Genomic DNA, 51546 nt, shown 5'->3' with positions numbered 1-51546 from the left:
AGCCGATCCCGGCCGAGCTGGTCAGGAAGATGCGGGCCGCCGACGACTTCGGCAAGGGGTACCAGGCGCGCACCCAGATGTTCTACGCCTCGGTGTCCTACCAGATGCACCGTGAGCGGGCGGAGGACAGCACGGCCCTGGTGAGGACGCTGCAGGAGCGTTACGACCTGTTCCCCTACATGGAGGGCACCCACTTCCAGGCCGCCTTCGGGCACCTGTCCGGCTACAGCTCGGCTTACTACACGTACATGTGGAGCCTGGTCATCGCCAAGGACCTGTTCTCCGCGTTTGACAAGGAAGACCTGTTCGCGGACGCGACCGCACTGCGCTACCGCGACCGGATCCTGGCCGCCGGCGGCAGCAAGGACGCCGCGGACCTCGTCGAGGACTTCCTCGGGCGGCCCTACAGCCCGGAGGCCTTCCGCCGCTGGCTCGAGGAGGCCCCGCGGGCATGATCCGTGCGGTGATGTTCGTCCGCGGGCAGGTGCAGGGCGTCGGGTTCCGCTGGTGGACCCGTGCCCGGGCGCTCGAGCTCGGCCTGGTCGGCCACGCGCGCAACACCCCCGACGGGCGGGTGGAGGTGGTCGCCCAGGGCAGCGAGGAGGCGGTCGCGAGGCTGGAGACGTTGCTGCGCGAGACCCCCAGCCGGCACCGTCGGCCGGGCCGGGTGGACTCGGTCGTGGTCCAGCACGGTATGCCGCGTGACGGGGTCTCCGGGTTCATCGAGCGGTGAGCGGGCGGTCGCCCGCCCGGGGTGCGTGGCGTTGACCTGCGGCGATGGCGGTGTCACTCTGGTCGCGGGGGCAGCGTCGGTCGCAGTCCCCGGACCCCATCCATCGCCCTTCGCACGCGCGAAGGATCCTGTCGGAGTTGGTATGGCCAAGGCCCTGCTGGGTCAGCGTGCATTCCGGGACGATCGCCTCGTGCTCGAGGCGGCGCGTCTGCGGACCCGCGTGCGTGACCTCGAGACCCTGATCGAGCACCTGCAGCACGACAACGACCGGCTCCGCGACAACTTGCGCGAGCAGGAGCTGGTCGTCCCGGAGCCGGTCAGGTAGGGGGCCGGCTCCCAGTTCACCCAGTTCCCCGGACACGGGGTTCCCCGCCGGTATGGTTGGCCGAGTTCACCACCGGTTAGAGGAGCCCATCGCTCGTGTACGTCAAGAGCCTGACCCTGCGGGGCTTCAAGTCCTTCGCCTCCGCGACGTCGATGCGGCTCGAACCCGGCATCACCTGCATCGTGGGCCCCAACGGCTCCGGCAAGTCCAACGTGGTCGACGCGCTCGCGTGGGTGATGGGGGAGCAGGGGGCCAAGAGCCTGCGCGGCGGCAAGATGGAGGACGTCATCTTCGCCGGCACCGCCGGGCGGCCGCCGCTGGGTCGCGCCGAGGTGACGCTGACCATCGACAACACCGACGGCGCCCTGCCGATCGACTACACCGAGGTCACCATCGCGCGGACGATGTTCCGCAACGGCGGGTCCGAGTACGCCATCAACGGCACCCCGTGCCGGCTGCTCGACGTCCAGGAGCTGCTCTCGGACTCCGGCATCGGCCGCGAGATGCACGTCATCGTCGGCCAGGGCCAGCTCGACACCGTGCTGCGGGCCACGCCGGAGGAGCGCCGCGGGTTCATCGAGGAGGCCGCCGGCGTCCTCAAGCACCGCAAGCGCAAGGAGCGCGCGCTGCGCAAGCTCGAGCAGATGGAGGCCAACCTCACCCGCGTCACCGACCTGACCGGCGAGATCCGCCGCCAGCTCGGCCCGCTCGGCCGACAGGCCGAGGCCGCCCGCAAGGCCGCCGTGATCCAGGCGGACGCCCGTGACGCCCGGCTGCGCCTGCTGGCCGACGACCTGATCCAGCTCACCAGCACGCTGGAGCAGGAGGTGGCCGACGAGACCGCGCTGATCGCCCGGCGCACCGAGGTCGAGGAGGCGCTCACCGACGTGCGCGCCCGGCTCGCCGAGCTCGAGCGCCAGGCGGCCGAGGCCGCACCGCAGCTCGCCCGCGCCCAGGAGCGCTGGTTCGCCCTGTCCTCGCTGCGTGAGCGCCTCACCGCCACCGGGTCGCTGGCGGCCGAGCGGGTGCGCCTGTTGTCCGAGGACGACTCCGAGGCGGGTCAGGGCTCCGGTCGTGACCCCGAGCAGCTGCGCGCCCAGGCCGCCACCATCCGTGAGCAGGAGCAGGCGCTGCACGCCGAGATAACCCAGGCCAAGGACGCGCTGGAGCGGGCCACGGCCGAGCGGTCCGAGCTCGAGAAGGCCTTCGCCGAGGAGCAGCAGCGCCTCGCCCGGCTGGTCCGCGCGGCTGCCGACCGACGGGAGGGCCTGGCCCGGCTCTCCGGCCAGGTCGCTGCCCGACGCAGCCGGATCGAGGCGGGGGAGGCCGAGATCGGCCGCCTGCGCCAGACTGCCGAGCAGAGCCGCCAGCGCGCGGCCGCAGCGGAGGCGGAGTTCGCCGAGCTGGAGGCCTCCGTCGCCGTCGACGAGGAGGGCGAGGAGGGCCTGGACTCGGCCTACGAGGAGGCCGCCGCGGCACTGGAGACCGCCGAGGCCGAGCGTGAGCGCTGGGTCGAGGCCGAGCGCAACGCCGAGCGCGACCGTGCCAGCCTCACGGCCCGCCTCGAGGCCCTGGAGCTGGGCCTGCGGCGCAAGGACGGCGCTGCGGCCCTGCTCGCCGCGGCCGACCGGGTCGGCGGGGTCATCGGCTCGGTCTCCGCCCTGCTGCAGGTCGCCCACGGCCACGAGGCCGCGGTCGCCGCCGCCCGGGGCTGGGCGGCAGACGCCGTGGCCGTTGACTCGGTCGAGGCGGCCGGCGACGCGCTGCGCACCCTGCGCGCCGACGACGCCGGCCGCGCCGGGCTGCTCGTGGCCCAGACCGCCCGGCCGGGGCAGCGCGCCACCTGGCCGGCGCTGCCCGACGGTGCCACCTGGGCTCTGGACGTCACCACCTCACCCGAGTCCGTGCGGCCGGCCCTGGAGCAGCTGCTGGACAAGGTGGCTCTCGTGCCCGACGCCGAGGCCGCGGCCGCGTTGGTGCGTCGCGGTGACGGGGTCAGCGCGGTCACGCCTGACGGCGACGTCTTCGCCCCCGGCTTCGCCCGCGGCGGGAGCGCCTCCGCGCCCAGCCTCATCGAGGTGCAGGCCGCGGTCGAGGAGACCCGCGAGCAGGTGCAGGACGCGACCCGTCGCGGCGAGCAGGCCCGCTTCGCGCTGGCCGGCGCCCGGGAGCAGGTCGCCGAGCTCGGCGAGGCGGTCGAGGCGGCGCTGGAGCGCCTGCACGACTCCGACGCGCGGATGGCCGCGGTAGCCGAGCGCCTCGGGCACCTCGGCGGTTCGGTCCGCTCGGCCCGCGCCGAGGCGGAGCGCACCGAGAAGGCCATCGCCACGGCCGAGGCAGCCCTGGTCGCCGACCGCGACGAGCTCGCCTCCCTCGAGCAGCGCCTGGAGGACGCCAGCGCCGAGCCGACCGAGGAGGAGCCCTCGACGGCCGAGCGTGACCGGCTCGAGCAGGCCGCCACGGCAGCCCGCGGCGCCGAGACCGAGCTACGGCTGACCCTGCGCACCCGGGAGGAGCGCGCGCGGGCCATGTCCGGGCGGGCGGACTCCCTCGAGGCGGCGGCCCGCAACGAGCTGGCCGCCCGCGAACGCGCGGCCGCGCGCCGGGAGCGGCGCCGGCGCCAGGCCACGGCGGCCGAGGCGGTGCGCCGCGGCGCGGCATACGCGGTCGAGGCGGTGAGCCGCTCGCTGGAGCAGGCCAGCCGCGAGCGGGCCACGGCCGAGCGGGAGCGCACCGAGCGCGACGCCGCCCTGGCCCAGGTCCGACGCGAGATGGGCACCCTCGGTGACGAGCTGCGCGAGCTGACCGACTCGGTCCACCGCGACGAGGTGGCCCGGGCGCAGCAGCGGCTCCGGATCGAGACCCTGCAGGCCAAGGCGGTCGAGGAGCTCGGCATCGACCCCGAGGTGCTCATCGAGGACTACGGCCCGCACCAGATGGTGCCGGTTGTCCCAGACCCCGACATGGACCAGGAGGAGGCGGACGCGCTGCAGCCGCAGCCCTACGTCCGCGAGGCGCAGGCCAAGCGGCTGCGCTCTGCCGAGCGCAAGCTGGCCCAGCTCGGCCGGGTCAACCCGCTGGCCCTGGAGGAGTTCGCGGCGCTGGAGGAGCGGCACAAGTTCCTCACCGAGCAGCTCGAGGACCTCAAGAGCTCCAAGCGCGACCTGCTCGACATCGTCCGCGAGGTCGACGAGCGGGTCGAGCGCGTCTTCACCGAGGCCTACCACGACACCGCGGCGCAGTTCGAGCGCGTGTTCCAGCGGCTGTTCCCCGGCGGCGAGGGCCGGCTCGTGCTCACCGACCCCGCGAACATGCTGACGACGGGCATCGAGGTCGAGGCCCGTCCGCCGGGCAAGAAGATCAAGCGCCTGTCGCTGCTCTCCGGTGGTGAGCGCTCGCTGACCGCCGTGGCTCTGCTCGTGGCGATCTTCAAGGCCCGCCCCAGCCCCTTCTACATCATGGACGAGGTCGAGGCCGCACTCGACGACACCAACCTCGGTCGGCTCATCACGCTGTTCGAGGAGCTGCGGGACTCCAGCCAGCTCATCGTCATCACGCACCAGAAGCGCACCATGGAGATCGCCGACGCGCTCTACGGCGTGACCATGCGCGGCGACGGCGTGACGACCGTGGTGTCCCAGCGGATCAGGGACGTCCAGCCGGCCTGAGTCGTCCCTTCCAGCGCGTGAGGTGACACCCGTCACAGGGGTACCGGTGGATTTGTCGCGCCACAGCAGGCCGGGGCATCGTGGACCCATGGTCGTCCTCATCGTCGGAATGCTGCTGTGCCTGGGTCTTGCCGTAGCAGTTGTCGGCGTGGTGGCCGTGCCGGCCCGCCGTCAGGGACGCGACATCCTGACCCCTCGCGGCGAGGAGGTCGTGGCCCAGGTCAAGGAGGCGACCGGCACCGCCGTCGAGAAGGCCACCGAGGTGACCCAGGCCGCCGTGGAGAAGACCGGTGAGGCGCTCTCGAGCGCCAAGGACAAGGTCACGGACAGCAGCAGCCGGCCCTCCGACTGACCCCCGCGCGGCGCCAGGTGGTGCCGCGGGTCTGGGACAATGGCGCGTTGTGAGCCAGACCCAGGAGATCCTCGCCCTCGTCGTCGTCATCGCCCTCGCCGGCGTCGGCCTGCTCGTCGGGCTGCTGCGCAGCCGCGGCGGCAAGGACAAGCAGCTGCCGCCGCAGGCCCCCAGTGCGCCGCCGGCCACGAGGGAGCCCTCCGTCGGCGACGAGTCCGCCCCGCCCCGGGACACGCCCAAGCGGACCGTGGAGACGTCGCCCGGGGTGGACCTGCTCGAGCCGCCCGTGGTCGAGCCGACCCCCACGGTCGAGACCCCCGCGCCGGCGGTCGGCCGGCTCCAGCGCCTGCGGGCCCGGCTGGCCCGCTCCAACTCGGCGATGGGGCAGGGCCTGCTGTCGCTGCTGTCCCGCGGCGGCCTGGACGAGCAGGCCTGGGAGGACGTCGAGGACACCCTGCTGACCTCCGACCTCGGGGTCGAGGCCACCACCGAGCTGGTCGATTCCCTGCGCACCCGGGTCAAGGTGGAGGGCGCCACCGACGAGGCCACCGTGCGCGAGTGGTTGCGCGCGGACCTGCTGACGCTCGTCGACCCCTCGATGGACCGTGAGGTCGCCTCCTCGCGGGTCGACGGGCGCCCGGCCGTGGTGATGGTCGTCGGGGTCAACGGCACCGGCAAGACCACCACCGTCGGCAAGCTCGCCCGCGTGCTCGTCGCCGAGGACAAGGACGTCGTGCTCGGTGCGGCCGACACGTTCCGGGCCGCCGCCGCCGACCAGCTGCAGACCTGGGGCGAGCGGGTCGGGGTGCCGACCATCCGCTCCGACCGGGAGGGCGCCGACCCCGCAGCGGTCGCGTTCGACGCGGTCAAGGGCGCCGCGGAGGCCGAGGCCGACGTGGTCCTCATCGACACCGCCGGACGGCTGCACAACAAGGTCGGCCTCATGGACGAGCTCGGCAAGGTCAAGCGGGTCATCGAGAAGCAGTCCCCGATCGACGAGGTGCTGCTGGTCCTCGACGCCACGACCGGCCAGAACGGCCTGCGACAGGCCGAGGTCTTCTCCGAGGTCGTCAACGTCACCGGCATCGTGCTCACCAAGCTCGACGGCACCGCCAAGGGCGGCATCGTCGTGGCCGTGCAGCGCAAGCTCGGCGTGCCGGTCAAGCTGGTCGGCCTCGGCGAGGGCCCCGACGACCTGGCCCCGTTCGACCCCGAGGCCTTCGTCGACGCGCTGATCTCCTGAGGCGTGACCGGGCGAGCTCGAGAGGCCGCCGCACGGCATACAGGCCCTGAAGCGCTCCCGCACAGGTTCGTCCCACCGCGCACAGGAGCGTTCCTGTGTCGGCTGGGACGAACTTGCGCGAGACGCTCGGAGCGTCCTGAGGACCCCGCCGCCGTTCACCTGTTGCTTACCTGCACGAGGGATCGCTAACACGGCTGTAACACAAGACCGCATCCGGTGAAACGGGCGCTGTCCATCCTCTTCGGCATGACAATCGACAGCGGCGACACCGCCTGGGTTCTCGCCAGTGCCGCGCTGGTACTGCTGATGACCCCCGGTCTCGCGTTCTTCTACGGTGGCATGGTCAGGGCCAAGAGCGTCCTGAACATGATGATGATGAGCTTCGGGGCCATGGCGTCGGTCGGCGTCGTCTGGGTCCTCTGGGGCTACAGCGAGGCGTTCGGCAACTCGTGGAACGGCCTCATCGGCAACCCCTTCCAGCACTTCGGGCTGAGCAACCTGCTCAGCAAGGACTCGATCTTCGGCTACGTCGCCGCTGCCGACGGGGCCCCGGCCCACGGCGGCATCCCGGCACTGGCCTTCGTGGCCTTCCAGGCCGTCTTCGCGATCATCACGGTGGCGCTGATCAGCGGTGCCATCGCGGACCGCACCAAGTTCTCCACGTGGATGGTCTTCACCGTGGTCTGGGCGACGATCGTCTACTTCCCGGTCGCGCACTGGGTGTTCGCCTTCGACGGCTACGCGGCCGACAAGGGCGGCTGGATCGCCAACCAGCTCAAGGCGATCGACTTCGCCGGCGGCACAGCGGTCCACATCAACGCCGGCGCAGCGGGTCTGGCGCTGGCGCTCGTGATCGGCAAGCGGGTCGGCTTCCGCAAGGAGCCGATGCGCCCGCACAACCTCACCCTGGTGATGCTCGGCGCCGGCCTGCTGTGGTTCGGCTGGTTCGGCTTCAACGCCGGCTCGGCGCTCGGCGCCAACAACACCGCCGCCGTGACCTGGGTCAACACCATGGTCGCCACCGCCGCTGCCGCCATCGGCTGGCTCGCCACCGAGCGCTTCCGGGACGGGCACGCCACGTCCCTGGGCGCCGCCTCCGGCATCGTCGCCGGCCTGGTCGCCATCACCCCGTCATGTTCCGCGGTCACCCCGGTCGGCGCCATCGCGATCGGCGTCATCGCCGGTGTCGTCTGCGCCCTGGCCGTGGGCCTGAAGTTCCGCTTCGGCTTCGACGACAGCCTCGACGTCGTGGGCGTCCACCTCGTCGGCGGCATCGTCGGCACCCTCGCGATCGGCTTCTTCGCCTCCGCCTCGGCCCCCGCCGGGGTCGACGGCCTCTTCTACGGTGGCGGCGTGGACCAGCTGTGGCGCCAGGCTGTCGGCGCCTTCGCCGTCCTCGCCTTCTCCTTCGTGCTGACCTACGCCATCGGCACGGTCCTGGCCAAGGTGCTCGGCTTCCGCGTCGAGCGCGACGCCGAGGTGGCGGGCATCGACCTCGACCAGCACGCTGAGACGTCGTACGACCTCGGCACGCTCAGCGGCGGCTCCCGCTTCGGCGGCTCGCCGCCGCCCGCGGGCACCCCGGCTGCCACGCCCCAGCCCGCCACGACCACGCAGGGAGCATCCGTATGAAGCTCGTCACCGCCATCATCAAGCCGCACAAGCTCGAGGAGGTGAAGGAGTCGCTCGAGGCCTTCGGGATCGCCGGTATGACGGTCAGCGAGGCCAGCGGCTACGGCCGCCAGCGCGGCCACAGCGAGGTCTACCGCGGCGCCGAGTACACCGTGGACTTCGTGCCCAAGGTGCGCGTGGAGGTCCTCGTCGACGACGTGGACGCCACCGGGGTCGTCGAGGCCATCCTCAAGTCCGCCCAGACCGGCCGCATCGGCGACGGCAAGATCTGGACCGTTCCCGTCGAGGACGTCGCACGCGTCCGCACCGGCGAGCGCGGCCCGGACGCGCTGTAGGTCATGGGTCGGGACATGGACCTGACCGCACAGCGGCTCGACCTGGCCGGCACCCGGAGCTTCGGTGCTCCGGGTGCCGGTCGGCGCCGCCGCACCGCCCTGGCCGACTTCGCCCGCGACCAGCTCCAGGGCATCTGGGCCGACGCGACCAAGGGGGGCCGATTCGAGGGCGTGGCGCTGGCCAGCGTGGGCAGCCTCGCCCGCGGCGACGGCGGCCCGCTCAGCGACTACGACCTGGTGCTGCTGCACTACGGGCGCTCGCTGTCCGAGGGGGACGTGACCGAGCTGGCCGACCGCGTCTGGTACCCCATCTGGGACGGCGGCGCCAAGCTCGACCACAGCGTCCGCACCGTCAACCAGTGCCGACAGGTGGCCGCGGCCGACCTGTCCGCGGCGGTGGGCCTGCTGGACCTGACCTGGGTCGCCGGGGACCGCGAGGTCGTGCAGGCGGCCAGCGCCACCCTGGCGCACGACTGGCGGGCCAACGCCCGCCGCCGGCTGCCCGAGCTGGTCGAGTCCCTGGAGACCCGCCACCGGCGCCACGGCGACCTCGCCCATGTCATCGAGCCGGACCTGAAGGAGGCGCGCGGCGGCCTGCGCGACATGACCGTGCTGCGGGCCCTGACGGCCGCCTGGCTGGCGGACCGCCCGCACGGCGCGGTCGACACGGCATACGAGCACCTGCTCGACGTGCGCGACGCGCTGCACGTCGTCACCGGCCGCGGCCGGGACCGGCTGACCCGCGAGGACCACGACGCGGTCGCCGCGCTGCTGGGGGAGCCGGACGCCGACGCGATGCTCACCGGTGTGGCCACCTCCGCGCGGACCATCGCCTTCGCGCTCGACGCGACGGTACGCCGCGCCGGACAGTCCCAGCGCGCCCGCACCCTGCGCATCGGCCCGCGCCGCCCACAGCTGAACCCGCTGGGCTACGGCCTGTTCGAGCACGACGGCGAGCTCGTCCTCGGCCCGAGCGTCGACCCGGCCCGCGACCCGCTGCTGGCGCTGCGCGCCGCGGTGCTGGCCGCCCGCAACAACCTGCCCATCTCCCCGGCGACCCTGGCCAACCTCGCCGAGCACAGCGCCCCGCTGTCCGAGCCGTGGTCGGTGCTGGCCCGCTCGCTCTTCGCCGACCTGCTCGCCGCCGGCCCGGGGCTGATCCCGGTGTGGGAGGGGCTGGACCTGGCCGGCGTGGTCGAGCGCTGGATCCCGGAGTGGGCCGACGTGCGCAGCCGGCCGCAGCGCAACCCGGTCCACCGGCACACCGTCGACCGGCACCTGGTCGAGACCGTGGTGCAGGCCAAGGCGCTGCTGCGGGACGTCGAGCGTCCCGACCTGCTGCTGCTGGCCGCGCTGCTGCACGACATCGGCAAGGTGGCCGGCGCCCACGACCACTCGACCGTCGGCGCCCCCGTCGCCGCCCGGGTCGCTGCCCGGATGGGGCTGCCCGCGACCGAGGTCGACCTGGTCACCCTGCTCGTGCGCGAGCACCTCACCCTGATCGACCTCGCCACGAGGCGAGACCCGCAGGACCCGCAGACCGTGGCCGCGGTCGTCGACGCCGTCGGCGGCGAGCGTGCGGTGCTGGAGCTGCTGCGGGCGCTCACCGAGGCCGACGCCTGCGCCGCGGGCCCGGCCGCCTGGACCGACTGGAGGGCTCAGTTGCTCGACCGCCTGACCGGGGGAGTGCGTGCCGCACTGGGTGACGAGACCGCCCGGCCGGTCCCCGACGAGCTCGAAGGGCCGCTGTCCCCGGAGGTCATCACCTCCGTGGTGGCCGGCGAACCGCACGTGGAGGTCACCAGCGTCGGCGGGGTGCACCGCCTCGACGTCTACGACCGGGACCGGCTCGGGCTGTTCGCCGACACCGCGGGCCTGCTCGCCTCGCACGGCCTGGTCGTGCGGACCGCGGTGGTGCGCACCGTGGACGGCATCGCCGCCAACGAGTGGCACGTGGAGTCCCCCGGCGGGGACGCGCCCGACGGCGTCGTGCTGGCGCGCGGGCTGTTCCGCCTGGCCCGCGGTGACCGGGCGCCGCTGATGGCGCTGGAGCGCCGCCGCTCGCCGCGCCCGACGGCCAGTGCCCACGCCAGCTCCGGGTCACCGGGGCAGACGCGGGCGATGGTGGTGCCGCAGGCCTCGCTGGACGCCACGGTCATCGAGGTGCGCGCCCAGGACCGTCCCGGCCTGCTGCACGACGTCGGGCTGGCGCTGGCCAAGGCCGGCCTGAGCGTGCGCAGCGCGCACATCGCCACCTACGCGGGGCAGACGCTGGACACGTTCTACCTGACCGAGTTCGCCGGTCGGGCCCTCCCGCCGGCCCGTGTGGCGCAGGCGGTGTCGGTCCTGATCGACGCGTGCGACGGGACAGGTGCGCAGGGAAGATAACCTTGCCCGGTGTTCACCAGTCTGTCTGACCGCCTGACCGCGACCTTCAAGAACCTCCGCGGCAAGGGCCGCCTGTCCGAGAGCGACGTCAACGCGACGATCCGCGACATCCGGATGGCCCTGCTCGACGCCGACGTGGCGCTGCCCGTCGTCAAGGAGTTCACGCACGCGGTGCGCGAGCGTGCCCTCGGTGCGGAGGTCAGCGGCGCCCTCAACCCGGCGCAGCAGGTCGTCAAGATCGTCAACGACGAGCTCGTCGCGATCCTCGGCGGCCAGACCCGGCGGATCCAGTTCGCGAAGAACCCGCCGACGGTCATCATGCTCGCCGGCCTCCAGGGCTCCGGCAAGACCACGTTCGCCGGCAAGCTGGCCAAGTGGCTCAAGGACCAGGGCCACACCCCGATGCTCGTGGCCGCCGACCTGCAGCGCCCCAACGCGGTCACCCAGCTGCAGGTCGTCGGAGAGCGGGCCGGCGTGCCGGTCTTCGCCCCCGAGCGGGGCAATGTCGCCGGCTACGACGCCGCCGTCGAGTCCGGTGAGGGCACCCGCTCCTACGGCGACCCGGTCACGGTGTCCCGCCAGGGCATCGACGAGGCCCGCGCGCGCCAGCACGACGTGGTCATCGTCGACACGGCCGGCCGCCTCGCCATCGACGAGGCGCTGATGCAGCAGGCCGCCGACATCCGCGCGGCGATCAGCCCCGACGAGGTCCTCTTCGTCATCGACGCGATGATCGGCCAGGCGGCGGTGGAGACCGCCCAGGCATTCGCCGAGGGCGTCGACTTCACCGGTGTCGTGCTCGGCAAGCTCGACGGCGACGCCCGTGGTGGTGCCGCGCTGTCGGTCGCCAAGGTCACCGGCCGGCCGATCATGTTCGCCTCGGTCGGTGAGCAGACCAAGGACATCGAGGTCTTCCACCCCGACCGGATGGCCTCGCGCATCCTCGACATGGGTGACGTGCTCACCCTGATCGAGCAGGCCGAGAAGGCCTTCGACCAGCGCCAGGCGCAGGAGATGACGCGGAAGTTCCTCGAGGAGGAGGACTTCACCTTCGACGACTTCCTGCAGCAGATGTCCGCGATCAAGAAGATGGGCTCGCTCAAGCAGATGCTCGGCATGATGCCGGGCATGGGCCAGATGCGCGCCCAGCTCGACTCGCTCGACGAGCGCGAGTTCGACCGGGTCGAGGCCATGGTGCGCTCGATGACCCCGTTCGAGCGCACCCACCCCAAGCAGATCAACGGCTCCCGTCGCGCCCGCATCGCCCGTGGCTCGGGCGTCTCGGTCTCCGAGGTCAACCAGCTGCTCGAGCGCTTCACCCAGGCTCAGAAGATGATGCGCAGCCTGCGCCGCGGCGGCGGGGTCCCCGGCATGCCGGGGATGCCGGGGATGCCGGGCATGGGCGGCGCCAAGAAGGCGGCGAAGGGCCAGCAGCGCAAGAAGGGCAAGAGCGGCAACCCGGCCAAACGCGCCGCGGAGGAGAAGGCGGCGGCCGAGAAGGCCGCCAACGCCCGGATCAACGCCGCCAACCAGGCCTTCGGTATGCCGGGTGGCCAGGACGACGGCCAGCCGGCCGCCACGGACCCGGCCAACGTCGAGCTGCCCAAGGGCTTCGAGAAGTTCCTCGGCCGCTGACCCGGTCAGCGGTTACCGGTGACCCGGCCTGCGCCACGGCGCGGGCCGGGTCACGTCTTTGGGGTGATTGACGGCTCCTCGCGCGTCGCCACAGGGTGGTGGGAGCGCCGGGTCGCGGACGCTGCCCGGCGGAGCCCGTTGGCGTTGGAGCCGGTCATGGGACGTCGAGCCACTCTCCAGTTCAGCCGGGTGCGCCTGACCCGCGCGGTCGTCACCCCACTGCTCGCCATCGGGGTCCTGGTTACGCCGGCGGTCGCCACTGTCGCCGCGCCAGCGGCATCGTCCCGGGCGACCGTCGCCGCCACCTGCGACCGGTCCTGTCTCGCCGGTGAGCTCCGGGCCGACGTCGAGCACTACCTGCGCGCGCACGGCGTGGAAGAGCACGCCTCCGCGGCGGCGCTGAGCGTGAGCCTTCGCGGCCAGCGGCACAGCATCGACGTGGCCGCCGGGACCACCCGGTTCGGCGGGTCCGACGCCGTGGACAGCGACAGCGTCTGGCAGATCGGCAGCAACACCAAGGCGTTCACGTCGGTGCTGCTGCTCCAGCTCGAGGCGGAGCACCGCCTGTCGATCAACGACACGCTGGGCCGGTGGCTGCCGCAGTACCCGCAGTGGCGTGGCGTCACGATCAAGCGGCTGCTGAACATGACCAGCGGCATCCCCAACTACTCCGACCAGGACCCGATGCTTGCCGCCTACGCGGCGCACCCCCACCGGTACTTCTCCGCGCGCGATCTCGTCTCGTTCGCCGTCGGGGCACCCGCGACCACCGGCTACCACTACTCCAACACCAACTACGTCCTCGCCGAGATGGTCATCGAGAAGGCCACCGGGCGCAGCTACCAGCACGAGCTGCGCTCCCGGATCATCGGGCCCCTCGGCCTGGACGAGCTGTGGTACCGGCCCGACGTCTACCCGCGGTCGGTCACGAAGCGCGAACCGGCCGGGTACTACTTCAACGACCAGCCGCCGGTCCTGCTGGGCCTGAAGGGCCGGGACGTCAGCCGCGACTCCCTGTCCTGGGCGCGAGGCGCCGGAGGCATCATCAGCACCACCGGCGACATGATCCGGTGGGAGCGGGCGATGTACGGCGGTCACCTGCTGCCAGCCCGGCAGCAGGCCGAGCTGCTCAGCCTCGTCTCGACACGCACCGGCAAGCCCATCGCGACCACGTCGCCGAGCGACCCGAGCGCGTTCGGTCTCGGGGTCGCGCAGGCCACCTTCCCCGGCTTCGGCACCGTCTGGTTCTACGAGGGCGAGACGCTCGGGTTCCGCACGCTCCACGTCTGGTTCCCCGGATCGGGGCTCCTCCTGGCGATGGGCGTCAACAGCGCACCGACCCATGACCATATCGAGGAGCTGGCCATCGCGGCATACAAGACGGTGGCTGCGCATGGACTCACCGCGCTGGCCGCAGCCTCCTGACCGGCTGCGGCCAGCCGCGAACGGCCGCGTGGAACAGCCAGGGGATGCCCGCCGTTTGCACCTGTAACGGTGTAAGCAGGAGTGCGCGATGGACGTCTTCGAGAACCGGTCCGAGCAGGAGGCGCTGGACGCCTACTCACAGGTCGTCACCGGGGTGGCCGACCGGCTCATCCCCCGGGTGGCCAGCATCCGGGTGCGCCGCCGGGTCCGCGGCGGGGAGGCCGAGGCCGGTGGCTCGGCGGTGGTGCTCACCGCCGACGGGCACCTGCTGACCAACGCCCACGTCGTCGACGGCGCGACCTCGGGGACCGCCGAGTTCGCCAACGGCCTGGGCGTGCGCGTCCACGTGGTCGGCTCCGACCCGCTCTCCGACCTGGCCGTGCTGCGCGCCGAGGGGGAGGTGCCGGACCCGCCGGAGTTCGGCAGCGCCGAACGGCTGCGGGTCGGCACCCTCGTCGTGGCCGTCGGCAACCCGCTCGGCCTGGCCGGCAGCGTGACCGCCGGGGTGGTCAGCGCCCTGGGTCGCTCGCTGCCCACCCGGTCCGGCACCGCCAGCCGGATCGTGGAGGACGTCATCCAGACCGACGCGGCGCTGAACCCCGGCAGCTCCGGCGGTGCCCTGGCCGACGCCCGCGCCCGGGTGGTCGGCATCAACACGGCAGTGGCCGGCATCGGGGTCGGGCTTGCCGTGCCGGTCAACGCGACGAGCTGGCGGATCATCGAGGCCCTGCGCGCCGACGGCCGGGTGCGCCGTGCCTACCTCGGGCTGGTCACCACGCCCGCCCCGCTGCCGCCGCGGTTCGCCGACGCCACCGGCCAGCGCACCGCCCTGCGCGTGGTCGAGGTCGTCACCGGCAGCCCGGCCGAGCGGGCGGGGCTGCGCCGGGGCGACCTGCTCCTGGCCGTCGACGGCCAGCCCCTGCGCGACGCCCAGTCGCTGCAACGGCTGCTGTTCGCCGAGGCGGTCGGCCGACGCACCGAGCTCACCGCGGTGCGCGGCGAGGCGCTGGTCGACGTCGTGGCCGTGCCCGCCCCACTGGAGGGCTGACCACGCGTGGCGACCACCCGGCATACGGCAGGAGGCGGTCGCCCGTGCCCGGCGACGGGCGTACCGTCCGGCCCATGAGCCAGGACGGACACCGCGACTGGGACTTCAGCGGGCTGCAGGCCCTGTTCATCAACTGCACCCTCAAGCGCTCGCCGGAGCTGTCCCACACCCAGGGCCTGGTCGACCGCAGCGCGGCGATCATGCGCCGGCACGGCGTGGAGGTAGACCAGATCCGGGCGGTCGACCACGACATCGCGACCGGCGTCTACCCGGACATGACCGAGCACGGCTGGGCCACCGACGAGTGGCCGCAGCTGTGGCCGCGGGTCCAGGCCGCGCACATCCTCGTCGTGGCCGGGCCGATCTGGCTGGGGGACAACTCCAGCGTCACCAAGCGGGTGATCGAGCGGCTCTACGCCCAGTCCAGCCAGCTCAACGAGCACGGGCAGTACGCCTTCTACGGCCGGGTCGGCGGGGCGCTGATCACCGGCAACGAGGACGGGGTCAAGCACTGCACCAGCAACATCCTCTACAGCCTGCAGCACCTCGGCTACGTCATCCCGCCGCAGGCCGACGCCGGCTGGATCGGCGAGGTCGGCCCCGGCCCGTCCTACCTCGACCCGGGCTCCGGCGGCCCCGAGAACGACTTCACCAACCGCAACACCACGTTCATGACGTGGAACCTCCTGCACCTGGCGAAGATGATCACCGACGCCGGCGGTATCCCCGCGTGGGGCAACCAACGCTCGGCGTGGGAGCAGGGGCAGCGCTTCGACTTCAACCCCGAGTACCGCTGAGCGGTCCGGGGCGGAGTGTCGGCATGGCGGGGACGTGGGTCGACCGGGCCAGCGCCGACGACCTCATGGCGCTCGCCGCCGACCGCGGGCCGGTGCCGATGCAGGTGGGGGCCCTGCTGCTCCTCGGCGCCGGGGCCGATGCGGGCGCGGTGGCCGCTGCCGTCGGCGCCGCCTGCGGGTGGGTGCCCCGGCTCCGGCAACGGCTCGTGCGCACGCCGCCCGGGTGCGGTCGACCGGTGTGGGTGGAGGACGCGGGATTCAGGGCCGAACGGCACGTGCGACGGGTGACGCTGACCGGTGACCTGCTGGAGCTGACCGCCGCCCTGGTCACCACGCCGCTCCCTCGCGACCGTCCCCTGTGGGCTGCAGTGGTGGTGGAAGGTCTTCCTGGCGGGGGAGTGGCGCTCGTGCTGGTCATGCACCACGTGGTCTCCGACGGGGTGGGCGGCCTCGCGGTCCTGGGGGCGCTGGCCGACGCGACGCAGCACCCACCGGCCCGCGCGGGGCACCCAGCCCGGCCGACGACGAGGGTCCTGCTGAGGGACGCCTGGACGGCGCGGGCGGCCGCCGTGCGACGGATGCCGCTCGCCGGGCGGCGGGTCGCAGCGGCCGCCACCGAGCTCGGGCTGCAGCGGGTCCGGCTCGCGGCCCGGACCTCGCTCAACGTCCGCACCGGCCCTCGCCGCCGACTCCTCGTGGTCTCGGTGCCGCTGGCCGGCGTCCGTGCGGCCGCGCACCAGCACGGGGCGACCGTCAACGACGAGGTGGTCTCGGCCATCGGCGGCGCGCTCGGCGACCTGGTCGCGGCACGCGGCGAGCCGCTGGCCGAGCTCGTGGTGTCGGTGCCGGTGAGCGCCCGCACGCAGACCTCCGCGTCGCAGCTGGGGAACCAGGTCGGCGCCATGCCGGTGACGGTCGACCTGCGGGCCGACCGTGCCGAGCGCCTGCGGCGGGTCGCGGCCCTGACGGCCGCCCGCCGGGCCGCCCAGCGCGGTGGGTCGGCGGCGCTGCTGGTGCCGGCCTTCCGGCTGCTGGCCACGCTCGGGCTGTTCCGGTTGTTCGTGGACCACCAGCGGCTGGTACACACGTTCGTCAGCGACCTGCGCGGCCCGGTCGAGCGCTGGGCCATCGCCGGCGTGCCGGTGGAGGCGGTCGTCCCGGTGGCGCCGACCCCGGGCAACGTGACGGTCAGCTTCGGCGTGCTCTCCTACGCGGGCACCCTCGCCGTCGCGGTGCTGGCCGACCCGGAGCGCGTACCGGACCTCGACGTTCTCGGTGCCGCACTCGCCCGCGAGCTCGATGCGCTCGCGGGCCGGGACGCCGGCTCCGCGGGTGGTGGGTAGGGTCGCGCCATGAGCGCGCCGGTGCTGCACGTCAGGGGACAGGTCCTCGTCGGCCCCGAGGAGGTGCGCGACGAGGTGTGGGTGGTCGACGGCCGCCTGTCGTATGCCGCGCCGCAGCCGGGTGCGGACGTCCAGACCGTCTCCGGCTGGGCCCTGCCGGGCCTGGTGGACGCCCACTGCCACGTCGGGCTCGACGCCCACGGCGCCGTCGACGACGCCACGAGCGAGGCGCAGGCGCTCGCCGACCGGGAGGCCGGCACGCTGCTGATCCGCGACGCCGGGTCGCCGGCGGACACCCGCTGGATCGACGAGCGCGAGGACCTGCCGCGGGTCATCCGTGCCGGCCGGCACATCGCCCGGACCCGACGCTACATCCGCAACTACGCCCACGAGATCGAGCCCGAGGACCTGGCCGCCTACGTGCGGCAGGAAGCCCGGCGCGGGGACGGCTGGGTCAAGCTCGTCGGCGACTGGATCGACCGCGACTCCGGCGACCTGGCACCGTGCTGGCCGCGGGAGGCCCTCACCGCCGCCATCGCGGCCGCCCACGAGGAGGGCGCCAGGGTCACCGCGCACTGCTTTGGCGAGGAGTCGCTGCGTGACTTCGCGGCCGCCGGCACCGACTGCATCGAGCACGCCACGGGCCTGGAGCCGGACACCATCGACGCCTTCGCCGCGCAGGGGATCGCCATCGTGCCGACCCTGGTCAACATCGACACCTTCCCCGCCATCGCGGCCTCGGCCGAGGAGAAGTTCCCGCTCTACGCCAAGCACATGCGCGACCTGCACGCCCGCCGCTACGAGACCGTCGCCGCCGCGCACGACGCCGGCATCCCGATCTACCTGGGCACCGACGCCGGCGGGTCGCTGCCGCACGGCCTGGTCGCCGCCGAAGCCGCCGAGCTGGTGCGGGCGGGAATCCCGGCGGAGCAGGCCCTGGAGGCGGCGACCTGGGGTGCGCGCCGCTGGCTCGGCCGGCCCGGGCTGGAGGAGGGCGCCGGGGCCGACCTGGTCGTCTACGCCGCCGACCCGCGCGAGGACATCGGCGTGCTGGCCCACCCGACCTACGTCGTGCTGCGAGGCCGCGTTGTCGCCTGAGGGCCACGCTCTGCCCGAGCTGCACGCGGTCGGGGAGCGGGTGTGGGTCAGCCCCGTGCGCCGGGAGGACCTCGACCCCTACCGGCGCGCGGTGGAGCGCTCCCGCGACCGCCTGTCCCGTTGGAACCCGGTCAACCCCGAGGACCTGGCCACCCACCTCGGCGCCCAGTCCCGCGGTCACCGCACGTTCGTCATCCGGGCCCGCCGGCCCGAAGGTGACCATGACGTCGTCGGCAAGGTCAACGTCACCAACGTCGTCCACGGCCGGTTCCTGTCCGCAGCCATGGGCTACGACGCCTACGACCCGTATGCCGGCCGCGGCATGTTCGCCGAGGGCATGCGGCTGGTCGTGGGGCTGGCCTTCGCCGCCGAGCCGCACGGGATGGGGCTGCACCGCCTCGAGGCGAGCGTCCAGCCGGGCAACGTCACCTCGGCCGGCCTGCTGCGTTCGGTGGGCTTCCGGCACGAGGGCTACACGCCGCGGATGCTGTGGCTGGCCGACAGCTCGGGTCGGGAGTCCTGGCGCGACCACGACCGCTACGCGATGACCGCCGAGGAGTGGCCTGCCCGGCCCTACGCCCCGCAGCGGCGTCGGCGGTTGGTGGTCCTCGTGGGCGGGGTGCCCGGGTCGGGCAGGACGACGCTGGCGCGCGCCCTCGCCGAGGAGCTCGGGGTGCCGTTGCTGTCCACGGACGTGGTCACGGATGCCGACGCGGTCTGGGCGCTGCTCGCCGCGTCGCCGGTCGGCGCTGTCGTCGAGGGCTCGTTCGGGTCGGCAGACCGTGACCGCGTCGAGCGGGGCCTGGCCGTGGCGGGCCTGGCCCCGGCCTCCGTGTCGGAGGTCCGGTGCGAGGTGGCGGCCGACGCCGAGGCAGCCCGGCCGCTGGGGGTGGGGCCGGCGCACCGGGTCGACGCCTCGGTGCCGGCCAGCGCCGGGCAGGTGGCCCGGCTCGCGCTCGCAGTCCGCGCCGCGGCTGTGTGAGTCAGCCTGGGCTCTCGAGCTGCCCACCCCGGGGGATCCAGTATCCGAGAAGTAACGCGGTGTTATTTGACTGATAACTCTGCGCTATCCAAACTCCTACTCATGGCGTAGGAGAGTCGCGTCCTGCCGCCCCCGGCGGCGGGGCGCGCGGCATACCGCGGAGATCCTGGCCGCCACCTCCGTCCCTTGCCGGGCAACGGCGCTCGGCAAAAGGGGTGAGGCAGGATCCGCGCTTCGTCGAGTCCATGAACGCCGTGCCGACCGCACAGTCGTACTCACAAGACCTACTAGGTGCATAGGAGAAGTCGGGTGGCCGCACCCGACTCATGCAGGCAGGAGAACCGCATGTCCCGTCCCCTGGGCCGCGTCGCCCTCGCGCTCGGTGCGCTCGCCTCCGCCCTCTCGATGGCCGCCTGCGGGGGGAGCTCGTCCGCGAGTGACACCCCCGTCACCTCCGTCAAGCTGGGCTACTTCCCGAACCTGACCCACGCCACCGCGATCGTCGCCGACAAGGAGGGCTTCTTCGCCAAGGAGCTTGGCAAGACCAAGCTCGAGGTCAAGACCTTCAACGCCGGTCCCGCCGCGATGGAGGCGCTGAAGTCCGGCGCCATCGACGCCACCTACGTGGGGCCCGGCCCGGCGACCAACGCCTACATCAACACGAACGGCCAGGCCGTGACCATCGTCGCCGGCGCGGCCTCGGGTGGTGCCTCGCTCGTCGTCGACAAGTCGATCAAGACCGCCACGGACCTCAAGGGCAAGAAGGTCAGCTCGCCGCAGCTGGGCAACACGCAGGACATCGCCCTGCGCTACTGGCTCAAGGGCCAGGGCCTGAGCACCGACCTCCAGGGTGGGGGCGACGTCAACATCGCTCCGCAGGACAACTCCCAGACCCTGGACGCCTTCAAGCAGCACCTCATCGCCGGCGCGTGGGTCCCCGAGCCCTACGCCACGCGTATGGTGCAGGCCGGCGGCAAGGTCCTCGTCGACGAGCGCACCCTGTGGCCCAACCAGAAGTTCGCCACGACGGTCCTCGCCGTCCGCACCGACTTCCTCAAGGCGCACCCCGGCACCGTCCGGGCGCTGCTGGCCGGCGACCTCGACGCCGCGGACTTCATCGCCAAGGACCCGACCAAGAGCCAGCAGGACGTCGCCGACGTCATCGCCAAGGTGTCCGGCAAGCCACTCAAGCCCGAGGTCATCACCGCGGCCTGGCCGCAGCTGACCTTTACCGTCGACCCGGTGGCCTCCTCGATCCTCACCGGGGCGCAGAACGCCTACGACGTGGGCGTGCTGAAGAAGAAGCCCGAGCTGGGCACCCTGATCGACCTCAAGCTCCTCAACGCGCTGCTCAAGGAGCGCGGCAAGCCGGCGGTGGCGTCATGACAGCGGCCGTCACGACCGCTGCCGCCCGGGGGGAGGACGGCGTGGCGACCAGCACCCGCCACGCCGTCACCCTCCGGGGGGTCACCAAGCGGTACGCCGGGGAGCACGGCGTCCTCGCCCTCGACGGGATCGACCTGCAGGTGCATCCCGGGGAGTTCGTCTGCCTCGTCGGCGCCTCCGGCTGCGGCAAGTCCACGCTGCTCAACCTGGTCAGCGGCCTCGACGACGTCTCCTCCGGGGAGGTCGGGGTCGACGGCCACGCCGCCCTGATGTTCCAGGAGTCGGCCCTGTTCCCGTGGCTCTCGGCGCTGGACAACGTCGCGACACCGTTGCGGCTCAAGGGAGTCGGGCGCCAGGACCGCGAGGCCCGCGCCCGGGAGTACCTCGACGTGGTCCACCTCGGCGACTTCGCCGACCGGCGCCCGCACGAGCTCTCCGGCGGGATGCGCCAGCGCGTCGCGCTGGCCCGGACCCTGGCCACCCAGGCTCCCGTGCTGCTCATGGACGAGCCCTTCGGGGCGCTCGACGCCATGACCCGCGACCTGCTCCACGACGAGCTGGAGTCGATCTGGCGCGAGCGCTCGCTCAGTGTCCTGTTCGTCACCCACAACGTCCGCGAGGCCGTCCGCCTGGGCGACCGCGTGGTGCTGCTGTCCAGCCGGCCGGGACGGATCGTCAAGGAGTACCCCGTCGACATCACCCGCCCCCGCCGGATCGAGGACAGCGCCGTCTCCACGCTCTCGGGTGAGATCACCCACGCGCTGCGCGAGGAGGTGGCCCGCCATGGCTCTTGAGGTCACCGAGCGGCTCCCGGGCCGGGACAACACCGAGCTGCGCGGCCTGGACGCGCTCGACCTCGGCGACTCGCACCAGCGCAGCCGCCGGGTCTGGCAGGCCGCCTGGCCCAAGCTCGCCGCCATCGTGCTGGCCCTCGGCGCGTGGCAGGCCGTCGTGCTCAGTGGCTGGAAGCCGAGCTACCTGCTGCCCGGACCGCTTCCGGTGTTTCGCGAGCTCGGCCACCAGGTCACCACCGGGGACTTCTGGAAGGCCGTCTCGATCACCATGACCCGCGGCCTCGTCGGCTTCGCCATCGCCGCCGTGATCGGCCTGGTGCTCGGCGTCGTGGTCTCGCGCTCGCGGGTGCTGCGCGCCGCCATCGGCTCACTCATCACCGGGCTGCAGACCATGCCCTCGATCGCGTGGTTCCCGCTGGCGATCCTGCTGTTCCAGCTCTCCGAGCAGGCGATCCTGTTCGTCATCCTCATCGGCGCGGTGCCCTCGATCGCCAACGGCGTCATCGGGGGAGTGGACTACGTCCCGCCGCTGCTGCTGCGGGCCGGGCGCAACATCGGTGCCAGCGGGCTGTCCCTCTACCGTCACGTGGTGCTGCCGGCGGCGCTGCCGAGCATCGTCTCCGGCCTGAAGCAGGGCTGGGCCTTCGCCTGGCGCTCGCTGCTGGCCGGGGAGCTGCTGGTCTCGATCGCCAACCGCCCGAGCCTGGGGGTCTTCCTCACCCAGAGCCGCGAGCTCGGCGACACGACGTACATGATCGCGCTGATGATCGCCATCCTCGCGATCGGCATCGCGGTCGACGCGGTCTTCGCCTCGGTCGACACCGGCCTGCGCCGTCGCCGCGGGGTCACCGCCTGAGCCTCACATCCCGCCGGAGGGCCACATCCAGCCGTAGTCCCCGCTGACCTCGGGCATCGGCCACAGCTCGACGGCGCGTGCGGCGGCAGCCACGAGGTCGCCCGCGTCCAGCTCCACCTTCGTCTCCGGTATGCCGCGCGCCAGCCACTCGCAGTAGACCTCCAGGGGGCCTGCGGGAGGCAGCGGCCACAACCAGTAGGTCTGGCGGGAGGTGAGGCCACCCCCGCTGCCCTCCTGCGGGGTCAGGTGGGCGGCCGACTCACGCACCTCCACGCCGGGTGGCGTGAAGGTGTCGTCAACCAGCGCCCGGCGCCCATCCGCGAACACCGCCCCGACCCTCCAGGGTGCGAGGCCGGGTAGCCAGTTACTGGCCGGGGAACACGGGGTTACTGACGGGGGCGCTCCGGCTCCGGATCAGGCTCTGGCAGCGGCGGGAAGAACGACATGCCTCGATGCTGCACCCGCCCCGTCCCGCGCGCCGGGCTTTGGGTGGGACAGAATCAGCGCGTGGACATCTCCGCCAAGACCGACTACGCGATCCGGGCGCTGCTCGCGCTGGCCGAGCGCCCCGGCGGCCCCGTGTCGGTCGAGGCGCTCGCCTCCGCCCAGACGCTGCCCAGGAAGTTCCTCGAGGCGATCCTGTCCGACCTGCGCCGGGCCGGCATCGTGACCAGCCAGCGCGGTGCCTCCGGTGGCTACACCCTGGCCCGGCCGGCCGCCGAGATCACCCTCGGCGAGGTGTTCCGGGTCGTGGACGGGCCGCTCGCGGAGGTGCGCGGCCTGCGGCCGCACGAGACGGCATACGAGGGGGTGGCCAAGCACCTGCCCGTGGTCTGGGTGGCCGTGCGGGCCAGCCTGCGCCGCGTCCTGGACGAGACCAGCCTGGAGCAGCTGCGCACCGGCGCGCTGCCCGAGCACGTGCGCGAGCTGGCCACCGACCCGGGGGCGTGGCAGAACCGCTGACCGCTCGTGGTCGGGCTCCCCGCCCGCGTCTGGCAGAATGGTCGGCTGTACCCGTCCAGCCACCACCCTCTCGGCTGGCTGGAACGCCTACACACCGAGCGTCGGCTCCCCGCGTGTTCCCCACCCGGTCTCGCCGTGCTCACAACCAGAAACAGGAGACACCACAACCGTGGCCGTCAAGATTCGTCTGAAGCGCATGGGCAAGATCCGTGCACCGTTCTACCGCGTCGTCGTCATGGACTCCCGCGCCAAGCGCGATGGTCGTGCGATCGAGGAGATCGGCAAGTACCACCCCACCGAGGAGCCCTCGCTCATCGAGATCGACTCCGAGCGGGCCCAGCACTGGCTCTCCGTCGGCGCCCAGCCGACCGAGCAGGTCGAGAAGCTGCTGAAGATCACCGGCGACTGGCAGAAGTTCAAGGGTGAGCCGGGCGCCGAGGGCACCCTCAAGGTCAAGGAGGCCAAGCCCTCCAAGAAGGACCTCTACGAGGCCGCCATCGCCGCTGCCGGCAAGGCCGAGGAGAGCGGCGCCGCCGCCACCACGCCGAAGAAGAAGGCTGCCAAGAAGGCTGACGAGGCGCCCGCCGAGGCCCCCGCCGCCGAGGAGGCTGCTGCCGACGAGACCGCGAAGGCCGAGGCCTGACCGTGCTCGAGGAGGCGCTCGAGCACCTCGTCAAGGGCATCGTCGACCACGAGGACGAGGTCGCCGTCCGGCGCAAGGAGCTGCGCCGCGGTGAGATCCTCGAGGTCCGCGTCCACCCGGACGACCTCGGCCGCGTGATCGGTCGGTCCGGCCGCACCGCCAGCGCACTGCGCACCGTCATGGGTGCGCTCGCCGGTGGTCAGCCGGTCCGCGTCGACATCGTCGACACCGACCGCCAGCGCTGACGCGCCCCGGTCGCGTCCCCGACGCGACCTGCACGAACCGCAACGGCGGGGTATGCCGTGGACTCACGTCCGCGGCATACCCCGCCGTTCGTCGTGTCCGGGGTCAGTACTGCCAGGCGACCGTGGTCGCGCTGGTGCCGGAGCACGGCGCGGTGTAGCTGTGGTTGGCGCCGTTCTCCCAGGTGGCCGTGCCGTCGGCGGCGATCTTGAGGAACTTGTACTGGAACGTCGTGCACGCGGGGACGCTGGCGACGCCGAACCAGTTCGGGTAGTTGGGCGTCAGGAGCGGGCCGACGGCGGTGTTGCGGTCGGTCGACCAGCTGCCGAGCTCGGGGATGCTGCCGCTGATGTAGATGTTGTCGCCGGGGTTGGTCGGCGTCGCGTTGGTGACCGTGAACGTCACCGGCACCTGCGCCCCGGAGAGCACCTTGAGCGCGTAGCCGTTGCTGGTGCCGCCGCTCGTGGTCACCGTGACCTGCTGAGTCCCGGCCGGCGTGCCCGACGGCACCGTTGCGGTGACCCGGTTGGCGCCCCAGCTGGAGACCGACGCCGTCACCCCGCCGACCTTGAGCGTGCCCGAGGTGCCGAAGCCGCGGCCCTCGACGGTGATCGCGTTGCCGGCCCGGGTGAGCGTGGGCGCAGCGCTGCCGATCGTGGGGGAGGAGGGCTCGGGCCCCTTGTACGACCACACCGCGACCTGGCCGCCGCCGAGGGTGAAGGCGGTCACCGGGTTGTTGCCGCCGGTACCGCTGCCGACGGTGATCGACTGGCCGCCGAGCAGGCCGCCGAGCTGGTCGGTGTACGTGCCTGCGGGAAGGGCCGTGTTGAGCCCGGTGATCGGGTAGGCCGTGCCGGACTTGTTGATCGCGACGAGCACGGTGTCGTTGTTGAACCTGCGCTCGTAGACGTAGACGTCGTTGTTGATCCACCGCTGCTGGTGGGTGCCCCAGGCCAGCGCCGGCTGGTTCTGGCGCAGCGCGGACAGCTTCTGGATCTCCTTGAACGCCGTCGTCGTCTCGCCGAAGCCCGGCATCTGAGGCCGGTTCCACGGGTCCCCGCCGCCGCTGGTGTCGTTGTGCAGGTACTGCTCGGTGCCGTAGTACAGGCACGGCGTGCCGCGGACCGTGAGCATGAACGCCAGCGCGTCGTGCAGCGCCGTCGCGTCGTTCTTCAGGGTCAGGAACCGGGACATGTCGTGGTTGTCCAGGAAGGTGACCAGGTTTTCCTTGTAGGTGTAGTCCGTGCCGGTCCTGGCGATCGCCGCGTCGAGGTTGGACATCGGGGCGCCGGAGCCGAACGTCTCGCGCATCGCGATGTTGAGGTAGAAGTCCAGCACCGAGATGCCGCTGTCGTTGGCAAAGCGGACGTTGTCGGCATACAGCGGGTCGGTCTTGGACCCGAGGTACCACTCGCCGTAGAGGAAGGCGTCCTTGCTCGCCAGGACGTTGTCGGCGAAGGAGCGCTGCCACCCGCTGGACATGTGCTTCACGGCGTCCATGCGGATGCCGTCGACCCCGCGGCTCATCCAGTAGTTCGCGTCGGTCTTGAGCAGCGAGTTGACCGTGCCGTTCTGCTGGTCCAGGTCGGCGAGGTCGGCGAGGTTCCTGTACTGCACCTCGTAGCGGTCGTCGTAGTTGCTGATGCCGCCGTTGTGGTGGAAGTAGCCGTTCGTGTCGTTGATCGCGGTGCCCTTGAGCACCCCGTCGTCGTACAGCGCCCCGCCCTCGGCGAAGGAGGGGTTGGCCGGGTCGGCCGGGCTGGTGTGGTTGGGCGCCCAGTCCATGATCACCTTGATGCCCATGGAGTGGGCCGCGCTGATGAGCGAGTCGAACTCGGCGAGGGTGCCGAAGTGCTCCTCGGGGCGCTTGAAGTCGCGGGTCCAGTAGCCGTGGTAGCCGGCGTTCGGTGTGCCGCCGTAGACCGCAGGCTTGTCGATGTTGTCCACGTGCGGGGACATCCAGATCGCGGTGACGCCCATGTCCTTGAGGTACTGCAGGTGCTGCTGGATGCCGGCGAAGTCCCCGCCCCAGTAGAGCTTCCAGTTCGTCTTCGTGGCGTCGTACATCCCCGGGCTCTTGGCCGGGTCGTCGTTGCTCGTGTTGCCGTCGGCGAACCGGTCGGTGACCACCTGGTAGCACAGGTCCTGCTTGAGGCTGGCGCGGTTGGTGACCGGGGCGTCGGCGTGCGCGGTCGGGAGCAGGGCCGGGGTGGCCAGCAGGCCGCAGGTGACGGCCAGCACGCCGAGGTGGCGGCGGGCGAAGGCGCTCACGGGTGGTTCTCCAGGTCCTTGCCGAGGACGTCGGCGACGGTCCGGGTCAGGTCGTGCAGGGCCGAGCGCTCCTGCTCGCTCAGGCCGCCGAACCGGCGGTGGTTGGCCTTGTCCAGGGCCCGCTCGGCGATGCCGAGGCGGCGCTGGCCCTCCTCGGTGAGGGAGACCAGGACGACCCGCAGGTCGGCCTCGTCCCCGCGGGTGCAGACCAGGCCGTGCTCGACCAGCCGGCGCACCAGGCGGGTCGCGTTGCCCCGCGTGCACAGCAGCACCTCCGCGAGGCGGCTGATCGTCAGGGCGTCGGAGGGGGAGGCCGCGAGGTGGCGCAGCAGGGTGTACTGCGTCGGGCTCACCCCCGCCCCGCGCAGGGCCCGACGGTCGCCGTCGTCGAGCAGGACGTAGATGCGTTGCAGCTGTTCGTGCAGGGCCTTGCTCGAGCTCTCGACCATCCCGGGTGCCTCCGCCATTGGTGACTGGTCAACGAAATTGGGCCGACGCTAGGGACGCGCCGCCGGCGCGGTCAACGGTGCATACGCGATCTTGACCAAGCCCTTCCCGGTCCCTGACCACCTCCCCGGGAGGCCCCGCCGGTATGCCGTCCGGCCGGGTCCGCCGGACCTGAGAGGATCTGCGCCATGGACGTCGTGGTGGCACGTATCGGCAAGGCGCACGGGCTGCGTGGAGAGGTGACCGTGGAGGTGCGCACGGACGCGCCGCGGGAGCGGTTCGTCGTGGGCACGTCGTTCACCACCGACCCGGCGTCGGCCGGCCCGCTGCACCTGCGCAGCGTCCGCGACCACAACGGCATCACGCTGCTCGGCTTCGAGGAGGCGCCCGACCGCACGGCCGCCGAAGGGCTGCGCGGGACGCTGCTCATCGCCGACGTCGATGAGGACGAGGACGACGAGAACGCGTGGTACGAGAAGGACCTGGTCGGGCTGCGCGTCCTGACCGTCGCCGGTGAGGAGGTCGGCGAGGTCGCCGGCGTGGACAGCCGCCCGGCGCAGGACCTGCTCGTGGTGAAGCTCGCCAGCGGCCGCGAGGCGCTGGTGCCGTTCGTCGAGGCGCTGGTGCCCGAGGTCGACGTCGAGGGCGGCCGCGTCGTCATCGACCCGCCGGCCGGGCTGCTCGAGCTGGACGAGGGCTGACATGCGCCTGGACGTCGTCTCGATCTTCCCCGACTACCTGGCGCCGCTGGACCTGTCGCTGATCGGCAAGGCGCGCCGGGAGGGCCTGGTCGACCTGCACGTGCACGACCTGCGCGACTTCACCCACGACCGGCACCGCACCGTCGACGACACGCCGTACGGCGGCGGCGCCGGCATGGTCATGCGGCCCGAGCCGTGGGGCGAGGCGCTGGACCACGTCGTCGCCGCCGGGGTCCCGGCGGTCGGCGGGGGAGTGCCGCACCTGGTCGTGCCCGGCCCCGGCGGCCGGCCGTTCACCCAGGAGCTGGCCCGCGAGCTCGCGCAGCAGCCCTGGCTCGCCTTCGCCTGCGGGCGCTACGAGGGCATCGACGAGCGCGTCTACGACGAGGCGCGCGAGCACATGCCGGTCAGTGTGCTGTCCCTGGGTGACTACGTCCTCAACGGCGGCGAGGTCGCCGTGCTGGCCATGGTCGAGGCGATCGCCCGCCTCATCCCCGGTGTGATCGGCAACGCCGAGTCCCTCGTCGAGGAGTCGCACGAGGACGGCCTGCTCGAGTACCCCGTCTACACCAAGCCTCCGGTGTGGCGCGGGCGCGGCATACCGGAGGTGCTGCTGTCCGGGCACCACGGCCAGATCGCGCGCTGGCGCCGCGACGAGCGGCTGCGGCGCACCGCGCAGCGCCGCCCGGACATGCTCGCCGCGCTCGACCCCGCCGCCCTGGACGAGCGGGACCGGGCCGTGCTCGCCGAGGCGGCCGGCGGATTTCAGTCCGGGCCGTCCACTGTGGCAGACTGACTCCTCGCGTCCTGCACCGATTCGCGCCCCTGCCACAGGGGGAGTGCTGCGATCCACGGCTCGCGGGAGCACCTATACGAGATGACGCTGGGCCGGGCGATGCCCCTGCTCCAGCACCTGACGCGCTCGGTGACCTGTGGCACCGGCGGGAAAGCGAACTGATCATGCACCAGCTCGACGCCATCGACCAGACGAGCCTTCGCGACGACGTCCCGGCCTTCCGCGCCGGTGACACCCTCAAGGTCCACGTCAAGGTCGTCGAGGGCAACCGCTCGCGTGTCCAGGTCTTCCAGGGTGTCGTCATCCGCCGCCACGGCCGCGGCGTCGGCGAGACCTTCACCGTCCGCAAGGTCAGCTTCGGGGTCGGCGTGGAGCGCACCTTCCCGGTGCACACCCCGATCATCGACAAGATCGAGGTCATGACCCGCGGTGACGTCCGTCGCGCCAAGCTGTACTACCTGCGCGACCTGCGCGGCAAGGCCGCCAAGATCAAGGAGAAGCGCGAGACGACCCCGGCCCGCTGAGGCCAGGTCGACATCGACTGCTCCGCCTGCGCGTGCCTTCACAGGCTCGCAGACTAGGCTCGGGACCGATGAACCCCGGACCGCCCACGGCACCTGCCGACACGCCGACGACCCCCGCTGGGCGGGAGGTCGCGCCACGTCACGCCACGCGACTGCGCTGGCTCGTGGTGGTGGTCGTCGCACTGCTGGTGACGCTGGCGGTCCGGGGTTTTCTCGTCCAGTCGTTCTACGTGCCGTCCGCCTCGATGCAGCCCACGCTGCAGCCCGGTGACCGGATCATGGTGACCAGGGTGGGGGCCGTGCACCGGGGGGACGTCGTCGTGTTCGACGGCAGCACCACGTTCGCCGCCGGCGGCTCCACCGGGCCGGCGCCGACCGGCCTCGTCACCAAGGTCGTGAGCGGCGTGGCCTCGCTGCTGTCGGTCCAGACGCACGAAAGCGACTACGTCAAGCGGGTCGTCGGCGTCGCCGGCGACCACGTCGTCTGCTGTGACGCCCAGGGGGCCCTGCACGTCAACGGGGTGGCCGTGCACGAGCCCTACCTCTACCCCGGTGACAAGCCCAGTGACCTGACCTTCGACGTCACCGTCCCGGCGGGACACATCTGGGTCATGGGTGACCACCGCAGCGACTCGGCAGACTCACGCGCCCACCTGGGCGACCCCGGAGGAGGAATGGTGCGGCTGGATGACGTGATCGGGCGAGCGGCGCTCGTGTACTGGCCCCTGGGCCGGACGGCGACGCTGAGCTCCCCCGGTGAGCTCGCCGGCATCCCGGCTGCCCAGGGCCAGCGGTGAACGTGACCGGGAACCCTCGCCCCGACCTGCCCGAGGACGTCCAGGAGCCCATGCCCCACGGCCCGCCCGGACAGAGGCCCGTCGACGGCTCCGCGCAGGTGCCGGCCGACGCGCCCGCACCGGACGCGCCCGCGGCTGACGTGCCGGCGGCCGGAGTGCCGGCGGCCGCCGGAGTGCCGGCAGGCGCGGCCCACAACGACCTGGAGGACGACGACGAGCTCGAGCACGAGGAGACCGTCTACGAGATCGGCCCGGGTGACCGGCGGCAGGGTCCCGGACGCGCCGTGCTCTCCGCGGTCAAGGAGGCCGCGATCGTCGTCGGCATGGCCCTGGTCCTGTCCCTGGTGGTCAAGACCTGGCTGATGCAGGCGTTCTACATCCCCTCCGGGTCCATGGAGAACACCCTCGTCAACGGCGACCGCGTCATCGTCAGCAAGCTCACCCCGGGGCCGTTCGCCCTGCAGCGCGGCGACGTCGTCGTCTTCGAGGACCCGGCCAACTGGCTCGGCGAGCCGGTCCCGGTGCAGCGCGGGCCCCTCGGCGGGGCCGTCCACAACACCCTGACCTTCGTGGGCCTGCTGCCCACCGACGAGGGCAACCACCTCATCAAGCGGGTCATCGGGCTGCCCGGCGACCACGTGGTGTGCTGCGACGACCAGCACCGGATCACCGTCAACGGCGCGCCACTGAACGAGCCGTACATCAAGCCGGGCGACGAGCCGAGCCGGCAGGAGTTCGACATCACCGTGCCCGCGGGACGGGTGTGGGTGATGGGCGACCACCGCTCCGACTCCTCTGACTCCCGGTTCCACGACAACGGCGACGGGGGCAAGACCGGGTCGGTGCCCGAGTCCAAGATCGTCGGGCGGGCCCTGTCCGTGGTCTGGCCCGTCGCAGACTGGTCCTGGCTGAGCCGGCCCACGGCCACGTTCGCCAAGGTGCCGCCGCCGCAGACCACAGCCTCGGGGCACTGATGGCCGGGGCGACCGCGAGCCGGAAGCCCTCACTGCGGGTCGAGCGCGAGCTGCAAAGGCAGGGCCACCGCGTCCTGGCCGGCATGGACGAGGTCGGCCGGGGTGCGCTGGCCGGACCGGTCAGCGTGGGCGTGGTCGTCATCGACGAGACCTGTCGCACCGCGCCGCAGGGCGTCAAGGACTCCAAGCTGCTCAGCCACCTGGCCCGCGAGCGGATGGTGCCCAGGATCGAGCGCTGGGCCCTGGCCCATGCCGTCGGGCACGCCTCCCCGGAGGAGATCGACGCCATCGGCATCATGGCCGCGCTGCGGCTGGCGGGCACCAGGGCACTGGCCGCGCTGCCCGTGACCCCGGACCTGGTCATCCTCGACGGCAACCACGACTGGCTCACCGACCCTGAGCGGGTGGGCCTGCTCGGCCTGCTCGACGACGGAACCGGTCCCGCCACGCCGCCGGTGACCACGATGGTCAAGGCCGACATGAAGTGCTCGTCGGTGGCCGCGGCCAGCGTGCTGGCCAAGGTCGAGCGTGACGCGATCATGGTGCGGCTCGCCGCCGGGTCCCCGGCATACAGCTGGGAGCTCAACAAGGGCTACTCCGCACCCGAGCACCTCGCCGCGCTGGAGCAGCACGGTCCCTGCGAGCACCACCGGCGGTCCTGGCGGCTGCCCGGCGTGGTGCCGGCGCAGACGGGCCCCGAGGCGCCCCCTGTGGGGGATGATGAGGGCAGCAGCACCCCGCCGGAGACCGTGGAGATGAGCGTCGTATGAGTGCCGAGGACCTCGAGAAGTACGAGACCGAGATGGAGCTGCAGCTCTACCGGGAGTACCGCGACGTCGTCGGCCTCTTCTCCCACGTGGTGGAGACCGAGCGCCGGTTCTACCTCGCCAACTCCGTCGACGTGAAGGTGTGCAACGACGGCGGCGACGTCTACTTCGACGTGACCATGGCCGACGCCTGGGTGTGGGACGTCTACCGCCCGGCCCGGTTCGTCAAGAACGTGCGCGTCGTGACGTTCAAGGACGTCAACGTCGAGGAGCTGGCCAAGAGCGACCTCGAGCTGCCCAAGGAGGGCGGCTTCTCCGGCTGAGCCCGGCACCGGTCCGGGCCGGCGCGTTGGCTGCCTCCTGTCGGCGACCGGGGTCATGATCGGGGCATGCTCGAGACACCCGCCGACCTCGACCGGCTGCAGGCTCTGCTCGACCGTTCCCATGCCGGCGCCGGGAGCCACCTGCGCGGCATCATCACCGACGAGCGCACCCTGACCGCCCGCGAGCTGACCGGGCTGCTCACCGGCATGCGCACGCTCGCCGTGGCCACGGTGACCGCCGCCGGGGAGCCGCGCATCAGCGGCCTGGACGGGCACCTGCTGCACGGCCGGTGGGTCTTCACCACCAGCGGCTCCGCGCACAAGGCGCACCACCTGCGGGCGCGCCCGGCGACCAGCGCGGCATACCTCGAGGGGGACGACCTGGGGGTGTTCACGCACGGCCACGTGGAGTTCCTCGGGCCGGACCACCCCGACCGCGCGGAGGTCGAGGCGCACCTGACCGCCCACTACGGCAGCTCCCCGTCGAGCTGGGGCGACGACATCGTCTACTGCCGGGTCGAGCCGACGTGGATGGTGGGTTATGCCTTCCAGCGTTCGGCCCTCCTGGCCGATCGCGGGGTCCCGGAGGACGCCCGCGGCTGAGCCGGTTGCCCCACATGGGGCTCGTCCCCTGGCGAGGTTGGAGACTCGCCATCGGTCCGGATCAGACCGCCTGCATCTGCTGGCTCATGGGTCGACGGCTGACCTTGCTGCGACTCGACACCCCATGCGCCGGTCAGGCGCCATCTGCCCCTGTTTGACATCCTTTCCGCATGTCGACGTTCAACGCCGTCCTGCCGGTCTTCTCTCTGCTCGTCGGTGCAGGTCTGTCCTATGCAGCAGAAGAGCGCCGGTATCGGAGGCTTCGCCGCGACCAGGCGAGTGACTCGCTCCGGTCACAACGGACGGACGCCTATCGGATGTTCGTCAAGAACGCCCATTCGGCCGCCCATCACATCGGCCGTGCCACGCCAGGTTGTCCCATGCCGCTCGAGGATGCACCGGAAGCATGGGCAGCGATTGATCGCGACGTGGCTCGCGACCTGTACGAGCTCGAGCTGCTCGCCACTGACGAGACGCTCGACGCGGCCCGAACTCTACGGCAGGATCTGGTCGCCTTTCGCCAGACGGTGATCGACGGTGCCCGCTACCTCGACGACCCCTACCGCGCTGCCTTGGGGACGTACCAAGCGTCCCGAACGCGTTTCCTGCGGCGAGCCCGGACGGAGATCGTGGACGGGTAGCCCGCCAGGGCAGCGGCCGCTCAGGGCAAGGCTACGGACGCTGGACGCCCGCTGCTGAGCCGGTTGGTCCACATGGGGGGTCGCCGGTCGTCCCATCGTCCACAGGCCGCTCACCGTCCCTGTCGCCGGGTGGCCGTGGCGGCCAGCATCGGTGACCGGAGGTGGTTGCCGTGGGGGCGACGGGGCAGGGGAGCGCGACCGGCGGCATGCCGCACCGGGTCGCCAGTGCGGTCGGTGCGTATGGCGAGCGGCTGGCCGCGCGCTACCTCACCGAGGCGGGGCTGGAGGTGGTCGACCGGAACTGGCGCTGCGACCAGGGCGAGATCGACATCGTCGCGCTGGACGGCGATTGCCTGGTGGTCTGTGAGGTCAAGACCCGACGCAGCACCGCGTTCGGCAGCCCGGTCGAGGCGGTGACCTGGCGCAAGGCGGCCCGTCTGCGCCGACTCGCGGCGTGCTGGCTGGCCGAGCACGAGGTTGGTGCCCGCGACGTGCGCATCGACGTCATCGGGGTGCTGCGCCCGCCGCGGGGTCCGGCCGTAGTCGACCACCTCGTGGGGGTGTGGGCATGACCCTCGGACGCACCCGGTCTGTGGCCCTGTCCGGCATCGAGGGTGCCATGGTCGAGGTCGAGGCCGACTTCGCGCAGGGGCTGCCGCAGTTCGCCGTGAGCGGCCTGCCCGACGCGGCCTGCAAGCAGTCACCGGACCGGATCCGCGCGGCGGCGTCCAACTCCGGGGTGCCGGTGCCCCACCGCCGGGTCACGGTCAACCTGTCACCGGCTTCGCTGCCCAAGGCCGGCTCCGGCTTCGACCTGCCCATCGCGGTCGCGGTGCTCGCGGCCGCCGGAGCCCTGCCGAGCGGGGTCGTGGAGGAGGTGGTGCACCTCGGGGAGCTGGCCCTCGACGGCACCGTCCGTCCGGTGCGCGGCGTGCTCCCGGCTGTGCTCGCCGCCGCCCGGGCGGGGGTGCAGGAGGTCGTGGTCCCGGCCGCCAACGCCGCCGAGGCGGCCCTGGTGCCCGATGTCCGGGTCCACCCGGCGAGGACCCTCGCCGAGCTGGTGCAGCGCTACGTCGTCCTCGGCCGGGGTGGCCGGCCCGAGGAGCCCGAGGTCATGAGCGTGGCCGAGCTGGCGCTGCCGCCCCCGCCGGACCTGCGCGACGTGGTCGGGCAGGACGAGGCCCGGCTGGCGCTGGAGATCGCGGCAGCCGGCGGGCACCACGTGTTCATGGTCGGGCCGCCCGGTGCCGGCAAGACGATGCTGGCCGAACGCCTGCCGGGCCTGCTGCCGGAGCTGGACCACGACCAGGCACTGGAAGTCACGGCGATTCAGTCGGTGCTCGGCATCCTCCCTGGAGAGGGAGCGCTGGTGCGCCGGCCACCGTTCGTGGCCCCGCACCACGGTGCCTCGATGCCCGCGATCATCGGGGGCGGCAGCGGGGTCATCCGCCCGGGCGCCATCAGCCAGGCCCACCACGGGGTCCTGTTCCTCGACGAGGGGCCGGAGTTCCGCACCAACGTGCTCCAGGCGCTGCGCCAGCCGGTCGAGGCCGGACGCGTCGTCGTGGCGCGGGCCTCGGGGGTGGTGACCTACCCGGCACGGTTCCAGCTGGTCATGGCCGCCAACCCGTGCCCGTGCGGGCTGGGGTTCGGCAAGGGCACGGACTGCTCCTGCACGCCGATGGCGCGCCGGGCCTACCTCGGCAAGATCGCCGGTCCGGTCCTCGACCGGGTCGACCTGCAGCTGCCGGTGCGCGCGGTGTCCCGGGCCGCCCTGGGTGGTGAGCCCGGCGAGCCCACGGCGGTGGTGGCCCTGCGCGTCGCGGCCGCCCGCGCGCTGCAGGCCCAACGGCTGGCCGGCACCCCGTGGCGGCTGAACTCCCACGTCCCCGGCTCCGAGCTGCGGCGCGGGTCGCTGCGCCTGTCCGCCGCCGCGACCTCCGACCTGGACCGGGCCATCGACCGTGGCCTGCTGACCCTGCGCGGCTACGACCGGGTGCTGCGGCTGGCCTGGACCCTGCGCGACCTGGCCGGCGGCGGATCGCCCACCCGCCAGGACGTCGGGCTGGCCCTGACGCTGCGGGCACACGCGGCGGTGGCGGCATGAGCGCCCCGGTGAGCAGCCTGCTCGACCAGGACCGGTTCGCCCGGGCGGCCTGGAGCCGGCTGGCCGAGCCCGGCGACGTGGTGGCGGTGTCGCTCGTCGCCCGGATCGGTGCGGTCGAGGCGCTGCGCGCCGTGCGGGAGCAGGCCCACCCGGCACTGGAGCGGTTCGCCCCTCGGCTGGCGGTGCTCGACGTCGAGCGCGACCTGGAGGTCGGGGCCAGGTTCGGAGCCCGGGTCCTGTGCCCGGGCGACCCCGGCTGGCCCACCGGGCTGGACGACCTGACCGCGCCCCCGTTCTGCCTCTGGGTGCGTGGCCCCGCCGACCTGGCGTCGGGCTGCCGACGCAGCGCGGCCGTCGTGGGTGCCCGCAGCGCCACTGCCTACGGCGAGATGGTCGCCACCGACCTGGCGGCGGGCCTCGCCGAACGCGGCTTCGTCGTGGTCTCCGGGGCGGCGTTCGGGATCGATGCGGCCGCCCACCGGGGCGTCCTGGCCGTCGACGGCACCACCGTGGCGGTGCTGGCCGGTGGCGTCGACCGGCCCTACCCGGCCGCTCACGCCACGCTGCTCGGGCGGATCGTCGAGTCGGGTCTCGTGGTCAGCGAGGTCGCCCCTGCGTCGGCGCCGACGAAGTCCCGGTTCCTGCAGCGCAACCGGCTCATCGCGACGATGACGGTGGGCACGGTGGTGGTCGAGGCGGGACTGCGCTCGGGGTCGCTCAACACTGCCCGCCATGCCGCCGAGCACGGTCGGGTCGTGGCCGCGGTGCCCGGGCCGGTCAGCTCGATGATGTCGGCCGGCTGCCACCAGGCGATGCGCGACGGCTACGCCGTGCTCGTGACCGACGCCGCCGAGGTCGCCGACGCGCTGGGGGACCTCGGCGCGGACTCCGCCTTGCGCCCCAGCGACCCGGTCCGGCCCGGCGACGACCTCGACGAGCTCACCACCCGGGTGCACGCCAGCCTGCCGGTGCGCCGCGGCGTGCCCGTGGAGCGGCTCGCTGTCGCCGGCGGGCTCTCCCCGGCCGAGGTGGCTGCCGGCCTGGGCCGGCTGGAGCTGCTCGGCCTGGCCGAGCGGCACGGGGACGGGTGGCGCCAGCGGCGCCCGTGAGGCAGCGCCGCGGACGCTCGGTCCGTGTTCCGGTGCGGCGTCGAGATCCGCCGTCGTGGCCCCACGCCCTGGCTGACCACGTGACCGGCCGTCGCGGCCCGGCCGGGTCGGCGGCGCGCCGGTGGCGGTGTTTGCCCGGGCCGGCGTCCTTTGCCACGGTGGCGAGGTGTCCAGCAGCGAGCCGGAGCCGGGGGGAGCGTCCGCAGGAGCGGACGACGCCGTCGAGGCCTTCGCGCGGCACCTGCGCTCGGAGCGGGGCCGCTCGGAGCACACCCAGCGCGCCTACCTCGGCGACGTGCGCTCGCTGCTCGGGTTCGCCGCCGAGCGGGGGGTCACCGGGCTGGCCGACCTGCAGCTGGCCGACCTGCGGTCGTGGCTGGCGCACCTGTCCGAGACCGGCGCGGCACGGTCGACGGTCGCTCGCCGGGCAGCGGCGGCCCGGGCGTTCCTGCAGTGGGCCACCCGGACCGGTCGGATCGCCGCCGACCCCTCCCTGCGCCTGGCTGCCCCCAAGCGCTCCCGGTCCCTGCCCGCCGTGCTCAAGCCGGCGGAGGCCACCGACCTACTTGACCTCGCTGCCGTGGCCTCCGACGACGAGGACCCGATCCACTTGCGTGACCGCGCCGCTCTGGAGCTGCTCTACGCCAGCGCCGTCCGGGTGGGCGAGCTGGTGGGCCTCGACCTCGACGATGTGGACCTGGCAGCGGGCACCGTGCGGGTGCTGGGCAAGGGAGCCAAGGAGCGCGTCGTGCCGTTCGGTGACCCGGCCCGACGGGCGCTGCGGGACTGGCTGGACCGTGGCCGTCCGCAGCTGGTGACGCCCGAGAGCGGCCCGGCGCTGCTGCTCGGCCGCCGCGGCCGCCGGGCGGACCCGCGGCAGGTGCGCAGTGCCGTCCACAACCTGCTGTCCCACGTGCAGGACGCCCCCGACCTCGGCCCGCACGGGTTGCGTCACAGCGCAGCCACCCACCTGCTCGAAGGTGGCGCCGACCTGCGCACGGTCCAGGAGATGCTCGGGCACGCCAGCCTGGCGACCACGCAGATCTACACGCACGTCTCGGTCGACCGGCTGCGCCGGTCCTACGAGCAGGCACACCCCCGTGCGTGAGCCCCTAGGTGGTCGTCGCCCCCGGTCCCGAAGCGGGGCCGGTGGCCCCCGATCCGCGACGTCGGACTCGTCCTCCCCGGCGCCGGCGGGACCAGCCGGCACGCGCGCCCGACCTCCCGGGGACGACCCCCGCCGGCCGGGCCGCGCCGCGGAGCGCTCCGGCCGCCCCGGCACGCGGCGGGTCAGCCGCCGGGTGAGGTTGCGACGGACGCTGTCAGCGGCGGCGGGGCTGGTCCTGGTCACCCTCGCGGTCCTGCACCTCGACCCGTTCGGGGGCACCGGGGCACCTGGAGCCGGCACGCCGGCGGCTGCTGCCGACCTGACCGGCCGTCCCGTGGTGCCGGTGCAGGGGACCGGTCGGATCCGGGTCGTGCCGGTGGCCGGTCCCGCCTCGACCGCCACCGGCCGCACGGTGCGCTACACCGTCGAGGTCGAGGACGGCCTCGGCGTCGACGCTCGCACGGTGGCCGCGACCGTGCGCACCGTGCTGCTGGACCGCCGCGGCTGGCAGACCAAGGACCGGGTCCGCTTCGTCAACGTCACCCCGGCCCAGTCGGCGGCGGGAGCCAAGGTGGACATCCGGGTCACCCTGGCCAGCCCGGCGCTGACCGACCGGCTCTGCGCCCCGCTGCTGACGCGCTCGGAGGTGTCCTGCTGGAACGGCACCCGGGCGGTGTTGAACCTGCGGCGCTGGGTGGTCGGCGACGACAGCTACGGCCGCGACGTGGCGCGCTACCGCATCTACCAGGTCAACCACGAAGTCGGGCACGGGCTGGGCCACGGCCACCAGACCTGCCCGCGCCGCGGCACGCCGGCGCTGGTGATGCAGCAGCAGACGATCACCCTCGGCGGGTGCCAGGCCTGGCCGTGGCCGACGCGGCCCTGACTCAGGGCAGCGGCAGCAGCACCGGCTGTCGGTGGGTGAGCAGGGTCAGCGGGTCACGGTAGTCAGCCCGGAGCAGGGCGCCCCAGTGCAGGCACGTGCGGGGCGCGCAGTGCCCGGCGGTGGTGGCCACGATGCCCAGGCGGTCGCCTCGCCGGACCAGCCGACCTAGCGTCACGACGGGGCTCAGGGGTTCATAGGTGGTGCGCCAACCGCCGTGGTGCCGCACCGAGACCACGCCGCGCCCCGCGACGGTCCCGACGAAGGTCACCACGCCGTCGGCCGCTGCCAGGACCGGCTGGCCCGGCTGAGCCGCCAGGTCGACCCCACGGTGGCCCGCCGACCACGGGTGCTCCGGCCTGGTGAAGCCGCGCAGCACGGCCGGGCGGGGGCTCAGCGGCCAGCCCCACCGGGCCGCCGGCCGGGAGCCAGGCCCCGGCCGGACGGGGGAGTCCACCGCCTGTCGCGACACGACCGGGGCCGGGCTGCGCCCGGGGTCATCCGGGGCTGCACGGGCCTGGGTGAGGACGGCGCCGAGGGCGGTGGGCAGCAGCAGGCCGAGGGTGATCGCGGTGCGCATGGACCCCACCGTGGACCGGGCCGCCGGCCGCGGGGGCACCCACCGGGCGACCTGTGGACGGCGGGACGAGCGCGATACCCCATGTGGACAGGGCAGCCCAGCTCGGCGAGAGCACGGAGCCGACCGGATCGGGGTCAGGCGTGGATGGCCAGCCCCGAGAGGCGGCGGACCGCCTCGTGCAGCACCTCGTCCCGCTTGCAGAACGCGAACCGGACCAGCGTGCACGCCGCGTCGACGTCGTCGTGGAACACCGACACGGGCACGCCGACCACGCCGCAGAGCTCGGGCATCCGCCGGCAGAAGTCCACCGCGTCGGTGACGCCCAGCGGCGCGGCGTCGGCGACCACGAAGTAGGTCCCGGACGGCCGCGCCACCGTCAGGCCGGCCCCGACGAGGCCCTCGCAGAGCAGGTCGCGCTTGGCCTGCAGGGAGGTGGACAGCCCGGCATACAGGGCGTCGGGCAGGTCCAGCGCGGTGGCGACCGCGGGCTGGAACGGGCCGCTTGCCACGTAGGTGAGGAACTGCTTGACGGTGCGCACGGCCGTCACCGCCGACGCCGGCCCGGTCAGCCACCCGACCTTCCACCCGGTCGCGGAGAACGTCTTGCCCGCCGAGGAGATGGTGAGGGTGCGCTCGGCCATCCCCGGAAGCGTGGCCATCGGCACGTGCTCGAGGCCGTCGAAGACCAGGTGCTCGTAGACCTCGTCGGTCACCACCCACGCGTCGTGCTCGCGGGCCAGCGCCGCGATGAGCTCCAGCTCGGCCCGGGTGAACACCTTGCCGGTGGGGTTGTGCGGGGTGTTGAGCAGCACCAGTCGGGTTCGCGAGGAGAACGCGGCGCGCAGCGAGGCCTCGTCGACGGCGAAGTCCGGGAAGCGCAGCACCGAGGTGCGCCGCTGCGCACCGGCCAGGGCGATGGTCGCGGCGTAGGAGTCGTAGTACGGCTCGAAGGTCACCACCTCGTCGCCCGGCTCGCACAGGGCCAGGACCGTGGCCGCGATCGCCTCGGTCGCCCCGGCGGTCACCAGCACCTGGGACGACGGGTCCACCGGTATGCCGTAGAACCGGCGCTGGTGCCCGGCGACCGCCGCCAGCAGCTCCGGAACGCCCGGGCCGGGTGGGTACTGGTTGCGCCCGGAGCGGATGGCGTCCACCGCGGCCTCCAGCATGGCCTGCGGGCCGTCGGTGTCGGGGAAGCCCTGCCCGAGGTTCACCGCGCCGGTGCGGGTCGCCAGGGCGCTCATCTCCGCGAAGATGGTCGTCCCGAAGCCCTGCATGCGCTCGATCAGGGGAGTGGCCGGCGGTTGTCCCATGCCCGGCAGGCTAGGCCGCCTACGCCTCGACGGCACCTGCGTCCGCACCGGAGTCCGCCCCGGCGCCGGAGTCGGCGTCGGCGTGGGCGATGTGGGCCAGCTGCCGCCAGACCAGCGCCAGCGTCACCGCGGACCCGGCGAAGGCGAACCAGAAGGGGGCGGTCAGGCCCCACCGCTCGGCGATGACGCCGCCGAGGCCCTGCCCGACGACCAGCCCCAGGAACAGCCCGACCAGGTAGACGCTGCCGACCCGGCCCTGGAACTCCTTGGGCACCGCGCGTTGGCGCACTGCCTGCGACAGCGTGCCCCAGACGAACGCGTAGGCCCCGAAGACGACCATGATCACGATGGCCACCCAACCGGTCGTGGTCAGCGCCAGCGCCAGGTGGGTCACGACCTCGAGCAGCAGGCAGGCGCGCATCAGGGCGGCGAGCGGCACGCGCCGTTCCAGCCAGCCGTATCCGCCGGTCCCCACCAGGCCGCCCAGCGCGGCGGCCGTGGTGAGCAGGCCGAAGCCCACCTCGCCCATGTGCAGGTGCTCCAGGGAGTACAGGACGAGCACCGACCAGGCAGCGCCCCAGGTCACGTTGAACGCGAGGATGACCAGCGCGAGGGTGCGCACCGGCGCGTGGCCGCGGATCCACCGCAGCCCGTCGGCGATGTCGCGCCGCACGTGGGTGGCCGAGGTGTCGCGCACGGCGCCGCGAGGCGTCGCGATCCGGGAGACGAGCAGCACGCCCAGGGCCACGCAGACCGCCTGGACGACGAACGGCCATGCCATCCCGGCGGCGAAGAGGAACGCCCCGACCGGGGGACCCACCAGCTGGTTCATCGTGAGGTAGCCGGCCTGGAGCCGGGCGTTGCCGATGCCGAGGTCGTCCTTGGGCACGAGCATCGGCAGCAGCGTGCTGCTCGTGGTGTCCGCGAAGACCTCCGCGACGCCGTAGACGAACATCGTCACGAGCACCAGGGCGATGGACACCCGTCCGGTGACGATGGCCAGGCAGAGCACCCCGACCACGACGGCCCGCAGCAGGTCCGCGACCATGACGACGACGCGGCGGTCGAGCCGGTCGGCGATCGCGCCGGCCCACAGCCCGAACACCAGCCAGGGGAGGCGCTGCAGCAGCGCCGCGAGCGCCACGAGCACCGCGTTGCGGGTCTGCGAGGCGACGAGCAGGGGGCCTGCAGCCAGGGCGATCCCGTCGCCGATGTTGCTCACCCACGAGGATCCGAGCAGCCAGCGGAAGCTGCGGCCCATCCGTGGGGGCGCGACGACGTCGAGGGCTCGGCTCACGGGCCGCCAACCTACCGAGCCTCGCCCGCGCGGGCTCCCTTGTTTCCCGGTTCCTGGCGATTTCCTGATCCCTGCCCGCACCGCGTACGATGGCCGCACCACAGGTAGGCCCTTTGCCACGCCCGTGGAATTCGCGCGCCTCCCCGCCACCGCAGGCACCCGGCACACACCGGCTCCTGCACCGGGACGCACCTCGCAAGCGGTCCCGGCCTCACGGCCGGGTTCGGGGTGGGTCGGAGGCGCCAGGCACGTGAGCGGCAATCCCGTCGCGACCGTGGATAACCGGCACCGAACGAAAGCGAGACCTCGGCATGGCCGTCGTCACCATGCGCCAGCTCCTCGAGAGCGGCGTCCACTTCGGGCACCAGACCCGTCGCTGGAACCCCAAGATGAAGCGCTTCATCATGACGGAGCGCAATGGCATCTACATCATCGACCTGCAGCAGTCGCTGACGTACATCAACAACGCCTACGACTTCGTCAAGGAGACCGTCGCCCACGGCGGCACCATCCTGTTCGTCGGCACCAAGAAGCAGGCCCAGGAGCCGATCGCCGAGCAGGCGACGCGCGTCGGCATGCCGTACGTCAACCACCGCTGGCTCGGTGGCATGCTCACCAACTTCAACACCGTCAGCAAGCGCCTCGCGCGGCTGAAGGAGCTCGAGGAGATCGACTACAGCGACGTCGCCGGCTCCGGTCGCACCAAGAAGGAACTTCTCGTCATGAAGCGCGAGAAGGACAAGCTCGAGAAGACCCTGGGCGGCATCCGCAACATGTCCAAGGTCCCCTCGGCCGTGTGGATCGTGGACACCAAGAAGGAGCACCTCGCCGTCACCGAGGCGCGCAAGCTCAAGCTGCCGATCATCGCGATCCTCGACACCAACTGCGACCCCGACGAGGTCGACTACAAGATCCCCGGCAACGACGACGCCATCCGCTCGGTCACGCTGCTGACCCGCGTGGTCGCCGACGCCGTGGCCGACGGCCTCATGGCCCGCTCCGCCGCCAAGGGTGGCGAGGCTGCCGCTGACGGCACCGTCGCCACCGACGAGCCGCTGGCCGAGTGGGAGCGCGAGCTCCTCTCCGGTGACGCCGAGGGCGCTGCCGAGTCCACCGGTGCTGCCGAGGCCGCAGACGCCACCGCGCCGGCCGAGACCGCCGAGGCTGCCGAGACCGCCGCGCCGGCCGAGACCGACGCCAAGGCCTGAGCCTGAATCCCTGGTTGCCACGGCCGGGTCGGTGGGATTCGTCCCACCGGCCCGGCCGACCACCGATCTGAGCAGAAAGAGCGATACAACGATGGCGAACTACACCGCCGCTGACATCAAGGCGCTGCGCGAGCAGACCGGCGCCGGCATGCTCGACGTGAAGAAGGCCCTCGACGAGGCCGACGGCGACCGCGCCAAGGCCACCGAGATCCTGCGCGTCAAGGGCCTCAAGGGCGTCACGAAGCGTGAGGGCCGCACCACCTCCAACGGCCTGGTCACCGCCAAGGCCGAGGGTGGCGTGGGCACCCTGGTCGAGGTCCTGTGCGAGACCGACTTCGTCGCCAAGGGCGAGAAGTTCATCGCCCTGGCCGACCAGGTGCTGCAGCAGGCCGTGCGCGTCGGTGCGACCGACGCCGACACCCTGCTCGACAGCGAGCTGGAGGACGGCAAGACCGTCAAGGCCCTCCTCGACGAGGCCAACGCCACCATCGGCGAGAAGATCGAGGTCAAGCGCCTCGCCCGCCTCGAGGGCCCGACCGTGGTGTCCTACCTGCACAAGACCAGCCCCGACCTGCCCGCGCAGATCGGCGTCCTGGTCGCCACCGACGGTGGCGAGGAGCAGGTCGCCAAGGACGTCGCGATGCACATCGCCGCGTTCAGCCCCACCGTGCTGACCCGTGACGAGGTCGACGCCGAGACGGTCGAGAACGAGCGTCGCGTCGCCGAGGCCACGGCCAAGGAGGAGGGCAAGCCCGAGGCTGCCCTGCCCAAGATCGTCGAGGGTCGCGTCAACGGCTTCTTCAAGGAGAACGTCCTGCTCGAGCAGCCGTTCGCCAAGGACGCCAAGAAGTCGGTCGGCAAGGTCCTCGAGGAGGCCGGCGCCACCGCCAAGGGCTTCGCCCGCTTCCGCGTCGGCAGCTGACGCACCGCTTCAATCACCCGCCGGTATGCCGGTGGGTCACCGCGGCCCGGCCCCTCACCGAGGGTGCCGGGCCGTGGTGCGTCCCGGGTCGGGGGAACGCTCGTCAGCCCCGCGCGGCGCGGGTCTGGTGTGGACGCCGGGCCCGGGCGGGTGTTTGCTTCCGCCCATGAGTGACGCCGTGGACCCCAACACCGCCTGCCTCCTGCGGGACTGGCACGCCGCCGTCAACGCCAGGGACCTGCCCACCGTGCTGCGCCTGTGCACGTCGGACGTGGCCGTGACCGGTCCACGGGGCACCGGGTCCGGCCAGGACCTCATGCGCGACTGGCTGGAGCGCAGCGGCATCCGCCTCAGGCTCGTCTCCCTCAAGGCCTTCGACGACGGGGTCCTCGCCGAGCAGGTGGCCTCGTGGCCGGCCGGGACCGGTGCACAGGAGCCCGTGCCCTGCGTGACCGTCTTCCGTGTCCGGGACGGCAAGGTCTCGGCCGTGGAGCGTTACGAGAGCCTCGAGGCGGCCACCGCTGCCCGCACCTGAGCCGGCCGGCTGCCTCGCCCGGGCCGCCCGGGTGCGGCCACGGCATACCCGCTGGTGGGACGGGCCGCGTCGCGGCGCGTCCGCAGGCTGTGACAGGATCGACCGACCGCTGCATGACCATTTCCGGGAGGCCCCGTGTCCGACCTCAGCCCGCACCCGACCTACAAGCGGGTCCTGCTCAAGCTCTCCGGCGAGGTGTTCGGCGGTGGCAAGGTCGGTCTCGACCCCGACGTGGTGCGGGGCATCGCCGAGCAGATCGCCGAGGCCGCGCGTGAGGGCGTCCAGGTCGCCGTGGTCATCGGCGGCGGCAACTTCTTCCGCGGCTCCGAGCTGCAGCAGAAGGGCATGGACCGCACCCGCGCCGACTACATGGGCATGCTCGGCACGGTGCTCAACTGCCTGGCCCTGCAGGACTTCCTCGAGAAGGAGGGCGTCGAGACGCGGGTCCAGACCGCCATCACGATGGGGCAGGTCGCCGAGCCCTACATCCCGCGCCGGGCGATCCGCCACCTCGAGAAGGGCCGCGTCGTGATCTTCGGCGCCGGCGCCGGCATGCCGTTCTTCTCCACCGACACCGTCTCGGCCCAGCGCGCCCTCGAGATCAAGTGCGACGCCGTGCTGATGAGCAAGAACGGCGTGGACGGCGTCTACACCGCCGACCCCCGCACGGACCCCGACGCTGTCAAGCTCGAGCGCGTCTCCTACCAGGAGGCGCTGGTCAAGGGCCTGCGGGTCGTCGACGCCGCCGCGTTCAGCCTCTGCATGGAGAACAAGCTGCCGATGATCGTCTTCGGCATGGAGGGCGAGGGCAACGTGGCGCGGGCCGTCCGGGGTGAGAAGATCGGCACGCTCGTCACCGCCGACTGACCAGCTTGTCTTCCGGGCACGCCGTGGCCCGCACCGCCGTTACACCGAATGAGGAGTCCTGATGCTTGACGAAACCCTGCTCGAGGCCGAGGAGAAGATGGAGAAGGCCATCGAGGTCGCCAAGGAGGACTTCGCCAGCATCCGCACCGGCCGGGCCAACCCGGCGTTGTTCACCAAGCTCCTGGTGGACTACTACGGCTCCCCGACGCCGCTGCAGCAGCTGGCCTCCTTCCAGACGCCCGAGGCGCGGACCATCCTCATCACCCCGTTCGACAAGTCGGCCATGCACGAGATCGAGAAGACGCTGCGCGACTCCAACCTCGGCGTGAACCCCAACAACGACGGTGGGGTCATCCGGATCAACCTGCCGGAGCTGACCGAGGAGCGCCGCCGCGAGTACATCAAGCTCGCCCGTCACAAGGGCGAGGAGGCCAAGGTCTCCATCCGCAACATCCGCCGCAAGGCCAAGGAGGAGATGGACCGCCTGGTCAAGGACGGAGAGGTCGGCGAGGACGACGGCGTGCGGGCGGAGAAGGAGCTCGAGACCGTGACCAAGAAGTACGTCGACACCGTCGACAGCCTGCTCAAGCACAAGGAAGCCGAGCTGCTCGACGTCTGAGGGCGTGCCGCACCGGGTGCCAGCGAGATGAACACCTCCCCGCCGTCGCGACGCGAGCGACGTGAAGCCGACGCGGCCGGGCCGACCAGGGGGCCGGGCCGCGCCGGTCGCCGTCGACCCGTCGAGAAGCCGGACGGCACCCCGCCCGCCCCGGCCCCGGACCAGGTCGCGGGCGCGAGCCAGGACACGGGCGCGAGTCAGCCGCCCGCGAGCCGGGCCGCCCGCAAGCAGCCCGCCGCCGGTCCGGGGAGGGCCGGTCGCAACCTGCCCGCCGCCATCGGCGTCGGCGTGGGCCTGGGCGCGGTCATCGTGGCGAGCCTGTTCATCCGCAAGGAGGCCTTCCTCGCTGTCGCGGTCCTGGCCGTCTGCACCGGGGTGTGGGAGCTCTCCCACGGGCTGTCCGCAGGCCGGATCCGGGTCCCGCTGCTGCCCAGCGTCGTCGGCGCCGCGACCATGGTGGTCGCCGCCTACAAGGGCGGCGGGCAGGCGCTCACGGTGGCCTTCGGGCTGACCTGTGTCGCGGTGCTGCTCTGGCGGGTCGCCGACGGCCTCGACGACGCGATGCGCGACATCGCCGGGGGCATCTTCGTCGCCGCCTACGTGCCGCTGCTGGCGGGGTTCGCGTCGCTGATGCTCGCCGAGCCCGACGGGCCCTGGCGGATCTTCGTCTTCGTGCTGGTCACGGTCTGCAGCGACGTCGGCGGCTACGCGGTCGGCGTGGTCCTGGGCAAGCACCCGATGGCGCCCTCGGTGAGCCCGAAGAAGTCCTGGGAGGGCTTCGCCGGATCGACGTTGTTCTGCGTCGTGGGCGGGATCTTCGGTGTGACGCTGGCGCTGCACGCGGCCTGGTGGGTGGGCGCCGTGCTCGGCCTCGCCGCGGTGGTCACCGCCACGTTGGGCGACCTCACCGAGTCGATGATCAAGCGCGACCTGGGTATCAAGGACATGGGTACCCTGCTCCCCGGCCACGGTGGCGTGATGGACCGGCTGGACTCGCTCCTGCTGGTCGCGCCCGTGGTGTGGGCGCTGCTCACGGCGTTCGTCCCCGCCCGCTGACCCCCGCCGTGTTTGGCCGGTGCGGCCGAGGCTGAGAGACTGGGCCCCGACATGTCGACCTCCCTGCCCGACCCCAGCACGCAGCGCCCCCGCCCGGGGCAGCTGACCTTCGCCGCACCCCGCCGGGGCAAGCCCCCGCAGCACCTCGCCGACCTCGCCCCGGCCGAGCGCAAGGCCGCGGTCGAAGCGCTGGGCCACAAGGGCTTCCGGGCCAAGCAGCTCTCCGCGCACTACTTCGAGCGGCTGGTCGACTCCCCGGAGGAGATGACCGACCTGCCCAAGGCGATCCGTGACGAGCTGGTGGCCGGGCTGCTGCCGCAGCTGATCACCCCGGTCCGCACCGTCACCGCCGACGAGGGCGCGACGGTGAAGTCGGTCTGGCGCCTGCACGATGGCGCGCTCGTGGAGAGCGTGACCATGCGCTACCCCAACCGGGTCACGATCTGCGTCTCCAGCCAGGCCGGCTGCGGCATGAACTGCCCCTTCTGCGCCACCGGCCAGGAGGGCCTGACCCGCAACATGTCCACCGCCGAGATCGTCGAGCAGGTGGTGGCCGCGGCCCGCTCGCTGCGCTGTGGCGAGGTGGCCGGCGGGAGCGAGGACGCGCCGCTGCGGGTCAGCAACGTCGTGTTCATGGGCATGGGGGAGGCGCTGGCCAACTACAAGGCGGCCATCGGTGCGATCCGCCGGCTCACCGACAAGGCCCCGGACGGCCTGGGCATGTCCGCCCGCGGCATCACCATGTCGACCGTCGGCCTGGTGCCCGGCATCGACAAGCTCGCCGCCGAGGGCATCCCGGTCACGCTCGCCCTGTCGCTGCATGCCCCCGACGACGAGCTGCGCAACGAGCTCGTGCCGATCAACACCCGTTGGAAGGTCGACGAGGCGCTCGACGCGGCCTACCGCTACTTCGAGGCCACCGGCCGCCGGGTCAGCATCGAGTACGCCCTCATCAAGGACATCAACGACCACGCCTGGCGCGCCGACCTGCTCGGCGACAAGCTCAACGCCAGCGGCCGCGGCTGGGTGCACGTCAACCCGATCCCGCTCAACCCCACCCCGGGGTCGAAGTGGACCGCCTCCCGCAAGGGCGTCGAGCAGCAGTTCGTCGAGCGCCTGCGCGCCCACGGCATCCCGACCACGATCCGCGACACCCGGGGCAGCGAGATCGACGGCGCCTGCGGTCAGCTCGCCGCCGCCACCGCCTGAGCGCTCACCCCTCTGCCAGCCGCCGCAGGGTGGCGACGTAGCGCCGGAGCGCGACTCCCTGCAGCCCCCGCGTCAGCGGCGGGACCGCGCGGGAGTACCACCGGGCGCCCCGGCTGAACGCGCTGATCGTGAACCGGACGGTGCCGTCGAGGTCCTCGAGCAGGAACGCCTCCTCGCCCGCCTCGGGGTGCCCGGGCAGGGTGCCGTAGGCGAACCCGGCCCGACCAGGCTCCTCGAGTGCCCAGACCACCCGGCAGGGGATGTCGAGCCCGAGCGGCCCGATGCCGAGCCGGCCCACCGTCTCCACGCCCTCCCGCGCCCGGCCGGAGGTCGCCTTCAGCGGGAGCCCGAAGGACGCGTGCATCCGCCACGTCATGAGGGCCTCGGCCGCCCGGTCGAACGCGCCCGGGCTGTTGCCGATGGGCGCGGCGACCTTCGCGCGGTGGAAGCCGGCGGGGGCTGACCCGTCCGCGGTCCCGCCGACGCCGGGATAGGTGAACGGCGCGCCGGTCAGGTCGGTCAGCTCCATGGTGCCGCCAGGATCGCGACGGCCTCGTCCGGGTCGTCGACCAGGTGCACCGCCGAGCTCATGGCGCGCCCGTCGCCGAGCGCCTGCAGCGCCGGCCAGACCGGTATGCCGTCGGTCCAGTGCTCGCGCCCGACCAGGACCATCGGGGGCGGCTTCGCGGCCCCGGCGTAGTAGAGCCGGGTGGCGGCCTGGAACACCTCCTGCACCGTGCCCGCGGCGCCGGGGAGGATCACCAGCCCGGCGGTGCAGCGGGCCAGCAGGCCGTCCTCGCGCAGGGCGTTGCTGAAGAACTTGGCCACCCCGTCGCAGAACACGTTCGGCGGCTCGTGGCCGTAGAACCAGGTCGGCAGGCCGACGCTGCGGACCGGGGCGCCCGCGGCGGGGGCCACGTCGTCGCGCACGGCCAGGCCGGTCCGGGCCCAGGCGGCCACGTCGGCGGCGAAGCCGGGCACCTCGGCGAGCCGGTGCTGGGCCGCCTCGAGGAGGCCCGCGTGCCGGCAGAAGGCGCCGAGGTTGGCCGCCTCCATCGCGCCCGGTCCGCCGCCGGTGGCCACGACCAGCCCGGCGGCCGCCAGGGCGTGCCCGAGCCGCACGGCCGCGGCATAGTCGACGCTGCCGCGCGTGACGGCGTGCCCGCCCATGACGCCCGCCACGGGCAGTCCGTCGAGCAGCTCGTCGAGGGCGTCACCCATGGAGTCGTCATGGACCGCCCGCAGCAGGGTGACGAACACGTCGCTGCGGACCCGGGCGTCCTGGTACCACGCGTAGGCGCGGGCGTCGGGGGTGGCGGCGTAGCCGTCGCCGGCCAGGCCGGCATACAGCTCGTGCGGGCTGTAGAGCTGCGCCCGGTAGGGGTTGATCGGGGCGTGCGGGTCGGTGGGGAAGAGCAGCGCGCCGTGCGAGCGCAGGTGCGCCTCCAGCGCGGGGGTGAGCCGGCCACCGAGCACGACCAGCCCGTCGAGGTCGGTGTGCCGCAGCAGCGCGGTCTCGCGTCGGCGCAGGTCGAGGTCCTGCAGCCGCATCCCGCGCAGCGGCGTGTGCCGGGACAGTGCGGTGTCGAGCGCGGCGAGGGTCTCGATCTCGCGCATCAGCGCCCCCGGGTCGGGCGCTCGACCAGGCCGAGCACGCGGTCGACCGTGACCTCGAGCACCACGCGGCGGGGGTTCTCCCGCGGCTCGCGGTAGCGGACGGCATACCGGCCTTCGGCGTCGTGGACCGACGCCGCGTCGGTGAGCACGCGCACCGGGCCCTCCAGCGACAGCCAGCGCCACCCGTCGACCTGGCACAGCACGGCCCGGCCCGAGGCGGCGTTGCGGGCCTTGCGGCTGGTCCCGCTGGTGATGATGCGGGCGACGCCGGCCGCGGGGTCCCAGGTGAAGCCGACCGGCACGACGTGCGGGCTACCGTCCGGGCGCAGGGTGGTCAGGGTGGCGAGGTGGCGCTCGGCGAGGAAGGCGAGCGCGGCCTCGGGCAGGGCGCGGGGGTGCAGGGCCACGGGCGTCAGCCTTGCAGATGCCCCGGCCGCCCCGCGTGAGGCCTGGAGGTCCGGGGCCTCGGGCCTTCCGGCAGGTGGTCGGACGGCTGGTCGCGGGCGAGGATGGCGCCATGACCGACGGTGCATACGCTCAGGCCTACCGACGCAGCCTGGAGGACCCGGACGGCTTCTGGGGCCGGGCCGCCCGCGACATCGACTGGATCACGCCGCCGAAGCGGGTGCTCGACGACGACCGGCCGCCGTTCTACCGGTGGTTCACCGGCGGGCGCCTGAACACCTGCTTCAACGCCCTCGACCGGCACGTCATCGCCGGCCGGGCCGACCAGCCCGCGCTGCACCACGTCAGCCCGGTCACCGGCACGACCCGGACGCTGACCTACGCCCAGCTGCTCGACCTCGTCGCCCGGTTCGCCGGGGCGCTGCGCGGACTTGGCGTCGGCAAGGGCGACCGGGTGGTCATCTACATGCCGATGGTCCCCGAGGCCGTCGTCGCGATGCTGGCGTGCGCGCGGATCGGCGCGGTGCACTCGGTGGTCTTCGGCGGGTTCGCCCCGGCCGAGCTGGCCGCCCGGATCGAGGACGCCGAGCCCAGGGTGGTCGTGGCCGCCTCGTGCGGCATCGAGCCCTCCCGGGTGGTGGAGTACAAGCCGATGCTCGACGCGGCGATCGAGCGCTCCTCGCACAAGCCGGAGCACGTGGTCGTGCTCCAGCGGCCGCAGGCCGAGGCCGCCATGGGGGAGCGCGACCTGGACTGGACGATGCTCATGCACCCCGACGCCACAGCCCCGGCCGGCTGCGTGCCGGTCGAGGCGACCGACCCGCTCTACGTCCTCTACACCTCCGGCACGACCGGGCGGCCCAAGGGGATCGTGCGCGACAACGGGGGCCACGCCGTGGCGCTGCGCTGGTCGATGACCAACGTCTTCGGGGTGCGCCCGGGGGAGACGTGGTTCACCGCCAGCGACGTGGGCTGGGTGGTCGGCCACTCCTACATCGTCTACGCCCCACTGCTGACCGGATGCACGACCGTGCTCTACGAGGGCAAGCCGGTCGGCACCCCCGACGCCGGGGCGTTCTGGCGGGTCGTGTCCGACTTTGGCGTCTCGGCGATGTTCACCGCGCCCACCGCGATCCGCGCGATCAAGAAGGAGGACGCTGCCGGGGCACTGATGGCGGGGCAGGACCTGTCCTCCCTGCGCACGCTGTTCCTCGCGGGGGAGCGGCTCGACCCCGACACCTGGGCCTGGGCCAGCGAGCGGCTCGGGGTGCCGGTGGTCGACAACTGGTGGCAGACCGAGACAGGCTGGCCGATCGCGGCCAACCCCCGCGGCCTGCAGCCGCTGCCGATCAAGCCCGGCTCGCCGAGCGTGCCCGTGCCGGGGTATGCCGTGCAGGTGCTGGACGAGCGTGGCGCACCGGTGCCGCCCGGTGTGGAGGGGGCGATCTGCCTCAAGCTGCCGATGCCCCCGGGGACGCTGCCGACGTTGTGGGGGGACGACGAGCGCTACGTCGCGTCCTACCTGTCGGCCCACGCGGGCTACTACCTCACCGGTGACGGCGGCTACCTCGACGAGGACGGCTACCTGTTCGTCATGGGCCGCACCGACGACGTGCTCAACGTGGCCGGGCACCGCCTCTCGACCGGGTCGCTGGAGGCCGCGCTGGCCGGTCATCCCGCGGTGGCCGAGTGCGCGGTGATCGGTGTGGTCGACGAGCTGAAGGGCCAGGTGCCCCGGGCGCTGGTAGTGCTCAAGGCCGGTGTCGACGTGTCCGCCGAGGGTGCGCGAGAGGCGCTGGAGGCCGAGCTGGTGAAGCGGGTGCGGGACGAGGTGGGGCCGGTCGCGGCGCTGCACCAGGTCGACATCGTCCCGGCGCTGCCCAAGACCCGCTCCGGCAAGATCCTGCGCAAGACGATGCGGGAGATGGCGGATGGGGCTACGCCGGCGGTGCCGAGCACCATCGAGGACGCGTCCGTC

At 72.9% G+C, this 51546-nt stretch carries 53 protein-coding genes; 44 read left to right on the top strand and 9 right to left on the bottom strand.

The annotated features are described in order from the left end of the window. The 19 genes from ACXVGS_RS07905 to ACXVGS_RS07815 form a co-directional block, all read left to right on the top strand. On the top strand, positions 1 to 455 hold a 455-nt coding region (locus ACXVGS_RS07905), incomplete at its 5' end, for a M3 family metallopeptidase (protein WP_458536810.1). Next, positions 452 to 733 carry an acylphosphatase gene (locus ACXVGS_RS07900; protein ID WP_458527666.1) on the top strand — a complete coding sequence of 94 codons (282 nt, stop codon included), beginning with the start codon at positions 452 to 454 and terminating at the stop codon, positions 731 to 733. The genes ACXVGS_RS07905 and ACXVGS_RS07900, both read left to right, overlap by 4 nt. A 190-nt stretch (positions 734 to 923) precedes the next feature. After that, complete coding sequence (locus ACXVGS_RS07895) at positions 924 to 1058, top strand: hypothetical protein (protein ID WP_458536809.1); 135 nt, start codon at positions 924 to 926, stop codon at positions 1056 to 1058. A 95-nt stretch (positions 1059 to 1153) separates the two neighbouring features. Next, complete coding sequence (gene smc / locus ACXVGS_RS07890; RefSeq protein WP_458536808.1) at positions 1154 to 4726, top strand: chromosome segregation protein SMC; 3573 nt, start codon at positions 1154 to 1156, stop codon at positions 4724 to 4726. 88 nt (positions 4727 to 4814) lie between these two features. Then, the gene (locus tag ACXVGS_RS07885; RefSeq protein WP_458527664.1) at positions 4815 to 5078 is read left to right on the top strand and encodes a hypothetical protein; all 264 of its coding nucleotides are present in this window, start codon (positions 4815 to 4817) and stop codon (positions 5076 to 5078) included. Positions 5079 to 5127: 49 nt separating this feature from the next. After that, positions 5128 to 6321 carry a signal recognition particle-docking protein FtsY gene (gene ftsY, locus ACXVGS_RS07880; protein ID WP_458533006.1) on the top strand — a complete coding sequence of 398 codons (1194 nt, stop codon included), beginning with the start codon at positions 5128 to 5130 and terminating at the stop codon, positions 6319 to 6321. Between the two features lie 246 nt (positions 6322 to 6567). Beyond that, positions 6568 to 7953, top strand: a complete 1386-nt coding sequence (locus ACXVGS_RS07875) for an ammonium transporter (protein ID WP_458527662.1) — start codon at positions 6568 to 6570, stop codon at positions 7951 to 7953. Then, the gene (locus tag ACXVGS_RS07870; RefSeq protein ID WP_458534214.1) at positions 7950 to 8288 is read left to right on the top strand and encodes a P-II family nitrogen regulator; all 339 of its coding nucleotides are present in this window, start codon (positions 7950 to 7952) and stop codon (positions 8286 to 8288) included. The genes ACXVGS_RS07875 and ACXVGS_RS07870 overlap by 4 nt, the downstream gene beginning before the upstream one ends. Before the next feature lie 15 nt (positions 8289 to 8303). Then, the gene (locus ACXVGS_RS07865) at positions 8304 to 10676 is read left to right on the top strand and encodes a [protein-PII] uridylyltransferase (RefSeq protein ID WP_458527660.1); all 2373 of its coding nucleotides are present in this window, start codon (positions 8304 to 8306) and stop codon (positions 10674 to 10676) included. Positions 10677 to 10685: 9 nt separating this feature from the next. Beyond that, the gene (ffh, locus tag ACXVGS_RS07860) at positions 10686 to 12311 is read left to right on the top strand and encodes a signal recognition particle protein (protein ID WP_458527659.1); all 1626 of its coding nucleotides are present in this window, start codon (positions 10686 to 10688) and stop codon (positions 12309 to 12311) included. A 156-nt stretch (positions 12312 to 12467) separates the two neighbouring features. Continuing rightward, positions 12468 to 13736 (top strand): serine hydrolase domain-containing protein, encoded by a 1269-nt coding sequence (locus ACXVGS_RS07855; RefSeq protein WP_458527658.1) that lies wholly within the window; start codon positions 12468 to 12470, stop codon positions 13734 to 13736. Positions 13737 to 13824: 88 nt separating this feature from the next. Beyond that, complete coding sequence (locus ACXVGS_RS07850; protein WP_458536807.1) at positions 13825 to 14784, top strand: S1C family serine protease; 960 nt, start codon at positions 13825 to 13827, stop codon at positions 14782 to 14784. Between the two features lie 74 nt (positions 14785 to 14858). Next, a complete protein-coding gene (locus tag ACXVGS_RS07845; protein ID WP_458531164.1) occupies positions 14859 to 15581 on the top strand; it encodes a flavodoxin family protein in 723 nt (240 codons plus the stop codon). A gap of 23 nt (positions 15582 to 15604) precedes the next feature. Then, positions 15605 to 16924: a wax ester/triacylglycerol synthase domain-containing protein gene (locus ACXVGS_RS07840; protein ID WP_458527655.1), complete on the top strand. Its 1320-nt coding sequence runs from the start codon at positions 15605 to 15607 to the stop codon at positions 16922 to 16924. A gap of 9 nt (positions 16925 to 16933) precedes the next feature. After that, a complete protein-coding gene (locus tag ACXVGS_RS07835) occupies positions 16934 to 18022 on the top strand; it encodes an amidohydrolase family protein (protein ID WP_458527654.1) in 1089 nt (362 codons plus the stop codon). Beyond that, complete coding sequence (locus tag ACXVGS_RS07830) at positions 18012 to 19004, top strand: GNAT family N-acetyltransferase (protein WP_458536806.1); 993 nt, start codon at positions 18012 to 18014, stop codon at positions 19002 to 19004. Before ACXVGS_RS07835 ends, ACXVGS_RS07830 begins: the two co-directional genes overlap by 11 nt. A 345-nt stretch (positions 19005 to 19349) precedes the next feature. Beyond that, positions 19350 to 20390 (top strand): ABC transporter substrate-binding protein, encoded by a 1041-nt coding sequence (locus ACXVGS_RS07825; protein ID WP_458527652.1) that lies wholly within the window; start codon positions 19350 to 19352, stop codon positions 20388 to 20390. After that, positions 20387 to 21184, top strand: a complete 798-nt coding sequence (locus ACXVGS_RS07820) for an ABC transporter ATP-binding protein (RefSeq protein WP_458531167.1) — start codon at positions 20387 to 20389, stop codon at positions 21182 to 21184. The genes ACXVGS_RS07825 and ACXVGS_RS07820 overlap by 4 nt, the downstream gene beginning before the upstream one ends. Continuing rightward, positions 21174 to 22040, top strand: a complete 867-nt coding sequence (locus ACXVGS_RS07815) for an ABC transporter permease (protein WP_458527650.1) — start codon at positions 21174 to 21176, stop codon at positions 22038 to 22040. Before ACXVGS_RS07820 ends, ACXVGS_RS07815 begins: the two co-directional genes overlap by 11 nt. Positions 22041 to 22043: 3 nt before the next feature. Here ACXVGS_RS07815 and ACXVGS_RS07810 read toward each other — a convergent pair whose 3' ends face one another. Beyond that, positions 22044 to 22367, bottom strand: coding sequence for a hypothetical protein (locus ACXVGS_RS07810; protein ID WP_458527649.1), 324 nt, complete (start codon positions 22365 to 22367; stop codon positions 22044 to 22046). A 180-nt stretch (positions 22368 to 22547) separates the two neighbouring features. Between ACXVGS_RS07810 and ACXVGS_RS07805 the strand changes: the two genes are divergently transcribed. The 3 genes from ACXVGS_RS07805 to ACXVGS_RS07795 all read left to right on the top strand — a co-directional run bounded on the left by ACXVGS_RS07805 (position 22548) and on the right by ACXVGS_RS07795 (position 23891). Further along, positions 22548 to 23003, top strand: a complete 456-nt coding sequence (locus ACXVGS_RS07805) for an RrF2 family transcriptional regulator (RefSeq protein ID WP_458527648.1) — start codon at positions 22548 to 22550, stop codon at positions 23001 to 23003. A gap of 169 nt (positions 23004 to 23172) precedes the next feature. Continuing rightward, the gene (gene rpsP / locus ACXVGS_RS07800) at positions 23173 to 23646 is read left to right on the top strand and encodes a 30S ribosomal protein S16 (RefSeq protein ID WP_458527647.1); all 474 of its coding nucleotides are present in this window, start codon (positions 23173 to 23175) and stop codon (positions 23644 to 23646) included. A gap of 2 nt (positions 23647 to 23648) precedes the next feature. Next, entirely contained in the window at positions 23649 to 23891 is a 243-nt protein-coding gene (locus ACXVGS_RS07795; RefSeq protein ID WP_458531169.1) for an RNA-binding protein, read from the top strand. A 103-nt stretch (positions 23892 to 23994) separates the two neighbouring features. On the opposite strand, the gene ACXVGS_RS07790 is transcribed toward ACXVGS_RS07795, so the two are convergent. Both ACXVGS_RS07790 and ACXVGS_RS07785 read right to left on the bottom strand, forming a co-directional pair. Continuing rightward, entirely contained in the window at positions 23995 to 26160 is a 2166-nt protein-coding gene (locus ACXVGS_RS07790) for an alpha-amylase family glycosyl hydrolase (RefSeq protein ID WP_458536805.1), read from the bottom strand. Beyond that, a complete protein-coding gene (locus ACXVGS_RS07785; RefSeq protein ID WP_458527644.1) occupies positions 26157 to 26627 on the bottom strand; it encodes a MarR family winged helix-turn-helix transcriptional regulator in 471 nt (156 codons plus the stop codon). The genes ACXVGS_RS07790 and ACXVGS_RS07785 overlap by 4 nt, the downstream gene beginning before the upstream one ends. A 168-nt stretch (positions 26628 to 26795) precedes the next feature. On the opposite strand from ACXVGS_RS07785, the gene rimM reads away from it, so the two are divergent. From rimM to ACXVGS_RS07715, 14 genes are all read left to right on the top strand, one after another. Next, entirely contained in the window at positions 26796 to 27308 is a 513-nt protein-coding gene (gene rimM / locus ACXVGS_RS07780; RefSeq protein WP_458536804.1) for a ribosome maturation factor RimM, read from the top strand. Position 27309: 1 nt separating this feature from the next. Beyond that, a complete protein-coding gene (gene trmD, locus ACXVGS_RS07775; RefSeq protein ID WP_458533012.1) occupies positions 27310 to 28104 on the top strand; it encodes a tRNA (guanosine(37)-N1)-methyltransferase TrmD in 795 nt (264 codons plus the stop codon). A gap of 164 nt (positions 28105 to 28268) precedes the next feature. Continuing rightward, entirely contained in the window at positions 28269 to 28628 is a 360-nt protein-coding gene (gene rplS / locus ACXVGS_RS07770; protein ID WP_141788972.1) for a 50S ribosomal protein L19, read from the top strand. 68 nt (positions 28629 to 28696) lie between these two features. Beyond that, positions 28697 to 29425 carry a signal peptidase I gene (gene lepB, locus ACXVGS_RS07765; RefSeq protein ID WP_458527641.1) on the top strand — a complete coding sequence of 243 codons (729 nt, stop codon included), beginning with the start codon at positions 28697 to 28699 and terminating at the stop codon, positions 29423 to 29425. 2 nt (positions 29426 to 29427) lie between these two features. Continuing rightward, complete coding sequence (lepB, locus tag ACXVGS_RS07760) at positions 29428 to 30399, top strand: signal peptidase I (protein ID WP_458527640.1); 972 nt, start codon at positions 29428 to 29430, stop codon at positions 30397 to 30399. After that, positions 30399 to 31169, top strand: coding sequence for a ribonuclease HII (locus tag ACXVGS_RS07755; protein ID WP_458527639.1), 771 nt, complete (start codon positions 30399 to 30401; stop codon positions 31167 to 31169). Before lepB (ACXVGS_RS07760) ends, ACXVGS_RS07755 begins: the two co-directional genes overlap by 1 nt. Next, on the top strand, positions 31166 to 31489 hold the full coding sequence (locus ACXVGS_RS07750; protein ID WP_141788969.1) for a DUF2469 domain-containing protein: 324 nt from the start codon (positions 31166 to 31168) through the stop codon (positions 31487 to 31489). Before ACXVGS_RS07755 ends, ACXVGS_RS07750 begins: the two co-directional genes overlap by 4 nt. Before the next feature lie 66 nt (positions 31490 to 31555). Further along, the gene (locus ACXVGS_RS07745; RefSeq protein ID WP_458527638.1) at positions 31556 to 32092 is read left to right on the top strand and encodes a pyridoxamine 5'-phosphate oxidase family protein; all 537 of its coding nucleotides are present in this window, start codon (positions 31556 to 31558) and stop codon (positions 32090 to 32092) included. A 170-nt stretch (positions 32093 to 32262) separates the two neighbouring features. After that, complete coding sequence (locus ACXVGS_RS07740; RefSeq protein ID WP_458531174.1) at positions 32263 to 32733, top strand: hypothetical protein; 471 nt, start codon at positions 32263 to 32265, stop codon at positions 32731 to 32733. A 206-nt stretch (positions 32734 to 32939) separates the two neighbouring features. Continuing rightward, complete coding sequence (locus tag ACXVGS_RS07735; RefSeq protein ID WP_458527691.1) at positions 32940 to 33305, top strand: YraN family protein; 366 nt, start codon at positions 32940 to 32942, stop codon at positions 33303 to 33305. After that, positions 33302 to 34840 (top strand): YifB family Mg chelatase-like AAA ATPase, encoded by a 1539-nt coding sequence (locus ACXVGS_RS07730; protein WP_458536803.1) that lies wholly within the window; start codon positions 33302 to 33304, stop codon positions 34838 to 34840. Before ACXVGS_RS07735 ends, ACXVGS_RS07730 begins: the two co-directional genes overlap by 4 nt. After that, on the top strand, positions 34837 to 35949 hold the full coding sequence (gene dprA, locus ACXVGS_RS07725; protein WP_458527635.1) for a DNA-processing protein DprA: 1113 nt from the start codon (positions 34837 to 34839) through the stop codon (positions 35947 to 35949). The genes ACXVGS_RS07730 and dprA overlap by 4 nt, the downstream gene beginning before the upstream one ends. A gap of 166 nt (positions 35950 to 36115) precedes the next feature. Next, positions 36116 to 37057, top strand: a complete 942-nt coding sequence (locus ACXVGS_RS07720; protein WP_458527634.1) for a tyrosine recombinase XerC — start codon at positions 36116 to 36118, stop codon at positions 37055 to 37057. A gap of 193 nt (positions 37058 to 37250) precedes the next feature. Next, positions 37251 to 37943, top strand: coding sequence for a DUF3152 domain-containing protein (locus ACXVGS_RS07715; protein WP_458527633.1), 693 nt, complete (start codon positions 37251 to 37253; stop codon positions 37941 to 37943). Position 37944: 1 nt separating this feature from the next. Here the strand turns inward: ACXVGS_RS07715 and ACXVGS_RS07710 are convergent, their stop codons facing one another. From ACXVGS_RS07710 to ACXVGS_RS07700, 3 genes are all read right to left on the bottom strand, one after another. Then, the gene (locus ACXVGS_RS07710) at positions 37945 to 38520 is read right to left on the bottom strand and encodes a M23 family metallopeptidase (protein WP_458536802.1); all 576 of its coding nucleotides are present in this window, start codon (positions 38518 to 38520) and stop codon (positions 37945 to 37947) included. Positions 38521 to 38654: 134 nt separating this feature from the next. After that, the gene (locus ACXVGS_RS07705) at positions 38655 to 39833 is read right to left on the bottom strand and encodes a pyridoxal phosphate-dependent aminotransferase (RefSeq protein WP_458533695.1); all 1179 of its coding nucleotides are present in this window, start codon (positions 39831 to 39833) and stop codon (positions 38655 to 38657) included. A 19-nt stretch (positions 39834 to 39852) separates the two neighbouring features. After that, positions 39853 to 41094 (bottom strand): MFS transporter, encoded by a 1242-nt coding sequence (locus ACXVGS_RS07700; protein WP_458527690.1) that lies wholly within the window; start codon positions 41092 to 41094, stop codon positions 39853 to 39855. 347 nt (positions 41095 to 41441) lie between these two features. Here ACXVGS_RS07700 and rpsB point away from each other — a divergent pair, with 347 nt between their 5' ends. From rpsB to rlmN, 7 genes are all read left to right on the top strand, one after another. Next, entirely contained in the window at positions 41442 to 42338 is an 897-nt protein-coding gene (gene rpsB / locus ACXVGS_RS07695) for a 30S ribosomal protein S2 (RefSeq protein ID WP_141788962.1), read from the top strand. Positions 42339 to 42429: 91 nt separating this feature from the next. Continuing rightward, positions 42430 to 43260 carry a translation elongation factor Ts gene (gene tsf / locus ACXVGS_RS07690; RefSeq protein ID WP_141788961.1) on the top strand — a complete coding sequence of 277 codons (831 nt, stop codon included), beginning with the start codon at positions 42430 to 42432 and terminating at the stop codon, positions 43258 to 43260. A gap of 166 nt (positions 43261 to 43426) precedes the next feature. Beyond that, entirely contained in the window at positions 43427 to 43795 is a 369-nt protein-coding gene (locus ACXVGS_RS07685) for a nuclear transport factor 2 family protein (protein ID WP_458527629.1), read from the top strand. A 135-nt stretch (positions 43796 to 43930) separates the two neighbouring features. Beyond that, positions 43931 to 44662 carry a UMP kinase gene (gene pyrH / locus ACXVGS_RS07680; RefSeq protein ID WP_458527628.1) on the top strand — a complete coding sequence of 244 codons (732 nt, stop codon included), beginning with the start codon at positions 43931 to 43933 and terminating at the stop codon, positions 44660 to 44662. Between the two features lie 61 nt (positions 44663 to 44723). Then, positions 44724 to 45281 (top strand): ribosome recycling factor, encoded by a 558-nt coding sequence (gene frr / locus ACXVGS_RS07675; protein WP_141788958.1) that lies wholly within the window; start codon positions 44724 to 44726, stop codon positions 45279 to 45281. Positions 45282 to 45308: 27 nt separating this feature from the next. Further along, positions 45309 to 46337 (top strand): phosphatidate cytidylyltransferase, encoded by a 1029-nt coding sequence (locus tag ACXVGS_RS07670; RefSeq protein ID WP_458527627.1) that lies wholly within the window; start codon positions 45309 to 45311, stop codon positions 46335 to 46337. A gap of 51 nt (positions 46338 to 46388) precedes the next feature. After that, a complete protein-coding gene (gene rlmN, locus ACXVGS_RS07665; protein WP_458536801.1) occupies positions 46389 to 47546 on the top strand; it encodes a 23S rRNA (adenine(2503)-C(2))-methyltransferase RlmN in 1158 nt (385 codons plus the stop codon). A gap of 4 nt (positions 47547 to 47550) precedes the next feature. Here rlmN and ACXVGS_RS07660 read toward each other — a convergent pair whose 3' ends face one another. From ACXVGS_RS07660 to ACXVGS_RS07650, 3 genes are read right to left on the bottom strand one after another with little or no spacing between them, the layout of a single operon-like run. Beyond that, complete coding sequence (locus ACXVGS_RS07660; RefSeq protein WP_458527625.1) at positions 47551 to 48075, bottom strand: DUF1990 family protein; 525 nt, start codon at positions 48073 to 48075, stop codon at positions 47551 to 47553. Further along, positions 48066 to 49163, bottom strand: a complete 1098-nt coding sequence (locus ACXVGS_RS07655; protein WP_458536289.1) for an LOG family protein — start codon at positions 49161 to 49163, stop codon at positions 48066 to 48068. Before ACXVGS_RS07655 ends, ACXVGS_RS07660 begins: the two co-directional genes overlap by 10 nt. Further along, positions 49163 to 49570: a pyridoxamine 5'-phosphate oxidase family protein gene (locus tag ACXVGS_RS07650; protein ID WP_458533699.1), complete on the bottom strand. Its 408-nt coding sequence runs from the start codon at positions 49568 to 49570 to the stop codon at positions 49163 to 49165. Before ACXVGS_RS07650 ends, ACXVGS_RS07655 begins: the two co-directional genes overlap by 1 nt. Positions 49571 to 49680: 110 nt before the next feature. Between ACXVGS_RS07650 and ACXVGS_RS07645 the strand changes: the two genes are divergently transcribed. Next, positions 49681 to 51546 (top strand): propionyl-CoA synthetase (locus tag ACXVGS_RS07645; protein WP_458536800.1); only part of this gene is annotated, 1866 nt, incomplete at its 3' end.

It is taken from the genome of Oryzihumus sp., assembly GCF_054325275.1.
Note: the sequence above shows the minus strand (reverse complement) of the source record. Positions and strands in the feature narration are given on the sequence as shown.

What these genes read in the sequence shown, in the direction of transcription:
- ACXVGS_RS07670 (WP_458527627.1), top strand. Translation starts at nt 45,309, where the DNA reads ATGAACACCTCCCCGCCGTCGCGACGCGAGCGACGTGAAGCCGACGCG.
- ACXVGS_RS07840 (WP_458527655.1), top strand. Translation starts at nt 15,605, where the DNA reads ATGGCGGGGACGTGGGTCGACCGGGCCAGCGCCGACGACCTCATGGCG.
- ACXVGS_RS07820 (WP_458531167.1), top strand. Translation starts at nt 20,387, where the DNA reads ATGACAGCGGCCGTCACGACCGCTGCCGCCCGGGGGGAGGACGGCGTG.
- ACXVGS_RS07885 (WP_458527664.1), top strand. Translation starts at nt 4,815, where the DNA reads ATGGTCGTCCTCATCGTCGGAATGCTGCTGTGCCTGGGTCTTGCCGTA.
- ACXVGS_RS07865 (WP_458527660.1), top strand. Translation starts at nt 8,304, where the DNA reads ATGGACCTGACCGCACAGCGGCTCGACCTGGCCGGCACCCGGAGCTTC.
- ACXVGS_RS07855 (WP_458527658.1), top strand. Translation starts at nt 12,468, where the DNA reads ATGGGACGTCGAGCCACTCTCCAGTTCAGCCGGGTGCGCCTGACCCGC.
- ACXVGS_RS07875 (WP_458527662.1), top strand. Translation starts at nt 6,568, where the DNA reads ATGACAATCGACAGCGGCGACACCGCCTGGGTTCTCGCCAGTGCCGCG.
- lepB (WP_458527641.1), top strand. Translation starts at nt 28,697, where the DNA reads ATGAACCCCGGACCGCCCACGGCACCTGCCGACACGCCGACGACCCCC.
- ACXVGS_RS07785 (WP_458527644.1), bottom strand. Translation starts at nt 26,627, where the DNA reads ATGGCGGAGGCACCCGGGATGGTCGAGAGCTCGAGCAAGGCCCTGCAC.
- rpsB (WP_141788962.1), top strand. Translation starts at nt 41,442, where the DNA reads ATGGCCGTCGTCACCATGCGCCAGCTCCTCGAGAGCGGCGTCCACTTC.
- ACXVGS_RS07700 (WP_458527690.1), bottom strand. Translation starts at nt 41,094, where the DNA reads ATGGGCCGCAGCTTCCGCTGGCTGCTCGGATCCTCGTGGGTGAGCAAC.
- ACXVGS_RS07710 (WP_458536802.1), bottom strand. Translation starts at nt 38,520, where the DNA reads ATGCGCACCGCGATCACCCTCGGCCTGCTGCTGCCCACCGCCCTCGGC.
- ACXVGS_RS07660 (WP_458527625.1), bottom strand. Translation starts at nt 48,075, where the DNA reads ATGGAGCTGACCGACCTGACCGGCGCGCCGTTCACCTATCCCGGCGTC.
- trmD (WP_458533012.1), top strand. Translation starts at nt 27,310, where the DNA reads ATGCGCCTGGACGTCGTCTCGATCTTCCCCGACTACCTGGCGCCGCTG.
- dprA (WP_458527635.1), top strand. Translation starts at nt 34,837, where the DNA reads ATGAGCGCCCCGGTGAGCAGCCTGCTCGACCAGGACCGGTTCGCCCGG.
- ACXVGS_RS07685 (WP_458527629.1), top strand. Translation starts at nt 43,427, where the DNA reads ATGAGTGACGCCGTGGACCCCAACACCGCCTGCCTCCTGCGGGACTGG.
- ACXVGS_RS07655 (WP_458536289.1), bottom strand. Translation starts at nt 49,163, where the DNA reads ATGCGCGAGATCGAGACCCTCGCCGCGCTCGACACCGCACTGTCCCGG.
- ACXVGS_RS07825 (WP_458527652.1), top strand. Translation starts at nt 19,350, where the DNA reads ATGTCCCGTCCCCTGGGCCGCGTCGCCCTCGCGCTCGGTGCGCTCGCC.
- ACXVGS_RS07705 (WP_458533695.1), bottom strand. Translation starts at nt 39,833, where the DNA reads ATGGGACAACCGCCGGCCACTCCCCTGATCGAGCGCATGCAGGGCTTC.
- ACXVGS_RS07750 (WP_141788969.1), top strand. Translation starts at nt 31,166, where the DNA reads ATGAGTGCCGAGGACCTCGAGAAGTACGAGACCGAGATGGAGCTGCAG.
- ACXVGS_RS07755 (WP_458527639.1), top strand. Translation starts at nt 30,399, where the DNA reads ATGGCCGGGGCGACCGCGAGCCGGAAGCCCTCACTGCGGGTCGAGCGC.
- ACXVGS_RS07730 (WP_458536803.1), top strand. Translation starts at nt 33,302, where the DNA reads ATGACCCTCGGACGCACCCGGTCTGTGGCCCTGTCCGGCATCGAGGGT.
- rlmN (WP_458536801.1), top strand. Translation starts at nt 46,389, where the DNA reads ATGTCGACCTCCCTGCCCGACCCCAGCACGCAGCGCCCCCGCCCGGGG.
- rimM (WP_458536804.1), top strand. Translation starts at nt 26,796, where the DNA reads ATGGACGTCGTGGTGGCACGTATCGGCAAGGCGCACGGGCTGCGTGGA.
- ACXVGS_RS07745 (WP_458527638.1), top strand. Translation starts at nt 31,556, where the DNA reads ATGCTCGAGACACCCGCCGACCTCGACCGGCTGCAGGCTCTGCTCGAC.
- ACXVGS_RS07740 (WP_458531174.1), top strand. Translation starts at nt 32,263, where the DNA reads ATGTCGACGTTCAACGCCGTCCTGCCGGTCTTCTCTCTGCTCGTCGGT.
- ACXVGS_RS07735 (WP_458527691.1), top strand. Translation starts at nt 32,940, where the DNA reads ATGCCGCACCGGGTCGCCAGTGCGGTCGGTGCGTATGGCGAGCGGCTG.
- tsf (WP_141788961.1), top strand. Translation starts at nt 42,430, where the DNA reads ATGGCGAACTACACCGCCGCTGACATCAAGGCGCTGCGCGAGCAGACC.
- ACXVGS_RS07900 (WP_458527666.1), top strand. Translation starts at nt 452, where the DNA reads ATGATCCGTGCGGTGATGTTCGTCCGCGGGCAGGTGCAGGGCGTCGGG.
- ACXVGS_RS07845 (WP_458531164.1), top strand. Translation starts at nt 14,859, where the DNA reads ATGAGCCAGGACGGACACCGCGACTGGGACTTCAGCGGGCTGCAGGCC.
- ACXVGS_RS07815 (WP_458527650.1), top strand. Translation starts at nt 21,174, where the DNA reads ATGGCTCTTGAGGTCACCGAGCGGCTCCCGGGCCGGGACAACACCGAG.
- ACXVGS_RS07850 (WP_458536807.1), top strand. Translation starts at nt 13,825, where the DNA reads ATGGACGTCTTCGAGAACCGGTCCGAGCAGGAGGCGCTGGACGCCTAC.
- frr (WP_141788958.1), top strand. Translation starts at nt 44,724, where the DNA reads ATGCTTGACGAAACCCTGCTCGAGGCCGAGGAGAAGATGGAGAAGGCC.
- ACXVGS_RS07835 (WP_458527654.1), top strand. Translation starts at nt 16,934, where the DNA reads ATGAGCGCGCCGGTGCTGCACGTCAGGGGACAGGTCCTCGTCGGCCCC.
- ACXVGS_RS07870 (WP_458534214.1), top strand. Translation starts at nt 7,950, where the DNA reads ATGAAGCTCGTCACCGCCATCATCAAGCCGCACAAGCTCGAGGAGGTG.
- rplS (WP_141788972.1), top strand. Translation starts at nt 28,269, where the DNA reads ATGCACCAGCTCGACGCCATCGACCAGACGAGCCTTCGCGACGACGTC.